The sequence below is a fragment of the Mesorhizobium sp. P160927 genome, from assembly GCF_057766385.1.
In genome coordinates, this window is sequence record NZ_JBYMDW010000001.1 from 5918347 (window position 1) to 5971334 (window position 52988).

The 52988-nt window shown below is 63.5% G+C and carries 63 protein-coding genes (1 of these 63 running past the window's edge); 38 read left to right on the forward strand and 25 right to left on the reverse strand.

Annotation, left to right across the window (positions count from 1 at the left end):
* The 6 genes from AC3CB8_RS28940 to deoA form a co-directional block, all read left to right on the forward strand.
* Positions 1-583, forward strand: the 3' end of a protein-coding gene (locus AC3CB8_RS28940; protein ID WP_352563672.1) for an ABC transporter ATP-binding protein. The gene continues 950 nt to the left of window position 1, outside the view; 583 of the gene's 1533 nt are visible here — the last part of the coding sequence; the start codon falls outside the window, past its left edge; its stop codon occupies positions 581-583.
* Positions 580-1719, forward strand: a complete 1140-nt coding sequence (locus AC3CB8_RS28945; RefSeq protein ID WP_023781208.1) for an ABC transporter permease — start codon at positions 580-582, stop codon at positions 1717-1719. Before AC3CB8_RS28940 ends, AC3CB8_RS28945 begins: the two co-directional genes overlap by 4 nt.
* A 1-nt stretch (position 1720) precedes the next feature.
* Positions 1721-2692: an ABC transporter permease gene (locus AC3CB8_RS28950; RefSeq protein WP_023770582.1), complete on the forward strand. Its 972-nt coding sequence runs from the start codon at positions 1721-1723 to the stop codon at positions 2690-2692.
* Between the two features lie 65 nt (positions 2693-2757).
* On the forward strand, positions 2758-3150 hold the full coding sequence (cdd, locus tag AC3CB8_RS28955; protein WP_023781207.1) for a cytidine deaminase: 393 nt from the start codon (positions 2758-2760) through the stop codon (positions 3148-3150).
* Positions 3151-3163: 13 nt separating this feature from the next.
* Positions 3164-3973: a purine-nucleoside phosphorylase gene (locus tag AC3CB8_RS28960; RefSeq protein WP_023781206.1), complete on the forward strand. Its 810-nt coding sequence runs from the start codon at positions 3164-3166 to the stop codon at positions 3971-3973.
* A complete protein-coding gene (deoA, locus tag AC3CB8_RS28965; protein ID WP_352563671.1) occupies positions 3973-5292 on the forward strand; it encodes a thymidine phosphorylase in 1320 nt (439 codons plus the stop codon). Before AC3CB8_RS28960 ends, deoA begins: the two co-directional genes overlap by 1 nt.
* Before the next feature lie 6 nt (positions 5293-5298).
* On the opposite strand, the gene AC3CB8_RS28970 is transcribed toward deoA, so the two are convergent.
* From AC3CB8_RS28970 to AC3CB8_RS28980, 3 genes are all read right to left on the reverse strand, one after another.
* Positions 5299-5862 (reverse strand): TIGR02281 family clan AA aspartic protease, encoded by a 564-nt coding sequence (locus AC3CB8_RS28970; RefSeq protein ID WP_023770586.1) that lies wholly within the window; start codon positions 5860-5862, stop codon positions 5299-5301.
* Positions 5863-5982: 120 nt separating this feature from the next.
* Positions 5983-6612, reverse strand: coding sequence for a uracil phosphoribosyltransferase (upp, locus tag AC3CB8_RS28975; RefSeq protein WP_015315749.1), 630 nt, complete (start codon positions 6610-6612; stop codon positions 5983-5985).
* Between the two features lie 148 nt (positions 6613-6760).
* Positions 6761-7735 (reverse strand): adenosine deaminase, encoded by a 975-nt coding sequence (locus AC3CB8_RS28980; RefSeq protein ID WP_352546687.1) that lies wholly within the window; start codon positions 7733-7735, stop codon positions 6761-6763.
* A 133-nt stretch (positions 7736-7868) separates the two neighbouring features.
* On the opposite strand from AC3CB8_RS28980, the gene ubiE reads away from it, so the two are divergent.
* From ubiE to coaBC, 3 genes are all read left to right on the forward strand, one after another.
* A complete protein-coding gene (gene ubiE, locus AC3CB8_RS28985) occupies positions 7869-8645 on the forward strand; it encodes a bifunctional demethylmenaquinone methyltransferase/2-methoxy-6-polyprenyl-1,4-benzoquinol methylase UbiE (protein ID WP_352726379.1) in 777 nt (258 codons plus the stop codon).
* A 70-nt stretch (positions 8646-8715) separates the two neighbouring features.
* Positions 8716-10290: a 2-polyprenylphenol 6-hydroxylase gene (gene ubiB, locus AC3CB8_RS28990; protein ID WP_352563670.1), complete on the forward strand. Its 1575-nt coding sequence runs from the start codon at positions 8716-8718 to the stop codon at positions 10288-10290.
* An 88-nt stretch (positions 10291-10378) separates the two neighbouring features.
* Positions 10379-11851, forward strand: a complete 1473-nt coding sequence (coaBC, locus tag AC3CB8_RS28995) for a bifunctional phosphopantothenoylcysteine decarboxylase/phosphopantothenate--cysteine ligase CoaBC (RefSeq protein ID WP_352546684.1) — start codon at positions 10379-10381, stop codon at positions 11849-11851.
* 59 nt (positions 11852-11910) lie between these two features.
* Here coaBC and AC3CB8_RS29000 read toward each other — a convergent pair whose 3' ends face one another.
* Positions 11911-12492 (reverse strand): invasion associated locus B family protein, encoded by a 582-nt coding sequence (locus AC3CB8_RS29000; RefSeq protein WP_352563669.1) that lies wholly within the window; start codon positions 12490-12492, stop codon positions 11911-11913.
* Positions 12493-12873: 381 nt separating this feature from the next.
* On the opposite strand from AC3CB8_RS29000, the gene AC3CB8_RS29005 reads away from it, so the two are divergent.
* Together AC3CB8_RS29005 and AC3CB8_RS29010 are read left to right on the forward strand one after the other, a co-directional pair.
* The gene (locus AC3CB8_RS29005; RefSeq protein WP_023781198.1) at positions 12874-13182 is read left to right on the forward strand and encodes a hypothetical protein; all 309 of its coding nucleotides are present in this window, start codon (positions 12874-12876) and stop codon (positions 13180-13182) included.
* Positions 13183-13309: 127 nt separating this feature from the next.
* Positions 13310-13786 carry an NUDIX hydrolase gene (locus AC3CB8_RS29010; protein ID WP_023781197.1) on the forward strand — a complete coding sequence of 159 codons (477 nt, stop codon included), beginning with the start codon at positions 13310-13312 and terminating at the stop codon, positions 13784-13786.
* A gap of 3 nt (positions 13787-13789) precedes the next feature.
* Here AC3CB8_RS29010 and AC3CB8_RS29015 read toward each other — a convergent pair whose 3' ends face one another.
* The 5 genes from AC3CB8_RS29015 to AC3CB8_RS29035 form a co-directional block, all read right to left on the reverse strand.
* Positions 13790-14641, reverse strand: coding sequence for a citryl-CoA lyase (locus tag AC3CB8_RS29015; RefSeq protein WP_023781196.1), 852 nt, complete (start codon positions 14639-14641; stop codon positions 13790-13792).
* Positions 14638-15822: a CaiB/BaiF CoA transferase family protein gene (locus tag AC3CB8_RS29020; RefSeq protein WP_023781195.1), complete on the reverse strand. Its 1185-nt coding sequence runs from the start codon at positions 15820-15822 to the stop codon at positions 14638-14640. The genes AC3CB8_RS29015 and AC3CB8_RS29020 overlap by 4 nt, the downstream gene beginning before the upstream one ends.
* Before the next feature lie 15 nt (positions 15823-15837).
* Positions 15838-17361: a tripartite tricarboxylate transporter permease gene (locus AC3CB8_RS29025; RefSeq protein ID WP_023793776.1), complete on the reverse strand. Its 1524-nt coding sequence runs from the start codon at positions 17359-17361 to the stop codon at positions 15838-15840.
* Between the two features lie 4 nt (positions 17362-17365).
* On the reverse strand, positions 17366-17902 hold the full coding sequence (locus tag AC3CB8_RS29030; protein ID WP_352546682.1) for a tripartite tricarboxylate transporter TctB family protein: 537 nt from the start codon (positions 17900-17902) through the stop codon (positions 17366-17368).
* Positions 17903-18031: 129 nt separating this feature from the next.
* The gene (locus AC3CB8_RS29035; RefSeq protein ID WP_352563668.1) at positions 18032-19009 is read right to left on the reverse strand and encodes a Bug family tripartite tricarboxylate transporter substrate binding protein; all 978 of its coding nucleotides are present in this window, start codon (positions 19007-19009) and stop codon (positions 18032-18034) included.
* A gap of 184 nt (positions 19010-19193) precedes the next feature.
* Between AC3CB8_RS29035 and AC3CB8_RS29040 the strand changes: the two genes are divergently transcribed.
* Positions 19194-19964, forward strand: a complete 771-nt coding sequence (locus AC3CB8_RS29040) for an IclR family transcriptional regulator (protein ID WP_352595582.1) — start codon at positions 19194-19196, stop codon at positions 19962-19964.
* A 175-nt stretch (positions 19965-20139) separates the two neighbouring features.
* Here AC3CB8_RS29040 and AC3CB8_RS29045 read toward each other — a convergent pair whose 3' ends face one another.
* Both AC3CB8_RS29045 and AC3CB8_RS29050 read right to left on the reverse strand, forming a co-directional pair.
* Positions 20140-20673, reverse strand: coding sequence for a GNAT family N-acetyltransferase (locus tag AC3CB8_RS29045; protein ID WP_352595584.1), 534 nt, complete (start codon positions 20671-20673; stop codon positions 20140-20142).
* 108 nt (positions 20674-20781) lie between these two features.
* Positions 20782-20982, reverse strand: a complete 201-nt coding sequence (locus tag AC3CB8_RS29050; RefSeq protein ID WP_023770600.1) for a YdeI/OmpD-associated family protein — start codon at positions 20980-20982, stop codon at positions 20782-20784.
* A 201-nt stretch (positions 20983-21183) separates the two neighbouring features.
* Between AC3CB8_RS29050 and AC3CB8_RS29055 the strand changes: the two genes are divergently transcribed.
* On the forward strand, positions 21184-21639 hold the full coding sequence (locus tag AC3CB8_RS29055; protein WP_023793768.1) for a DUF2214 family protein: 456 nt from the start codon (positions 21184-21186) through the stop codon (positions 21637-21639).
* Here AC3CB8_RS29055 and nth read toward each other — a convergent pair.
* Positions 21627-22439 carry an endonuclease III gene (gene nth / locus AC3CB8_RS29060; RefSeq protein WP_023793765.1) on the reverse strand — a complete coding sequence of 271 codons (813 nt, stop codon included), beginning with the start codon at positions 22437-22439 and terminating at the stop codon, positions 21627-21629. The genes AC3CB8_RS29055 and nth overlap by 13 nt on opposite strands.
* 22 nt (positions 22440-22461) lie before the next feature.
* On the opposite strand from nth, the gene AC3CB8_RS29065 reads away from it, so the two are divergent.
* Positions 22462-22956: a DUF2244 domain-containing protein gene (locus tag AC3CB8_RS29065; RefSeq protein ID WP_023770603.1), complete on the forward strand. Its 495-nt coding sequence runs from the start codon at positions 22462-22464 to the stop codon at positions 22954-22956.
* 76 nt (positions 22957-23032) lie between these two features.
* Here the strand turns inward: AC3CB8_RS29065 and AC3CB8_RS29070 are convergent, their stop codons facing one another.
* On the reverse strand, positions 23033-23218 hold the full coding sequence (locus AC3CB8_RS29070) for a hypothetical protein (RefSeq protein WP_023770604.1): 186 nt from the start codon (positions 23216-23218) through the stop codon (positions 23033-23035).
* Between the two features lie 327 nt (positions 23219-23545).
* Between AC3CB8_RS29070 and AC3CB8_RS29075 the strand changes: the two genes are divergently transcribed.
* The 9 genes from AC3CB8_RS29075 to AC3CB8_RS29115 all read left to right on the forward strand — a co-directional run bounded on the left by AC3CB8_RS29075 (position 23546) and on the right by AC3CB8_RS29115 (position 29819).
* Positions 23546-24424 carry a methylated-DNA--[protein]-cysteine S-methyltransferase gene (locus AC3CB8_RS29075; protein ID WP_352563665.1) on the forward strand — a complete coding sequence of 293 codons (879 nt, stop codon included), beginning with the start codon at positions 23546-23548 and terminating at the stop codon, positions 24422-24424.
* A gap of 220 nt (positions 24425-24644) precedes the next feature.
* Positions 24645-25115: a hypothetical protein gene (locus AC3CB8_RS29080; protein ID WP_023770606.1), complete on the forward strand. Its 471-nt coding sequence runs from the start codon at positions 24645-24647 to the stop codon at positions 25113-25115.
* Positions 25116-25136: 21 nt separating this feature from the next.
* Positions 25137-25529 (forward strand): hypothetical protein, encoded by a 393-nt coding sequence (locus AC3CB8_RS29085; protein ID WP_023770607.1) that lies wholly within the window; start codon positions 25137-25139, stop codon positions 25527-25529.
* The gene (locus AC3CB8_RS29090; RefSeq protein ID WP_023770608.1) at positions 25496-26014 is read left to right on the forward strand and encodes a hypothetical protein; all 519 of its coding nucleotides are present in this window, start codon (positions 25496-25498) and stop codon (positions 26012-26014) included. Before AC3CB8_RS29085 ends, AC3CB8_RS29090 begins: the two co-directional genes overlap by 34 nt.
* Positions 25989-26471 (forward strand): hypothetical protein, encoded by a 483-nt coding sequence (locus tag AC3CB8_RS29095; protein ID WP_023770609.1) that lies wholly within the window; start codon positions 25989-25991, stop codon positions 26469-26471. Before AC3CB8_RS29090 ends, AC3CB8_RS29095 begins: the two co-directional genes overlap by 26 nt.
* 86 nt (positions 26472-26557) lie before the next feature.
* On the forward strand, positions 26558-27463 hold the full coding sequence (locus AC3CB8_RS29100; protein ID WP_352563664.1) for a ribokinase: 906 nt from the start codon (positions 26558-26560) through the stop codon (positions 27461-27463).
* Position 27464: 1 nt separating this feature from the next.
* Positions 27465-28910, forward strand: coding sequence for an amidase (locus AC3CB8_RS29105; protein WP_023770611.1), 1446 nt, complete (start codon positions 27465-27467; stop codon positions 28908-28910).
* A gap of 94 nt (positions 28911-29004) precedes the next feature.
* Entirely contained in the window at positions 29005-29619 is a 615-nt protein-coding gene (locus AC3CB8_RS29110; protein WP_023770612.1) for a LysE family translocator, read from the forward strand.
* The gene (locus AC3CB8_RS29115; protein ID WP_156939345.1) at positions 29592-29819 is read left to right on the forward strand and encodes a hypothetical protein; all 228 of its coding nucleotides are present in this window, start codon (positions 29592-29594) and stop codon (positions 29817-29819) included. Before AC3CB8_RS29110 ends, AC3CB8_RS29115 begins: the two co-directional genes overlap by 28 nt.
* Before the next feature lie 45 nt (positions 29820-29864).
* Here the strand turns inward: AC3CB8_RS29115 and AC3CB8_RS29120 are convergent, their stop codons facing one another.
* Entirely contained in the window at positions 29865-30809 is a 945-nt protein-coding gene (locus AC3CB8_RS29120; RefSeq protein ID WP_023770614.1) for a nucleoside hydrolase, read from the reverse strand.
* A 335-nt stretch (positions 30810-31144) separates the two neighbouring features.
* Here AC3CB8_RS29120 and AC3CB8_RS29125 point away from each other — a divergent pair, with 335 nt between their 5' ends.
* Positions 31145-31570 carry an Hsp20 family protein gene (locus AC3CB8_RS29125; protein WP_023770615.1) on the forward strand — a complete coding sequence of 142 codons (426 nt, stop codon included), beginning with the start codon at positions 31145-31147 and terminating at the stop codon, positions 31568-31570.
* 64 nt (positions 31571-31634) lie between these two features.
* Complete coding sequence (locus AC3CB8_RS29130) at positions 31635-31892, forward strand: BQ00720 family protein (protein WP_023770616.1); 258 nt, start codon at positions 31635-31637, stop codon at positions 31890-31892.
* 70 nt (positions 31893-31962) lie between these two features.
* Here AC3CB8_RS29130 and ptsN read toward each other — a convergent pair whose 3' ends face one another.
* The 6 genes from ptsN to lptC all read right to left on the reverse strand — a co-directional run bounded on the left by ptsN (position 31963) and on the right by lptC (position 37183).
* Positions 31963-32427 (reverse strand): PTS IIA-like nitrogen regulatory protein PtsN, encoded by a 465-nt coding sequence (gene ptsN / locus AC3CB8_RS29135; RefSeq protein WP_023770617.1) that lies wholly within the window; start codon positions 32425-32427, stop codon positions 31963-31965.
* 57 nt (positions 32428-32484) lie between these two features.
* Positions 32485-33069 carry a ribosome hibernation-promoting factor, HPF/YfiA family gene (gene hpf, locus AC3CB8_RS29140; protein WP_015315719.1) on the reverse strand — a complete coding sequence of 195 codons (585 nt, stop codon included), beginning with the start codon at positions 33067-33069 and terminating at the stop codon, positions 32485-32487.
* Positions 33070-33333: 264 nt separating this feature from the next.
* On the reverse strand, positions 33334-34857 hold the full coding sequence (rpoN, locus tag AC3CB8_RS29145; RefSeq protein WP_023770618.1) for an RNA polymerase factor sigma-54: 1524 nt from the start codon (positions 34855-34857) through the stop codon (positions 33334-33336).
* 199 nt (positions 34858-35056) lie between these two features.
* Positions 35057-35875: an LPS export ABC transporter ATP-binding protein gene (gene lptB / locus AC3CB8_RS29150; protein WP_023770619.1), complete on the reverse strand. Its 819-nt coding sequence runs from the start codon at positions 35873-35875 to the stop codon at positions 35057-35059.
* The gene (locus AC3CB8_RS29155; protein ID WP_023770620.1) at positions 35875-36483 is read right to left on the reverse strand and encodes an LptA/OstA family protein; all 609 of its coding nucleotides are present in this window, start codon (positions 36481-36483) and stop codon (positions 35875-35877) included. The genes lptB and AC3CB8_RS29155 overlap by 1 nt, the downstream gene beginning before the upstream one ends.
* Positions 36470-37183, reverse strand: coding sequence for an LPS export ABC transporter periplasmic protein LptC (lptC, locus tag AC3CB8_RS29160; RefSeq protein WP_023770621.1), 714 nt, complete (start codon positions 37181-37183; stop codon positions 36470-36472). Before lptC ends, AC3CB8_RS29155 begins: the two co-directional genes overlap by 14 nt.
* Positions 37184-37537: 354 nt before the next feature.
* Between lptC and sppA the strand changes: the two genes are divergently transcribed.
* The 4 genes from sppA to lhpI all read left to right on the forward strand — a co-directional run bounded on the left by sppA (position 37538) and on the right by lhpI (position 40315).
* A complete protein-coding gene (sppA, locus tag AC3CB8_RS29165) occupies positions 37538-38494 on the forward strand; it encodes a signal peptide peptidase SppA (RefSeq protein WP_023770622.1) in 957 nt (318 codons plus the stop codon).
* A 79-nt stretch (positions 38495-38573) separates the two neighbouring features.
* On the forward strand, positions 38574-38858 hold the full coding sequence (locus AC3CB8_RS29170) for an integration host factor subunit beta (RefSeq protein ID WP_006200394.1): 285 nt from the start codon (positions 38574-38576) through the stop codon (positions 38856-38858).
* Between the two features lie 50 nt (positions 38859-38908).
* The gene (locus AC3CB8_RS29175) at positions 38909-39313 is read left to right on the forward strand and encodes a DUF1049 domain-containing protein (RefSeq protein WP_352563663.1); all 405 of its coding nucleotides are present in this window, start codon (positions 38909-38911) and stop codon (positions 39311-39313) included.
* A 36-nt stretch (positions 39314-39349) separates the two neighbouring features.
* Entirely contained in the window at positions 39350-40315 is a 966-nt protein-coding gene (lhpI, locus tag AC3CB8_RS29180; RefSeq protein WP_352563662.1) for a bifunctional Delta(1)-pyrroline-2-carboxylate/Delta(1)-piperideine-2-carboxylate reductase, read from the forward strand.
* Here lhpI and AC3CB8_RS29185 read toward each other — a convergent pair.
* A complete protein-coding gene (locus AC3CB8_RS29185; protein WP_023770625.1) occupies positions 40305-40742 on the reverse strand; it encodes an EVE domain-containing protein in 438 nt (145 codons plus the stop codon). The genes lhpI and AC3CB8_RS29185 overlap by 11 nt on opposite strands.
* Before the next feature lie 164 nt (positions 40743-40906).
* On the opposite strand from AC3CB8_RS29185, the gene AC3CB8_RS29190 reads away from it, so the two are divergent.
* The 7 genes from AC3CB8_RS29190 (at position 40907) to olsB (ending at position 48558) form a co-directional block, all read left to right on the forward strand.
* Entirely contained in the window at positions 40907-41395 is a 489-nt protein-coding gene (locus tag AC3CB8_RS29190; RefSeq protein WP_023770626.1) for a hypothetical protein, read from the forward strand.
* Positions 41396-41505: 110 nt separating this feature from the next.
* Entirely contained in the window at positions 41506-42588 is a 1083-nt protein-coding gene (locus AC3CB8_RS29195; RefSeq protein WP_023781182.1) for an RsmD family RNA methyltransferase, read from the forward strand.
* A 1-nt stretch (position 42589) separates the two neighbouring features.
* Positions 42590-43447, forward strand: coding sequence for a TrmH family RNA methyltransferase (locus AC3CB8_RS29200; protein ID WP_023781181.1), 858 nt, complete (start codon positions 42590-42592; stop codon positions 43445-43447).
* 13 nt (positions 43448-43460) lie between these two features.
* Positions 43461-43958, forward strand: a complete 498-nt coding sequence (gene lspA, locus AC3CB8_RS29205; protein ID WP_023770628.1) for a signal peptidase II — start codon at positions 43461-43463, stop codon at positions 43956-43958.
* A gap of 54 nt (positions 43959-44012) precedes the next feature.
* The gene (gene acuI, locus AC3CB8_RS29210) at positions 44013-45002 is read left to right on the forward strand and encodes an acrylyl-CoA reductase (NADPH) (RefSeq protein WP_023781180.1); all 990 of its coding nucleotides are present in this window, start codon (positions 44013-44015) and stop codon (positions 45000-45002) included.
* 144 nt (positions 45003-45146) lie between these two features.
* Positions 45147-47441, forward strand: coding sequence for a hybrid sensor histidine kinase/response regulator (locus AC3CB8_RS29215; RefSeq protein ID WP_488377362.1), 2295 nt, complete (start codon positions 45147-45149; stop codon positions 47439-47441).
* Between the two features lie 241 nt (positions 47442-47682).
* Positions 47683-48558: a l-ornithine N(alpha)-acyltransferase gene (gene olsB / locus AC3CB8_RS29220; protein WP_023770631.1), complete on the forward strand. Its 876-nt coding sequence runs from the start codon at positions 47683-47685 to the stop codon at positions 48556-48558.
* A gap of 16 nt (positions 48559-48574) precedes the next feature.
* Here the strand turns inward: olsB and AC3CB8_RS29225 are convergent, their stop codons facing one another.
* Entirely contained in the window at positions 48575-49207 is a 633-nt protein-coding gene (locus tag AC3CB8_RS29225) for a trimeric intracellular cation channel family protein (RefSeq protein ID WP_023793746.1), read from the reverse strand.
* Between the two features lie 104 nt (positions 49208-49311).
* Positions 49312-49944: a nucleotide exchange factor GrpE gene (gene grpE / locus AC3CB8_RS29230; RefSeq protein ID WP_352553416.1), complete on the reverse strand. Its 633-nt coding sequence runs from the start codon at positions 49942-49944 to the stop codon at positions 49312-49314.
* Positions 49945-50059: 115 nt separating this feature from the next.
* Here grpE and AC3CB8_RS29235 point away from each other — a divergent pair, with 115 nt between their 5' ends.
* Complete coding sequence (locus tag AC3CB8_RS29235) at positions 50060-50383, forward strand: hypothetical protein (RefSeq protein ID WP_435053062.1); 324 nt, start codon at positions 50060-50062, stop codon at positions 50381-50383.
* Positions 50384-50472: 89 nt separating this feature from the next.
* Positions 50473-51495, forward strand: coding sequence for a fatty acid desaturase (locus AC3CB8_RS29240; protein WP_352566042.1), 1023 nt, complete (start codon positions 50473-50475; stop codon positions 51493-51495).
* A gap of 46 nt (positions 51496-51541) precedes the next feature.
* Here AC3CB8_RS29240 and AC3CB8_RS29245 read toward each other — a convergent pair whose 3' ends face one another.
* Positions 51542-52162, reverse strand: coding sequence for a DJ-1/PfpI family protein (locus AC3CB8_RS29245; RefSeq protein ID WP_352566040.1), 621 nt, complete (start codon positions 52160-52162; stop codon positions 51542-51544).
* Between the two features lie 149 nt (positions 52163-52311).
* Positions 52312-52845, reverse strand: coding sequence for a DUF934 domain-containing protein (locus tag AC3CB8_RS29250; RefSeq protein ID WP_488377363.1), 534 nt, complete (start codon positions 52843-52845; stop codon positions 52312-52314).
* Positions 52846-52988: the final 143 nt, after the last annotated feature.

Below are 52988 nucleotides of genomic sequence, written 5' to 3' on the forward strand. Positions count from 1 at the left end.
CGACGGCAAGCCGATCGATCTCACCGGTAAGGCCGATCCCGGCGAATTGCGCGACCGTGGCCTCGCCCACGTACCGGAAGACCGCCACCATGTCGGGCTGGTGCTGGCCTTCGAGGAGAACGAGAATTCCATCCTCGGCTACCACGACGATCCCCGTTACCTCAGAGGACCGTTCCTCAACATCGATGCAATCATGGCCGACGCCAGGGACAAGATCGAGAAATACGACATTCGTCCCGGCAATCCGCGCCTGAAGACGGCCAATTTTTCCGGCGGCAACCAGCAGAAGATCGTGCTCGCGCGTGAAATCGAACAGGATCCCGGCGTGCTGATCGTCGGACAGCCGACGCGGGGCGTCGACGTCGGCGCCATCGAGTTCATCCACAAGCGCCTGATCGCAATGCGCGACCAGGGCAAGGCGGTGCTGGTGGTCTCGGTCGAGCTAGACGAGATCCGCTCGCTTTCCGACCGCATTCTGGTGATGTTTGCCGGAAGGGTCGTCGGCGAGCGTGGCCCCGACGCGACCGAAGGCGAGCTTGGCCTGCTGATGGCCGGTGTCGAGCATCAGGAGGCGGCGCAATGAGCACGCCTTACGCCAAATTGCCTGCCTGGGCCGACTACGGGCTGATCCCGCTGATCAACCTGTCGGTCGCCTTCATCGTCGCTGGCTTCGTCGTCATGCTGGTCGGCGAAAACCCATTCCGCGCCGCCGTCATCCTGGTCGAAGGCGCCTTCGGCAAGGGCACAGGCATCGCCTTTACCCTCTTCTATGCCACGACGTTCATATTCACCGGGCTTTCGGTGGCTGTGGCGGCGCATTGCGGACTGTTCAACATCGGCACCGAGGGACAGGCCTACATCGCCGGCCTCGGCATCGCCATCGTCTGCCTTTCCCTCGACAGCACACTGCCCTGGTGGCTGACTTTTCCGCTGGCGATCGTGGCCTCCGCACTCGTGGGCGCATTGTGGGCGTTGATCCCCGCCTACCTGCAGGCCAAGCGCGGCTCGCACATCGTCATCACGACGATCATGTTCAACTTCATCGCCGCCTCGATCATGGTCTACCTGCTGGTCGGTCCGCTGAAGCCGGCAGGGTCGCAGGCGCCGCAGACGCGCAACTTCCTCGCCGGCGCGGAGTTGCCGAAACTCAACTGGATCATCGAATTGTTCGGCGCCAAGATCCGATCGGCCCCGCTCAACATCTGCTTCCTGCTGGCGCTGGTGATGGCTTTCCTGGTGTGGCTGCTGATCTGGCGCACCAAGCTCGGCTACGAGATGCGCACCTATGGCCACAGCCCGAAAGCGGCCCGCTATGCCGGCATTTCGGAAACCCGCATCATCATCACTGCGATGATGATTTCGGGCGCTCTGGCCGGCATGATGGCGCTCAACCCGGTGATGGGCGACCAGCACAATGTCGCGATCGACTTCGTTTCGGGCGCCGGGTTCGTCGGTATCGCCGTGGCGCTGATGGGCCGCCTGCATCCGGTCGGCATCGTGCTGGCGGCGATCCTGTTCGGCATGCTTTACCAGGGCGGCGCCGAACTCGCCTTCGAGATGCCGGCAATCAGCCGCGACATGATCGTCATCATTCAAGGATTGGTCATCCTCTTCGCCGGCGCGCTGGAGCATATGTTCCGGCCGTATATCCAGGCTCTGTTCGCCTCGTTCAGCCCGAAGTCGGTGGGCATGCAGGCCGTCAACGGGAAGGGCGCCTGAGATGGATATCTTCAACGCGGTCATCCAGGTGCTGGACTCTACCATCCGCCTGTCGGTGCCGCTGCTGCTTGCCTGCCTCGCCGGCCTCTATTCGGAGCGGGCCGGCATTTTCGACATCGGCCTCGAAGGCAAGATGCTGGTCGGCGCCTTCGCGGGTGCTGCCGCGGCTTCGGTGTTCCATTCCGCGCTTATCGGCCTCGGCATGGCGATCCTGATCTCCGTCGCCTTCGCTTTGGTGCACGGCTTTGCCTCGATCACCCATCGCGGCAACCAGATCGTTTCGGGCGTTGCGATCAACTTCGTCGCCGCCGGATCGACCATCATTCTCGGCCAGGCTTGGTTCCAGCAGGGTGGCCGCACGCCGGCGCTACAACCGGGCGAACGATTCGAGGCGATCATCTGGCCCGGCGCCGATGCAATCAGGGGCGTGCCGATCATCGGTCCGATCTATGCCGAACTGATCTCCGGCCATTCGATCCTCGTCTATTTCGCCTTTGCGATGGTGCCGTTCACCTGGTGGGTGCTGTTTCGCACGCGCTTTGGGCTCAGGCTGCGCGCGGTCGGCGAGAATCCGGCCGCGGTCGACACCGCCGGCATCTCGGTCGCCTGGCTGCGCTATCGCGCGCTGATCTGCACGGGCATCCTGACCGGATTCGCAGGGGCCTATCTTTCGATGGTGCAGAATGGCGGCTTCGTGAAAGACATGACGGCGGGCAAGGGCTACATCGCGCTGGCCGCGCTGATCTTCGCCAAATGGAAGCCGGTCAACGCCATGTTCGCCTGCCTGCTGTTCGGCTTCCTCGACGCGGCGTCGATCCGCCTGCAGGGAACACCGCTGCCCATTGTCGGCAAGGTGTCGGTGCAGTTCATGCAGGCCCTGCCCTATATCCTCACCGTGATCCTGCTTGCCGGCTTCATCGGCAAGGCCATCCCGCCGCGCGCCGGCGGCGTGCCCTATGTCAAGGAACGCTAACGCTCGACAGTTCGGCGCGGACGAAGCGCCGGGTTTTGGACATGATCGTCGGAGAGAACACCTGAATGTCGCATGATCTGTTCGAAGCGGCCAAGGCAGCCATGGCCAAGGCCTATGCGCCCTATTCCAAGTTCCCGGTGGGCGCCGCCCTACGCACCGAGGACGGACGCGTCTTCACCGGCGCCAATATCGAGGTCGCCTCTTATCCGGAAGGCTGGTGCGCCGAGACCACCGCGCTTGGCCATTACATCATGGGCGGCGGCGGCAAGATCGTTGAAATCGCCGTCCTTGCCGAACGCATGGCCAAATGCTCGCCTTGCGGCGGCTGCCGCCAGCGGCTGGCCGAATTCTGCCGCCCGGAAACGAAGCTCTATCTCTGCGACGCTGCGGGCGTCGCAGAAACGGTCACGATGGGCGACATGCTGCCCTATGGCTTCCGCGGCGACATCTTGAAATGAAGAGTTGGCTGATATGACGCAAAAAACGGTCGACCACCTTATCGAAAGGCTGGACGGCCTGGCGCCGTCGACCGCTCTGGTGTTGGGTTCCGGCTTGGGCGGCTTGGTCGACCGGATCGAGAATCCGATCCGCGTCTCCTATGCCGACCTGCCCGGCTTTCCCAGGAGCGGTGTCAGCGGCCACGCCGGCCAAGTGGTCGCCGGCCTGTTTGCCGGCGTTCCGGTGCTCATGCTGTCCGGCCGTGCCCACTATTACGAGCATGGGGACGCCGCGGCGATGCGGCCGGTGCTGGAGGTGCTCGCCGGCATCGGCGTCACGAAACTGATCCTCACCAACGCAGCCGGCTCGGTCGATCCGGATATGCCGCCGGGTTCGGTGATGCTGCTCACCGATCATATCAACTTCTCCGGCACCAATCCGCTGATCGGCGAGCCCAGCGACCGCCGTTTCGTCGGCCTGACCGAAGCTTATGATGCCGGCATCCGCGAGGCGATCGAAGGCGCGGCGAAGGCGACCGGCACAGCGCTGCACAAGGGCGTCTACATGTGGTTCTCGGGCCCCTGTTTCGAGACACCGGCCGAAATCCGCATGGCGCGCATCATGGGCGCCAACGCCGTCGGCATGTCGACCGTGCCGGAAGTCATTCTCGCGCGTTTCCTCGGCCTGCGCGTCGCCGCCTGCTCGGTCATCACCAATTTGGCCGCCGGCATGACCGGAGCCGAGCTTTCGCACCAGGAAACCAAGGACATGGCGCCGGTTGGCGGATCGCGGCTGGCAACGGTGCTGCAGCGCGTGTTCCGTGACGGGCTGCTGGAGAGCTGATGCTTCCACAGGAAATCATCCGTCACAAGCGCGACGGCCACAGGCTGGCGCCTCACGAGATCGCCGCCTTCATCGACGGCGTGACGTCTGGTACCGTAACCGACGGCCAGGTCGCGGCCTTCGCCATGGCGGTGTTCTTCAACGGCATGAACCGCGACGAGGCGGTGGCGATGACGCTGGCCATGCGCGATTCCGGCGACGTGCTCGACTGGTCGGATTTGCCAGGCCCTGTCACCGACAAACATTCCACGGGCGGTGTCGGCGACAATGTCTCGCTGATGCTGGCGCCGATCGTTGCCGCCTGCGGTGCCTATGTGCCGATGATCTCGGGCCGCGGCCTCGGCCATACCGGCGGCACGCTGGACAAGATGGATGCCATTCCCGGCTACATCAGCCAACCCGACATCGCGCTGTTCCGCAAAGCCGTGCTGGAAACCGGCTGCGCCATCATCGGCCAGACCGCCGACCTGGCACCTGCCGATCGCCGGCTCTACGCCATCCGCGACGTGACCGGAACCGTGGAGTCCGTGCCGCTGATCACCGCATCGATCCTGTCGAAGAAGCTCGCGGCGGGTCTGCAATCTCTGGTGCTCGACGTCAAGGTCGGCAATGGCGCGTTCATGGAGAAGTCCCGGGATGCGACCGCGCTTGCCAATAGCCTCGTCGAGGTCGCCAGCGGCGCCGGACTGAAAGTCTCGGCGCTGATCACCGGCATGAACGAACCGCTTGCCTCCGCCGCCGGCAATGCCGTCGAGGTGCGCAATGCCGTCGATTTCCTGACCGGCCGCCTGCGCGACCGGCGGCTGGAGGAGGTGACGCTGGCGCTGGCCGCCGAAATGCTGCAGTCGGCGGGACTGGTATCATCGAACCAGGACGGCATGCGCCGCGCCACCGAGACGCTCGCCAGCGGTCGCGCCGCCGCGACCTTCGCGCGCATGGTGACCGTGCTCGGCGGCCCGGCGGACTTCATCGAGAAGCCGGAGAAATATCTGTCGGAAGCAGAAACGGAAATCGCGGTGAAAGCGACGTCAGAGGGTTTCGTCACTGGCATCGCCACCCGCGACATCGGTCTTGCGGTCGTCGGCCTAGGCGGTGGCCGCACCCGGCCCGACGACAAGATCGACTCCTCGGTCGGCATCACCAGGCTGCTGCCCATAGGCGCGGAAGTACACGTCGGAGATGCCCTGGCGCTGATCCACGCCCGCTCACCGTGCGATGCCGAGACGGCAGCCGCGACCGTGCTCTCAGCCTATGCGATCGGTGCTTCGAAGCCGGCCGCCGACAAGTCGGTCATCCGGCGGATTCTGCCGCGTGGCTGAGTGGACCTACTGAACCAGCAGCAATGTGCCGTTCTCAGCCTGGTATTTGCCGAGCCTGTTGAGGAAGCTCATGCCGATCAGGTTGGTGCGCAGTGCCCTGTCGTCGAGCACGATCGCCTGCACACCCTCGACGCTGATGCTGCCGATCTGCAGGCGATCGATCGTCACCACGGCTGCCTTGATGGTGCCGTTGGCGGTGTTGACCTCGTGGCTGAAATCGGAGGGATTGAGCGACAGTCCGATCCGACGTGCCGTCGACGTATTGACCGCGACCAGCGTCGCACCGGTGTCGATCATGCCGTCGACTTGACGGCCGTTGAGCTTGAAGGTCGACGAGAAGTGTCCGCGCCCGTCCGCCGCGACCACGACCTTCCGGCCGGTCGGCAGCGGCGCTACCGGCTTGTCGGGAACGGAAGCCAGGCTGACATCCGGTTGCGTCTCGCCCGCTGGCTTGGCCGTCACCGCCGATTTCAGCAGGTTTTCGAATATTCGCGGATTCGACTGGTAAACGACCGGGATCGATGCCGACGCACCGGCAAAGACGCTGAGAATGAGAAGCTTGCGCAGCATGGATCGGCCTTTGTGAAGAGCTGATCATTAGCGCCGGATGGTGTTTGCCGCTTTAACGCGCGCCGGAACCCCGTCTTTGCGTAAACGCCTGGTAAAAAACACCAAGCACATTGTTCGGTATTACTTCGTCCCGTACATGCGGTCGCCGGCATCGCCAAGGCCGGGCATGATGTAGCCCTTCTCGTTGAGCTGGCGGTCGATGGACGCGGTAAAGACCGGAACATCCGGATGCGCCTTGGTAAAGCGCTCGATGCCTTCTGGCGCCGCCAGCAGGCACAGGAAGCGGATGTTGGTGGCGCCGCGCTCTTTCAACTTGTCGATCGCCGCGATCGCCGAATTGGCTGTCGCCAGCATCGGGTCGACGACGATGACCAGCCGATCGGCGAGGTCGCTCGGCGCCTTGAAGAAATACTCGACGGCCTCCAGCGTTTCGTGATCGCGGTAGAGGCCGACATGGGCGACGCGGGCCGCCGGCACCAAGTCGAGCAAACCTTCGAGCAAGCCGTTGCCGGCGCGCAGCACCGAGGCGAAGACCAGCTTCTTGCCCTCCAGCGTCGGAGCCTCCATCGTCTCCATAGGCGTTTCGATGGTTGTCGTTGTCAGTTCGAGATTGCGGGTGACCTCATAGCCGAGCAGCAGCGATATCTCACGCAGCAACCGCCGGAAGCCGGCCGTCGAGGTCTCCTTCTTGCGCATGATGGTCAGCTTGTGCTGGACAAGCGGATGATCGACGACGGTGACGCCCTTCATGATGTTCTCCTGATGCGTGTCGCCCGAGACCGCGCGCATGGATCCTTTCGGATATGCCGCGCTTCAAGCTGCTTGGGCGAACCCTAGCGACAATGGACCGGCCAAGGAACCGCTTGGCCCGCACCGACCACAGCTTTGTCGGAAGAAATCAGCGTGTCGCGCCGTTCAGCCGGGCGAGAAGCGCTGTCTTGGTCTTCCTGTCGACGAAGGCGGCTTCGATGGCTGTTCTGGTGACAGCGGCAAGCGCCTTTTCGCTCATCGAGAAATGTTCGGCGGCGATATCGTATTCGCGCTTCAGCGAGGTCCAGAAATAGGGCGGGTCGTCGGAGTTGAGTGTCACCTTGCAGCCGGCCGCCTGCAGGGCGGGAAAGGGATGATCGGCGAAACTGTCGAACACCTTGAGCGCGATATTGGAGCCGGGGCAGCATTCCAGCACGACACCCTCGTCGGCGATACGCCGGACAAGGTCGGTGTTTTCGATGGCGCGCACGCCATGGCCGATGCGCGACGGGCGGATATGGTCGAGTGCCGCTTGGACGGTTTCCCAGCCCGTCAGTTCGCCGGCATGGACGGTGATGCCGAGCCCGGCCTCGCGCGCGATCTCGAAAGCCCTGACATAGTCCTCCATCTCGCCCACGCGCTCATCGCCGGCGACGCCGAACCCGGTGACCAGCGGGTGGCCGCAACGCGCCGCGAAGCGTGCCGCACGCTCGATCGACTCGACACCGACATGGCGCACGCCGGTGACGATCATGCGCCCCTCGATGCCGGTTTTTGCCTTGGCGCGCAGCATGCCTTCGCCGAGCGCATCGGTGTAGGCCTTGGGTGACAGCCCGGCTTTCGCCGCGTGGTCCGGCGAGGTGAACACCTCGGAGTAGATGGCGCCATCGCGGGCCAGGCTGGTCAGATAGTGGTCGGCCAGCCGCGCATAATCCTCCTCGGTCCGGAACAGGTCGGCGGAGAAATCATAGGCTGCGAGAAAGGAGGTGAAATCGTGCCAGACGAAGGAACCGTTCTGGATATAAGGCGAGGTGTCCTTGTCGTATTTCTGCGCCTGGCGGATGACGAGATCGGGCGCCGCTGCCCCTTCGATGTGGCAGTGCAGTTCCGCTTTCAGAGGCATTCAATCATCCCGTCGGTCAGTCCAGGTCTTGAAACCCACCACCTGGAAGCGCGGCTGAACACCGCGCCTTAAACAATAGCGCCCGCATCATCGATCGGCTATGGTCCCGCCGGTTTTATGACGGATCAAAAAAATGTCAATTGAGAGAACCACGGCCGCCGGCGGCATGGAAACCTCCTATGGTTTCAAGCGTGTAGGGGAAGGCGAGAAGCAATCCCTGGTCAACGATGTTTTCCACAAGGTCGCCAACCGCTACGACCTGATGAACGACCTGATGTCTGCCGGCCTGCACCGGCTGTGGAAGGATGCCATGGTCGCCTGGCTCAATCCGCCCAAGCTCGCGGGCTGGCGCGTGCTCGATGTTGCCGGCGGTACCGGCGACATCGCTTTCCGCATCGTCGATGCCAGCCATGGGCATGCCCATGCCACCGTGCTCGACATCAACGGCTCGATGCTCGCCGTCGGCCGCGACAGGGCCGAGAAGAAGGGTTTGTCCGCCAACACCGATTTCGTCGAGGCCAACGCCGAGGAACTGCCCTTCCCTGACGCCAACTTCGACGCCTACACCATCGCCTTCGGCATTCGCAATGTCCCGCATATCGACGTGGCCCTGGGCGAGGCGTTCCGCGTGCTGAAGCCCGGGGGCCGTCTCCTGTGCCTGGAGTTCTCCGAGGTCGAGATGCCGCTGCTCGACAAGGTCTACGAAGCCTGGTCGTTCAATGCCATCCCCAGGATCGGCAAGTTGGTCACCGGGGACGGCGAGCCCTATTCCTATCTGGTCGAATCGATCGCGAAATTCCCCAATCAGCAAAACTTCGCGGCGATGATTTCTCGGGCCGGCTTCGGCCGCGTCTCCTTCCGCAACTATTCCGGCGGCATAGCGGCCCTGCATTCGGGCTGGAAGCTTTGAAGCCGTCGCCGACCTTTCTCACGCGACGAGCCTTGCGCCAGTTCGATGAACCGGTAGGGCGGACGCGGCCATGAGCACCGTCAGCGCGGGGTTCCGGCTCGTACGGGCCGGTTGGGTGCTGGTGCGCGAGGGCGTCGTTGCCGCCTTGCCCGGCGAGGAACTGTCCGGCCTGCCGAAATTCGGCTGGCGGCTCGCTCGGCTGTTCACCCGCCGCCGCGCGCTCGCCTATCAGCGCAGCGATCGGCTGGCCAAGGCGGTGGTCCGGCTCGGCCCATCCTACGTCAAGCTTGGTCAGTTCCTGGCCACGCGGCCCGATGTCGTCGGCAACGACATGGCGCTCGATCTCGCCATGCTGCAGGACAAGATGCACACCTTCCCGACGGCCGAAGCGGTCGCCGCCATCGAAGCCTCGCTCGGGCGCAAACTCGGCGATCTTTACAAGCAATTCGGCGACCCGGTCGCCGCGGCTTCCATCGCTCAGGTCCATGCCGCTGAAACCGTCGATGGTGGTGTCGTCAGGAAGGTAGCGGTCAAGGTCATCCGGCCGGGCGTGCGACGCCGCTTCTTTCAGGACCTCGAAAGCTATTTCCTCGCCGCCCGCCTGCAGGAGAAATACATACCGTCGTCGCGTCGGCTGAGGCCGGTCGAGGTGACCGAGACGCTGGCGCAGACCACCAGGATCGAGATGGACCTGCGCCTCGAGGCGGCCGCGCTCTCGGAACTTGGCCAAAGCACCAGGGAAGACCCTGGCTTCCGCGTCCCTTCGGTGGACTGGGAACGCACCGGCCGCGACGTGCTGACCATGGAATGGGTGGACGGCGTCAAGATGAACGACATCGCCGGCCTGCAAAGCGCCGGCCATGACCTTAAGGCAATCGCCGCCAACCTCATCCAGTCTTTCCTGCGCCATACGCTGCGCGACGGCTTCTTCCACGCCGACATGCATCCGGGCAATCTGTTCGTCGAGGCGAACGGCACCATCGTCGCCGTCGATCTCGGCATTGCCGGGCGCCTCGGCAAGAAGGAGCGCCGCTTCCTCGCCGAGATCCTCTACGGCTTCATTACACGCGACTATCTGCGCGTCGCCGAGGTGCATTTCGAGGCCGGCTATGTCCCGCGCCAGCACAATGTCTCTGCCTTCGCCCAGGCGATCCGTGCCATCGGCGAGCCGATCCACGGCCAGCCCGCCGAAACCATTTCGATGGCCAAGCTTCTGACGCTGCTGTTCGAGGTGACCGAACTCTTCGACATGGCGACACGGCCGGAATTGATCCTGTTGCAGAAGACCATGGTGGTTGTCGAGGGCGTGGCGCGCACGCTGGATCCGGCTTTCAACATGTGGAAGACCGCCGAACCGGTGGTCGGCGGCTGGATAGCCGGGAACCTCGGGCCGCGCGGCTTGCTGGCCGACGCGCGCGACGGCGGCAAGGCGATGCTGGCGCTGATCCGCCAGGCGCCGGAACTCGCGGCCCGTACGGAACGGCTGTCGCGAGAGATCGACCTGATGGCCGAGCACGGCCTGCGCTTCGACGAGGCGACCGCCCGAGCCATAGGTAAGGCCGAAGCGCGCTACAACCGTTCCGGCCGTGTCGCCTTATGGGTGATCGCGCTGACGCTGGTCTACATTGCCTGGACGCTTCACTAGGCCCGTATTGGCGGCAAGCCAGCTGGTTGCGGCAATTTGATTGCATTGCTATCATCGCTATCAGGCAAGATGAGTAGAGTGCAATCACATGGCCAGCATCACGATCCGTAACCTAGACGATGAGGTCAAGGAGTTGCTGCGCGGCCTGGCCGCGGCAAACAATCGCTCCATGGAAGAACAGGCGCGGGTGATGATCCGGGCCGCTGTCGACGGCCAAGTGGGCCCGGTTGGTCGTCTCGACCAGATCGAGAAAGCCCTGCAAGAACTCACCAATTCGCAAGGCACGCCGATCCGGGCGTCAGCCTTGACAGGCAAGAGCTTGCCGCGAGGCACGCTTTCCAACAAGCGCATCCTGCTTATCATCGGCGGCGGCATCGCCGCTTACAAGGCGCTCGACCTCATTCGCCGGCTGCGCGAGCGCGGCGCGGCGGTACGCGTCGTCATGACATCGGCGGCGCAGGAGTTCGTCACCACGCTGTCGGTCGGTGCGCTCTCCGCCGACCATGCCTTCACCGACCTGTTCGACCGCAAGGATGAGCACGATGTCGGCCACATCAGGCTGTCGCGCGAGGCGGACCTCCTGGTGGTGGCGCCCGCCACCGCCGACCTGATGGCCAAGCTCGCCAATGGCCATGCCAGCGATCTGGCCTCGACCGTGCTCATCGCCACCGACAAGCCGGTCCTGATGGCCCCGGCGATGAACCCCAGGATGTGGTCGCATCCCGCCACCCGCCGTAACCGCGCGAGCTTGGGCAAGGACGGCATCACCTTCGTCGGCCCCGCCAAGGGTGAGATGGCCGAGAGCAACGAGGCCGGCGAAGGCCGCATGGCCGAACCGCTGGAGATCGTCGCCGCGGTCGAGGCGCTGCTCGATGCCGGCCCCAAGCCACTGGCGGGACGCAAGATCATCGTCACGTCGGGCCCGACGCACGAGCCGATCGACCCGGTGCGCTATATCGCGAACCGCTCGTCCGGCAAGCAGGGCCACGCCATCGCCGCGGCATTGGCAAGGCTCGGCGCCGATGTGCGCCTCGTCTCCGGTCCCGTCACCATCGCCGATCCGACCGGAGTGAAGACCCTCCATGTCGAACGGGCGCAGGAGATGCGCGACGCGGTGGAACAGCTTCTGCCCGCCGACGCCGCGGTGTTCGTCGCCGCCGTTGCCGACTGGCGCACCGAGAATTCAGCCGGTGAGAAGATCAAGAAGGTCGCGGGCGAAGGCCCGCCGGTGCTGCGCATGGTCGAAAACCCCGACATATTGGCGAGTGTCGGCCACCACGAGCAGCGACCAGCTCTGGTCGTCGGCTTTGCCGCCGAGACGCAGGATCTCTTGCGCAACGCCGAGGCCAAGCTCAGGAAGAAAGGGGCCGATCTTATCGTCGCCAACGATGTGTCGCACCAAAGCGGCATCGGTTCTTCAGGCGTGATGGGCAGCGATCGCAACCGGGTGCGGATCGTGTCGAAGGCCGGCGTCGAGGAATGGCCTGAAATGACCAAGGACGAGGTAGCGGCACGGCTTGCCGCGCTCATCGCCGAGCGGTTGAAGACGATCGTCGTCTGACAAGTGTCGGCGGAAGCGTTGGCCGCCAACACCCCTGTCGCTTGCGGTGAGCCAAGCCTTCAGTTGGCCAAAAGCTCCGCCGTGCGGGCAAGCGCACCGCTGAAGCCATTGAGCGGAATGGAAAAGCTTACGACTTGCCCCGTATCGGCCGCGAACGCATCGATCTTGAGTGTGGTGCCGTTCTTGAGCAGCGGCGTGACATTGGCATCGAACGCCACTGGCCCTAGGCAGCCGATCACCTGGCAGGTGCTGAACGGCGGGCTGCCGTCGAGCTTCTGATCGTCGACGGTCAGCGCGACACCCTTTGCAAGCGCCAGACCGAAAGGCAGGGCGAGCGTTCCGGTCGCATCCTCGCCGGTCTTGTTCGACAGCTCGATCGCCAAAAGCCGCTGGTTGCTTCGCTTGTTGAACTGCTGATGCGACAGGCTGCAGACCTTGTTCGTGCTCGATATCTGGCAATTGACCGTCCAGTCACCATGGGTTTCGGACAAGGCCGAAGCACCACCCTGCAGTTGCGGCGCGTCAGTTGCGGCGGGCGGCGTTGCCGTCACCTTGTCGCCCTTGGTTTGCGCCGCCATGGCCGGCAGGCCTGCGATGCAGGCAGCACCCAGCACTGATGCGAAATACGCGTATTTCCTCATCAAGATCTCACCCGCCCGGCTCCGCCTCCGTTTCCCGAAGGCGCCATTATACCTGACGGACATGCCGACGCCATTGCCGCAATTCAGCTCGAGGCAGGCGCCGACCCGATAGAGCGGCGAATCGATCGCCTCCGTCAGTGCAATGCGGGGTTGCCAGCAGATTCTCCGCCGCGGCGAAGCGGCCTTCGATCTCCCCCTCCTTGGTGGAAAAAGTTGAAACCGGCAACCGACCCTTCTTCCTTACCGGAACACGCAGCCAGCGCGCGGGTACCAGCCCTTGCGCGGCTCGGTTGGCGTGAGGCTGATCGGCATTCGCCATGGCATCGCCGGGCAAACGTCCTATATATCTGGTGTGATGAGATTTCTTGCAGGAATGGATGGATGTATACGCGTCGTTCATCGATGATTTTCCCATTGGTGGTGCTGGCTGGAGCGGTTTCCGCCGGCTTTGCGACGCCCGCTTCCGCGCAGGTGCTCAATCCCGCGGTCAGAAACAACACACTCATCCAGCAGAACGATCTGCAAGCCTTGCAAAACCGGGTTCAGCGGCAGCAGTTTCAGCAGCAGCAACAGCAGTATCGTGCCCAGGATCGCATCATCGTCCAGCAACCGCCGCCGGTCGTGCCGCAGGTCAGGCCGAGCTGCCAGACGCAAATAATCGGCAACACCGCCGTGAGCACCTGCCGCTGACGGACGGGCAGCTTCTTTTATTTAGCCGACTTACATGATAGGGCACTTCGGATGTCCCTGCGGTAGTTTGGATTTTCCAAAGGCGTCGCGGCACGCTAAGGGGCATTGCAGCGACTGGATTATTGAGATGGCAGCCACCAAGAAAAAGGCCGTACGCCAAGCCAAGCGGGGCGAAGGGATCCGCCAGGTGGCGGCGATACCCTTCCGGGTAAACGCGCATGGCGGCATCGAGGTGATGCTGGTTACATCGAGAACCACGAGACGCTTCATCGTGCCCAAGGGATGGCCGATGAAAGGCAAGAGCGGGCGCAAGGCAGCCACCATCGAGGCGCTGGAGGAAGCCGGCGTGCTCGGCAAGACGCTGAAGCAGCCGGCGGGCACCTATTCCTATTGGAAACGCTTGGCCAACCGCTTTGTCCGCGTCGACGTCGTCGTGTTTCTGCTGGAAGTGACGGAAGAGCTTGCCGATTGGCAGGAAGCCAAGCGGCGGCAGCGGGCCTGGCTGGCGCCGGCCGACGCCGCGATGCTCATCGACGAGCCCGATCTCTCGACGCTGGTGAACACCTTGAAGCTTCCCGGGCCCACGCCGCTCGAGCAGGCATAAGCCTCAATTGTCCGCGCCCTCATCTCCGGGAAGCGGCCGTGCCGGCGGACCGCTATAGGCCCACAGCCATTCGCGCGGCAGCGGCCCCTTGTTGCGCTCGGACTGCTGAGATTGCTCCCAGGCATGCGCCAGGATGCCGACGGAACGCGACAGCACGAAGAGCCCGCGCGTCAGCGGCGGCGGAAAGCCGAGCTCGCCATAGATGACGGCGGTGGCGCCATCGATGTTGAGCGGGATTTTTTTGCCCTTGCGCCGCGCTACGTCGGCCTCGACGGCCTCGGCGATGTCGGCAAAGCGGCCGTTGACCACGCCACGCGCGGCAAAATCTCTGACCAGTTCCAGCAGGCGCGGCGCGCGCGGATCGACAGGATGGAAGCGATGGCCAAGCCCCGGCACATAGCCCTTCTCCTGCCCGAAGAACCGGTCGAGACGTGTCGAAACCGCTTCGTTTAGGGCCATGCCGCCATCGAGCGCCACGGCAATATCGCCATAGAAGGAAAGCGCCTGCTCGCCGGCGCCGCCATGCACGTCGCCCAGCACGTTGATGGCCGAGGCCATGGCGCTGTTGATGCCGACGCCACAGGTGGCCGCCATGCGGGCGATGGCGATCGACGGCGCCTGTGGCCCGTGGTCGACGGCCGCCCCCAAGGCAATGCCGAGCAGTGCCGCCTCGTCCTCGCTGGGCAATTCGCCACGCAGCATCAGCCAGATGACAGCCGGGAAGCTGACGCGGCCGATCAGGTCCTGGATCTCGTAGCCGCGCAGCCGGATCACACCGGGGCTCATCTCGATGATGCCGGTCTGCCACCATTCCTCGCCGCGCGCGCGGCCTGTTTTCTTCTCCACGCCGCTCATGTCAGGGCCTTTGCCTTGGCGTGCGGCGGCAGACCGGCGAACACCTCGTCCATGTGCTCGCCCAGCACTGGCGGCGGCCGCGTCGGCAACGGTGCCGTGCCGTCTATCATGAAACCGCCGCGCAGGACGGTCAGCGGCCCTTCCATTCCAGCCACATTCTCGAAACGAGCCGTCACCTGGCGTTCGAGCACCTGTGGTTCGGTCAGCACTTGTGGGATCGTCAGTACCCGGCCCGCCGGCACGCCGGCTCGGTTGAGCGTCTCTTCCCAAATTGCCGCCGGATCGCTTGCCAGAGCATCCTCGATCTCGGCCTTGAGCGCGGCGCGGTTCTGCTTGCGGGTTTCGCGCTCGGCAAAGCGCGGGTCCGACGCCAGTTCCGGCCGTCCGATCAGACGGCACAGCGCCACGAACTGCTCCTGCTTATTGGCGGCGATGTTGATGAGCCCGTCGCCGGTGCGGAAGGCGCCGGAGGGAGCCGCCGTCATGTTCTCATTGCCCATCGGCTTGGGATCGACCCCTGCCGTCAGATAGTTGGAAACAGGCCAGCCAAGTGCGGAAAGCGTGCATTCGAGCATCGACACGTCGAGGAACGCCCCCTCGCCCGATGTCTTCAGCCTGACCAGTGCCGCGGCGATGGAGAACGCGCCGACCAAGCCTCCCAGCGTGTCGGCGACGGGATAGCCGACGCGCAGCGGCGCGGTTTCCGGCGTGCCGGTTATGCTCATGATCCCGGAAAGACCCTGGATGATCTGGTCATAGGCCGGGTTGTCGCGCATTGGCCCGCTCTGCCCGAAACCCGATATCGCGCAATAGACGAGGCCCGGGCGGACCGCCCTCAGCATCTCGTAGCCAAGCCCGAGGCGTTTCATCACGCCGGGACGAAAATTCTCGACCAGCGCATCGGCGCTGGCGACCAGGTCGAGGAAGCGCTCGCGATCCGTCTCGTTCTTGAGGTCGAGCATGACCGATCGTTTGCCGGCGTTCTGGGCCAGGAACGATGCGCCCATACCCGCGCTGTTGAGCTTTGGCGAGCCGCCGAGCTGGCGCGCCAGGTCGCCGCCTTGCGGCCCTTCGACCTTGATCACGTCAGCTCCCAGCAAGGCCAGCTGATAGGCACAGTAAGGCCCGGCGAGAACATTGGTCAGGTCGAGGACGCGGATACCGGAAAGCAGGTCTGTCATATCTTTTCAGATCGCTCAGGCATCGCCCGGCACATGTTCGGGACCACGCCGCCGCCGGTGCTCGATGAAGGCCCAGACATGCGGCCCGACGAGGCCGATGAAGGCGAGCGTCAGCAGGGTCAGCGACAGCGGATGCTTGTAGAACACCGACCAGTCGCCGTTGGAGATAGTCATCGCCCGTCGGAACTGGGTTTCGGCAAGCGGTCCCAGGATCATGCCGATGATGACGGGCGCGGTCGGGAAATCGAATCGCCGCATCAGGAAGCCCGCGGCGCCCAGGAGATAGAGGATGACGAGATCGATCGGCGACTGCGAGATGCCGTAGGTGCCGACAGTGGCGAACACCAGGATCCCGGCATAAAGTTGCGGCGCCGGGATCTTCAGCAGCCGCACCCACAGGCCGATCAGCGGCAGGTTGAGGATGACCAGGATGACATTGGCGATGAACAGGCTGGCGATCAGCCCCCAGACGAGATCGGCCTGTGTCGTCAACAGCAGCGGTCCAGGGTTGATACCGTAGCTCTGGAAGGCCGACAGCATGATCGCCGCCGTCGCCGAAGTCGGCAGCCCAAGCGTCAGCATCGGCACCAGCACGCCGGCCGCGGACGCGTTGTTGGCGGCTTCGGGGCCTGCAACGCCCTCGATGGCGCCGACCGTGCCGAACTCCTGCTTGTGCTTCGACAGTTTCTTTTCGATGGCATAGGACAGGAAGGTCGGGATCTCGGCGCCGCCGGCCGGCATGGCGCCGATCGGAAAGCCGATCGCCGCTCCCCGCAGCCAAGCCTTCCATGAGCGGCCCCATTCGGCCGCCGTCATGTAGAGCGAGCCTTTCAGCGGCACGATCTCGTCCTTGCCGGCATAGCGGCGCGAGGCCATGTAGAGCGTCTCGCCAACCGCGAACAGACCGACGGCGGCGATGATGACGTCGACGCCGTCGAGCAATTCCGTCATGCCGAAGGTGAAGCGCGGCTGGCCCGTCTGCAGATCCACGCCGATCATCCCGATTACAAAGCCGGCAAACAGGCTGGTCAGGCCTCGCACCGCCGACGACCCAAGCACCGCCGAAACCGTGATGAAGGCGAGCACCATCAGCGAAAAATACTCCGCCGGGCCAAAAGCCAGCGCGAACTTGACCACGACCGGGGCCAGGAAGGCGACGCCGAGCGTGCCAAGGGTGCCGGCGACGAACGAGCCGATCGCGGAGGTGGCGAGCGCGGCGCCGCCGCGGCCGGAGCGGGCCATCTTGTTGCCTTCCAGCGCCGTCACGATGGTTGCGCTCTCGCCTGGCGTGTTGAGCAGGATCGACGTCGTCGAGCCGCCATACATGGCGCCGTAATAGATACCGGCGAACAGGATGAAGGACGCCTCCGGCGCCACCTGATAGGTGATCGGCAACAGCAGCGCGATGGTCAGTGCCGGCCCAAGTCCAGGCAGCACGCCGATGGCGGTGCCAAGCGTCGTGCCGAGCAGGCACCACAAAAGATTGGTCGGGCTGAAAGCGACCGCGAAACCATGTGCGAGATGGCTGAGCGTATCCATGGTCTCAGCCTCCCAGCGTGCTTGTGAACGCGTCGATCACCATGTTGAGCTGGTTCTCGACAAAACCGGCGCCGATGTTGACGCCGAGCGCCTTGGCAAAGCCGAAATAAGCAGCCAGCGCCAGCACAAGGCCGGTGAGCACATCCCGCAGCGTATGCCTGCTGCCGAAGCCGTAACAGACCAGAACGAACATGATGACCGATGCGGCCGTGAAGCCGAGCGGCTGGATGAGCACAAGATTGGCCAGCAGACCGATGACGACGAAGCCCATCGCCTTCCAGTCGGTCGGCGTTTCCTTTTCCTCCTCCGGCTGCCAGCCGCCGCGAAGCGCGGCGAGGATGAGTGCCAGGGAAAGCACAACCAGTCCGACCATGGTGAGATAGGGAAAGACGGTCGGACCAACCTTGGAATAGAGCGGCGAGATCGGGATCGCCAGCGTCTGCCAGGCCACGGCCCCGGCGCAGGCCAGGAGGCCGACGCCGATCAGCAATTCCGGCACGGCCAGCCGCGAGGGCGCCGCCTGCTGGTTGATGGTGCTCATGAATGTCCTCCCGCTATGGATGGCCGAGACCGCGGCCAACCTTCGCCGTGCCCTCTAGTACCGATCGCCTCCCTGCGGCCGGCTGCAATTGAAGAATGTGGGACGGCTCGCGCCGTCCCTTGGGGAAAATCAGGCGAGACCGAGATCTTTGAGGATGGCCTCGATGCGAGCCGAATCCTCGGTGACGAATTTCGCGTAATCGTCGCCGGTGAGCAGGATGGACGTCCAGTTGCGGTTCTTGCATTCGGTCGCCCATGCATCGCTCTTGGCCATGGTTTCGACCAGCGTGATCATCGCCGCCTTGTCGGCGTCGGAAATGCCGGGCGGCGCGAAGACGCCGCGCCAGTTGAACAGTTCTACATCGATGCCGGCTTCCTTCAGCGTCGGCGCGTCGATGCCGTCCTGGCGCTTGTCGGCCGAAATGGCGAGCAGCCTGAGCGCGCCCGCCTTGACTTGCTCGGAGAACTCGCCGAAGCCGGAAATGCCGGCCGCCACCTGGTTGCCGAGCAATGCCGACAGAGCTTCGCCGCCCCCCGCGAACGGTACATAGGAGAGGCTGGGAGCCGGAACGCCAACCGTCTTGGCGATCAGGCCGAACAGGATGTGGTCGGAGCCACCGGCCGAGCCGCCCGCGACAGGAACCTTCGTCGGGTCGGCCTTGAGCGCCGCGACGAAATCGGCGGCCGTCTTGAACGGCGAGTCCGCCGGCACCACCAAGGCCTCGAACTCACCGGTGAGACGAGCGATGGGCGTGACTTGGGTCAGGTTGTTGGCTGCCTTGTTGGCGATGATAGCCCCCACCATGACCATGCCCGCGACCATGAGCGAATTGCCTTTGCCGCTCCACTGATTGATGAACTGCGGCAGCCCTACCGTGCCGCCGGCGCCACCGACATTGGTGATCTGGGAGCCGGAGATGAGCTTCTCGCCGCGCAGCACCTGATCCATCGTGCGCGCCGTCTGGTCCCAGCCGCCGCCGGGCGCTGCCGGCACGAAGATTTGGACTTGAGGTGCAACTTCGGCGAAGGCGGGTGAGAAATGCGATGCCACCAGCCCGGCCGCGCCAGCCGCCACCGTGCTCATCAAAAATCTGCGTCTGTTCAGCATGGGATTCCTCCAGATCACGACACCTCCTCCGGTGCCTGCCAAAACGCGCCTGTTCACAGACCCGTGATCAAGTTCAAGCAGATTTTACCTTGTTCCGTCAACAGGAACGACATTCTTCTGGACAGAACGGTGCGGTGGCGCGACAGAGTGGTTCCGCTCGGGCTTCTCCGGATTGGGAACCGCAATGGACTTACCAGGCAACTCGGCTGATGCCGAAATTCGGCGCACCTCCGTCGAAGGTGTTGCGGCACTCGACCGGGCGATCGCCATCCTCGATGCCTTCAGCACGGCCGACCGCTCGCTAAGTCTTGCTGAAATCGCGATGCGCACTGGGCTTTACAAAAGTACGATACTGCGGCTCGCCAATTCGCTGTTGCGCGGGCAACTGCTCGAGCGCCTGGACGATGGGCGCTATCGCGTCGGACCCGCCGCCTTTCGGCTTGGCGCGCTTTACCAGCGTTCGGTGGTGGCGGCGGACATCCTGTTGCCGATCATGCGCGATCTCTCCGAACGAAGTTGGGAGAGTGTTGCCTTCTACGTCCGCTCGGGAGACGTGCGCACCTGTCTTTATCGGGTCGAATCCAAGCATCCGATCCGCTACACGATACGCGAAGGCGACGTATTGCCTCTGCTCGCCGGCTCGGGCGGGCGCGTGCTGGCGGCGTTTTCGGGACAGCAGGGCGAACCCTACGAAACCATCCGTAAAACGTTCAATTGTCTCGCTGTGGGTGACCGCGACCACGAAACGGCAGGCGTCTCGGCACCGGTTTTTGGGCCGGGCCACGTGCTGCTTGGCGCCTTGACGCTGGCTGGTCCAAGCACGCGCGTCGACGCTGCCTTTCTTGGGCGCATGAAGCGCCCGCTGCTTGAGGCGGCGGCCCGCGCCACTCGCGCCTTCGGCGGGGATGCCTCCATGCTGGATCAGGTGAGCCTCGCGACGGAGGCTTGGCCCTAGCTCCCGCCATTATGGCGTCGGAAGACCTCCAACTTCCGTTCGCCGCCCTTGTAGGGAAGCTGCGCCTCAAGGCCGGCCGCAGCAGGTCAGGTGTGCAGCGGTTTTCCGTCCGGATTGCGCGTTTGTAGCGCCTGGCCGGTTGGTTGTCGGCGCCCTCCGCCTCGCCTGACACCGCTCAGGGCAGCCGCTCCAACAGGATGGTCGGCGCATCGTGATAGAGGGTCTGCGTCAGCTCGGTATAGCCGAACTTCCTGGCGACGTTCAGCGAAGCCGTATTTTCGGGATCGATGATGCAGACGGTTCTGGCACGTCCGAACGTCTCGTCGCCCCAGCCATGCACGCGGCTGACGATCTCCGTGGCAAGGCCGGCGCCGTGCGCGGCCGGGGCGAGCGCCCACCCCGCCTCTGGGATGCCTTCGATCGACGGCTCCATGTCGCGCTTCAGATCGTGGAAACCGGCCTCACCGACGAAGCGGCCGGTCGCTTTCTCCTCGATGGCCCAGAAGCCGTAGCCAAGCAGCGACCACAGGCCGGCATGGCGCAGGAAGCGCATCCAGCTTTCCTCACGCGTGCGCGGCTTGCCGCCGATGAAGCGGGTGACGACGGGGTCGGCCCACATGGCGGTATAGGCATCGAAATCCTCCAGTTGGTGCGCCCTTAGAATGGTTCGCTCGGTTTCGATGACCGGAACGCCGTGCGGATTTTTCATGACGATATGCCTCGCTGATCGTCAGCGCTTAGCAAATCGCTGGTGCGGTGCAAGGGCCAGGGCGATACGCGCCATCATCCAGGGAGGCCTAGTTGATCGAAGAGAACTTCAGCCGTGCCAAACCATATTCATGTAGACACCACCACGCTGCAATTCATCCAGCATCTGGTCGAGCCGCTTTCGCCTGGTGTCCGGTCGCTTGGCGCGGCGGATCCAGCCCAGATAGTCGTTCCTCTGATAGTCCGGCCGAGCCTCATAGGCGGTCGTCAGCCCGCGCTCCACCAGGGCAGCGCGGACCGTGTCGGTCATCGGGTTCACGGCTCGTTTCAATCCGGTCACGTCTGCGAACGTAACCTGCCAGGATTCGGCGTCAACGCTGCCTATGGCTAGGTGCGGACTCCGCTATGGGAAATCCATGCGGCGGTGTTATTTTCCCCGCAGGATGATTCAGCACCTGCCAACGCGACCTTTTTACAGGCGAGTTTGGGCCATCGACCTGGGGCGACGAGCATGGATACAACCGACCTTGCGCTTGCCATTGTTCATCACCTGCTGGTGTTCTCGCTGGCGGGGATCATCGGCGCCGAATTCGTGCTGATCCGTGGCGACCTGCCCGCCGCGACACTGAAGCGGCTCGCCGCCATCGACCGCCATTACGGCATCATCGCCGCCCTCATCATCGTCGTCGGCATCGGCCGTCTCGTCTGGGGGCTCAAAGGCTGGGAGTTCTACGTCCACAACTGGGTGTTCTGGGCCAAGATGACGGCGTTTGCGATCGTCGGTCTGCTGTCGATCATCCCGACCGTCCGTTTCATTTCCTGGAACAGGCAGGCCAGCGCCGATCCATCCTTCGCCGTGCCCTTGGGCGAACTGGCTTCGGTGAAGACCTACATCCGCGCCGAGGCTGTCGTCTTCCTGCTGATCCCGGTGTTCGCGGCGGCGATGGCGCGCGGCTACGGCATCTGATCTTCGGCGGCGACAGTTTCAAGCGGAGCGATCGGCACCAGGGGCGCCGGAATGCTGTTCGTCTTCACCTCTGCCTTGCAAATATCGGCAATGACGCAGGCCGGGCAATCCGGCTTGCGCGCCTTGCAGACATAGCGGCCGTGCAGGATCAGCCAGTGATGCGCATGGCGCATATACTCGTCCGGTATGATCTTCAACAACCCCTGCTCGACCTGTTCCGGCGTCTTGCCCGGCGCCAGGCCAAGCCGGTTGCCGATGCGCAAGATATGCGTGTCGACCGCCATCGTATGCTGGCCGAAGGCCATGTTGAGCACGACATTGGCGGTCTTGCGCCCGACACCGGGCAACTTGACCAGTTCATCGCGGTCATCCGGCACCTCGCCGCCATGGTCGCTGATCAGCGCCTGCGATAGGGCGATGACGTTCTTGGCCTTGTTGCGCCAGAGACCGATGGTCCTGATATAGTCGCCGACCTTGGTTTCACCGAGCGCCAGCATCTTTTGCGGCGTGTCGGCAACCTTGAACAGAGCCCGCGTCGCTTTGTTGACACCCGCATCGGTCGCTTGCGCCGAAAGCACCACCGCCACCAGCAGCGTGAAGGCATTGACGTGTTCGAGTTCGCCCCTCGGCTCCGGCCGCTGTACCGAAAAACGCCGGAAAATCTCATGCACTTCGGCCGGGCTGTAGCGGGACGAGCGCCGCAGCGGCCGAGGGCGCGGCTTGGCATTGGACCCATCACGCCGTCCGGCCGGCAGCTCTTTTTCGGGCATGGAAGACTCATTGGACTTGGGACGCGCCATTTCCCTCCTATAATAGTCTGTCATGAGTGACACAAACGCCTCGTTTCAGGCTGACGAGCCCTTCTTTCATGCATTGCTGACCCCGCACCGGTCGCTGGGCAGGACGGGCTTCCTGATCCTGATGGGCGCACTGATGTTCGGCTGGCTGGTGACGGGTGCGTTTTTCCTGTCGCGCGGTGCCTGGCCGGTGTTCGGCTTCTTCGGCCTCGACGTGGTGGCCGTCTACATCGCCTTCCGCGTCAATTACCGGGCTGCACGCGCCCGCGAGGAAGTGTCGGTCTCGCGCACCAGCCTCGACATTCGCAAGACGGCCCCCTCGGGAAAGTCGGAAGCGCATCGCTTCAATCCGTTCTGGGTACGGTTTTCGATCGCCCGGCACGCCGAGATCGGCATCACCAAAATGACCGTGGAAGCACAAGGACAGAACGTGCCGATCGGCGGCTTCCTCGACCCCGATTCGCGCGAGAGCTTCGCCACTGCCTTCTCGCGCGCGCTGGCGACCGCCAAGGCGCGCTAAAGGCAATTCCAGGAAATTTCCGTTGGGAATTGCGTGGAAACAAACAGATAGGGCGGTTCGCGACTAACACTGTGCTTCAGAAGCGATACCGCAGCAGCCTGCCGATCTTGCGCAGCGCCGGAACGTATTTCCAAACGCGAACGAACAGCTTGGCGGACCAGCCCATTCGGGCAGCGTGCTCAGGCTTGTAGGCCGAGATGCCCTCGCTGAACCGCAGCTTCGGAACCGCCCGTTCCAGTTCGTGCGGGTCGTCGATCCCCAATGGACCTTGGCGCGCCCGTCGCCTTGATCGTCGGATTGAGACGAAGCAGCGTCAGGCCGAAACGGCTATAGGCGTCGAAGACCAGTTCGCCTGCGGGTCCGCGAAATGAACCCAAGCAGCGGATCCGGCATCCGGCTCTCCAGCGCGTTGCGGTGGAGCGTCATGAGCAATGTCTCTTTTGCCCCCGCCGGATGGACTTTTTCGCCAGCCATCAGCGGCTCGCTGGCTCGAAGCCCGGGTCTATCTGGGCAAGGGCTGCAAGAAGGCAAGTTTCGGGTGGCGATCCGCGCCCCAAGGGGCGATATTCCAGCCCAAGGAGACAGGTCCATGAGCACACACACGGCAGTCCTCAAGAAGGACATCACGCCTGAGGGCAGCGACTACGAAATCGTGCGCCGCGCCATCGAAAAGATCAGCCTCGACTATCGCGACCAGCCATCGCTGGAAGAACTGGCCGAGGAGGTCGGCGAGACGCCGACCGGCTTGCAAAAACTCTTCACCCGCTGGGCCGGCCTTTCGCCCAAGGCCTTCCTGCAGGCGGTGACGCTGGACCATGCGCGCAGGCTGCTCGATTCAGGAATGCCTCTGCTCGAAACCTCCTTCGAACTGGGCATGTCCGGCCCCGGCAGGCTGCACGACCTGTTCGTCACCCATGAGGCGATGTCACCGGGCGACTACAAGACGCGCGGCGCTGGCCTCACCATCCGCTACGGCTATCACAGCTCCCCGTTCGGCACTGCCCTGATCATGGCCACCGACCGCGGGCTTGCCGGCCTCGCCTTCTGCGACGCCGGCGAGGAACGCACCGCTTTTGCCGACATGTCCGGCCGCTGGCCGAACGCGCTCTATGTCGACGACAGGGAAGCGACAGGGCCCTATGCCGCGCGCATCTTCGAGCCGACGCTCTGGCGCGCCGATCAGCCGCTTCATGTCGTCATGATCGGGACCAACTTCCAGGTCCGCGTCTGGGAGGCGCTGCTCCAGATTCCGATGGGCAAGGCCCGTACCTATTCCTCGATCGCGGCCAGCATTGGTGCGCCGAGCGCCAGCCGCGCGGTCGGCGCCGCCAACGGCGCCAACCCGCTCTCCTTCGTGGTGCCTTGCCACCGCGCCATCGGCAAATCAGGCGATCTCACCGGCTATCACTGGGGCCTGACCCGCAAGCGCGCCATCCTCGGCTGGGAGGCGGGGCAGATTTCGTCGTGAAATGTCGATTTTTGCTTTCCGTCGCATAGAATATACCAATATTTGGAATACGCAGTATTATTGCGCATGAATTTGGAACTTCTGGATACAACCTTGGACAACCGCCGGTTTCTTCACCGCGTTCTTTCAAATCCTTATTTGAGTTTACGCTAAATTAACCACGATAAAGCGATGATGATCCATATTAATTCGGGCGATCCGACTTAATAGGAGGATCTCGATGAAGTTGTTCCGCACCGTGTTTGGTGCAGCCTTGCTGGTCATGTGCCTGGACCACGCGGCGATGGCCACAACGCAGAATGTCATTTTCAATGGCACCATCACCGCGACCTGTACGCTCGTTGTCGGCACCAACGGCACGATGACGGTGAGCGCGGACCTTCAGTCGCTGAGCTCCCACAACAGCGGCGGTTCGGCTGGAACAGTCACGCTCACCACCACGGGGGGTGTTTCACTTAGCGTCGATCCGGTGACCCTCACCACTGTGCCCGCCGCGGACAGCACGGCCACCACCTGGACACCCACCTATTCGGCCAGCGGCGCTCACACGACCGCTGAAACGGGGGCCACCACCGCCCTCACTGTCCCCGGCGCCGACCTTGTCTCGGTCCATCTCGCCGGCACCAAGGGCGGCAGCAACCGCTTCGCCACCGGAAACTATCAGGCAACGGTAACACTGCGCTGCGAATAGGCCGTCGCGAAGGAGGGGTCCTTGAAACATGCACGAGTCCTGGCAACGGCGCTGGCCGTCGGCCTGCCGGCCATTGCCGCCAGCGCCCAGTCGATGTCGCCGATGCGGGGTGAGGTCAACAGTTTCACCGACGCCTTCGCGGTCCGCGTGTTTCCCGCCAATCCCTACGGCCAGAAGATCAAGGTCGAAATCCACGTCTACGATCAGAATTTTCAGCCAGTGGACGCCAAGATCTCTCCGAGCGTTTTCCAACTGGGCTCGCAGGCGTCCCGTCCTGTCCTCGTGGTCGTGCCCTTCGGCGGCGCTGCCGAGCGTAAAGTGCGTATCTGTACCGAGAGCATCCCCTTTCCCAATCAACAGACGCAGATAAGGGCACAGATATGCGGAAAGTTTTTTGGGCACCGCAAGTCCTGACAGTCGCGTTTGCGGCAATCTGGGCAGGGATCTCGCCGGTTTTGGCCGAGGATGTCTACAACCTCAATCAGAATGAGAGCGGCTTCAACCTGCCCGGCGTGACCTTGCCTCAAGGGCAGGATGAGGTCCACGCTTCCGACGGAACCACCTGTCGCTCGGCCGTATCGGGCACCGGTGCCTATCTCGACCTTGGCGTCATCAGAGGCAACAATCAGGCGAACAACGACATCGCCACCTACGGCCGTGTGGTGATTCCGATCGGGCGTACGCCGAAGCGCGTCGATTGCAGCCGCCTCTACGAGCTTGAGGTCGAGCGCCTGCAGCTGGAGCTGAAGCTCCTCAAGATGGGCCTCGGCGGTGACGGGCCGACTGCGAGCGTGGCAGCTAGCGCTCCCACGCCCGTGGCCGCATCACCCGGATGGGCCAACGAAGGCTGGAGCATCAGGACCGGAAGCGGCGATGGCAAGAAAAAGAAGAGGAAATAACCGCGCGCTGCTCGCGATGGCCGCGCTCGCCGGCTGCTGCCTTCCGGCGCAGGCTGCGATCATCGGCACCTGCACCATCATCGTCGGGGCATCGGGCACCATGACCGCAAATCCGGCCATCGGCATACTGGGTTCCAAGCAGGCAGGCGGATCAAGCGCCAGCGCCACCGTGGTGGCAAGTTCCTTTCTGTGCTCGCTGCTCAACTTGCTGGACTGCTATTCGGTTTCAGCACCGGCGCCTGCGGCATTCTCGTCCGCGCCGAGCGGCGGCGGCACCAACGTGACCTTCGCCTCGGTCTTCCGCCTCGATGGCTCGGGGGTCGACAACAACGGAAGCGTGCCGCAAAGGGTCGCCAACGGCACCCACGCCATGCAGATCGACCTCACCGCCACCAAGTCGAGCGGTATCTTTCCCGCCGGCAACTATCAGGGCATCGTCACCGTGCGATGCGAGTGAGGCGGCAAATCACGCTGGACCATTCGCGTGGTCTGGCATCGCAGGGCTCGGCAGGATAGCTTCCGCGCATCAGTAGGAGGCATTTCTTGATTATCGTAGTCGGTTCGATCAACCTCGACCTTATCGCCAATGTCGATCGCTTGCCGAGCCCCGGTGAGACGGTGAGCGGTTCCAGCTTCAAGACGGCCCCCGGCGGAAAGGGCGCCAACCAGGCACTCGCCGCCGCGCGTGCCGGGGCTCAGGTGCGGATGGTCGGCGCCGTCGGCAAGGACAATTTCGCACCGGAGGCACTGGCTTTGCTGCGCGAGGCCAAGGTCGACCTGTCGGGCGTGGGAGAAACCTTCGCCTCGACCGGCACGGCGCTGATCATGGTCGACGATGACGGCGAAAACATCATCGCCGTCGTGCCCGGCGCCAACGCTTCCGTGGTGCCCGGCGACCTCTCCAAGGCTTTTCTGACAAAGGGCGACGTCGTGCTGCTGCAGCATGAAATTCCGCTCGCGACGGTGGATGCGGCCCTAGACCAAGCAAGGGCGGCCGGCGCGATCACTGTCCTCAACACCGCCCCTTTCCATGCCGGGGCAGCCGCCTTCCTCGGCAAGGCCGACTATGCGGTCGCGAACGAAACCGAATTCGACCTCTATGGCGAAGCCCTTGCCCTGAAAGGCCGCGATCGTGCGGCGCGCATGCGCGACTATGCCAGCAAGACTGGACGCATCATCGTCGTCACGCTCGGCGGCGACGGCGTGATGGCGGCGACGCCGAGCGAATTCCTGACCGTCGCTGCTTTGCAGATCACGCCGGTCGACACGGTCGGGGCCGGCGACACCTTTTGCGGCTATTTCGCCGCCGGCCTGTCGTCGGGCCTCACGCTCGAACAGGCATTGGCGCGTGCCGGCGCCGCCGGCTCGTTGGCTTGCCTCAAGCCCGGCGCCCAGCCGGCGATCCCACTGGCCAAGGATGTCGACCAGGCCTTGCAGCAAGCCCGTTGAGATGATGCGTCCCCGCACCAGACACGCTGTGCCCGCGGCCAGCGACATCTGCCGCCTGTCGGCTGTCGAGCTTGCCGATGCTATCCGCCGGAAGAAACTCTCCGTGCGCGAGGTGGTGACGGCGTTCCTGGACCGCATCGACGCGGTCAATCCAATGGTTAACGCCATCGTCTCGTTGCGCGACCGTGCCGACATCCTGCGTGAGGCCGATGCCGCCGATATCAGGCGGACGGACGGAACCAGCCCCCTCTTTGGCCTCCCCATCGCCATCAAGGACCTTGCCTCGACCACCGGCCTCAGGACCTCGTTCGGCTCGCCGATCTTCGCCGATTTCGTGCCGCAGGAAGACGATTTCTTCGTCGAACGCATCCGCGACGCCGGCGCCATCATCATCGGTAAGACCAACGTTCCCGAATTCGGGCTCGGCTCCAACACCTACAACAATGTTTTCGGACCGACGCTGAACGCTTTCGATCCGGCGCTGACCGCCGGCGGCTCGAGTGGCGGAGCGGCGGTGGCGCTGGCACTCGACATGGTGCCCGTCGCCGATGGCAGCGATTTCGGCGGCTCGCTGCGCAACCCGGCGGCCTGGAACAATGTCTACGGTTTTCGGCCATCGCAGGGGCTCGTGCCCAGCGGTCCCGACTTCGAGGTTTTCCACGCGCAGATGGGCGTCGAGGGGCCGATGGGCCGCAACGTCGCCGACATGGCGCTCTTGCTCGACGTGCAGGCCGGCTACCATCCGCAGGCGCCTCTCTCCTATGAGAAGCAAGGCTCCTTCCTCGAAGGGCTCGCGACGGCGGCGACCGGTGGCCGCATCGCCTGGCTCGGCGATCTCAGCGGTCATCTGCCGATCGAACCCGGCATCCTCGACTTATGCGAGGCAGCACTCGCACGGTTCACGGATGTATCTTTCCTGACCGAGCCCTTGCGACCGGATTTCGATTTCGAGGCACTCTGGCAGGCCTTCGTGGTGCTGCGGCAGGCCAGCAGCGGCTGCGCCTTGAAAGTACACTATGACGATCCCGCCAGGCGTGGCCTGCTGAAGCCGGAAGCCGTATGGGAAGTGGAAAACGCGATGCGGTTGACGGCGCCGGAGATACGAGCGGCCTCGGTCGTCCGAACCTCCTGGTACCGCACGCTGCTGTCGATGTTCGACCGCTTCGACCTTATCGCGCTGCCTACCGCACAGGTCTTTCCGTTCGATGTCGGCACCCATTGGCCCCGCGAAGTCGCGGGACGGATGATGGACAGTTATCATCGCTGGATGCAGGTTTCGGCCTTCGCCACCCTGGGCGGTTGCCCGGCGGTCAATGTTCCCGCCGGCTTCGACGACAGGGGCCGGCCGATGGGCATGCAGCTGATCGGCAGGCCACGCGACGATCTCGCCGTGCTGAAGGCCGCGGCTGCCTATGAGACGACGTTGCCCTGGTCCGCAGGGGCCTGAGCCAGAGGCGGCGCGTGCCGGCTTGCGCCCGTCCTCGCCGCATGCATTGATTGTCGCCTGACAGGCCGTGATAACGGTGTTGCGAGGAAAAATCATGTCGCTGGAACTCTACGCTGCCTATGTCCTTGCCTGCATCGTCATCATCCTGGTGCCGGGACCGACGGTCACACTGATCATCGCCAACAGCATCCGCCACGGTACTCGCGCCGGTCTCGCCAATGTCGCCGGCACGCAAGCCGGCCTTGCAGTCATGATCGCCATCGTCGGCATCGGCCTCAACACGCTGATTTCGGGCATGGGCCACTGGTTCGAGTGGGTCAGGCTGATCGGTGCTGCCTACCTGATCTGGATGGGCGTGCAGATGTTCCGCTCGAAGGGCACGCTGAACGCCGACGGAACCGCCCGCAAACCACGCGGCGGCTTCTTCCTGCAGGGCTTGGCCGTGGCGCTGAGCAATCCAAAGACACTGATCTTCTTTGGCGCCTTCTTTCCGCAGTTCATATCTCCCGCCGGCAACTACCCACTGCAGATCGTCATCATGGGCTTGACCGCCATGATCTTCGCCGCCATGTCGGATTCGACCTATGCGCTCGCCGCCGGCCGGGCCGGGCGCATGCTGTCGGCCAGCCGCATCAAGCTCCTGTCGCGGATCAGCGGCAGCTTCATGGTCGGCGGCGGCCTGTGGCTGGCGTTTTCGAAGGCGAAGTAACGGCGAAAGCGCGTTCTTCGCAGGGACATGTTGAAGAATTGTACGCTGCTGCACAACTTTACGACGTGCGCCTTGATGACAACACGCGAATTTCGATCGACGATGACGTCGCGCGACCGCATCTTGTCGGCTCGCTCGTTCCTATTGAACGGCAACACCACAAGCACGACGTCGACACCTATCGATTGCTCAATGGGTGACAACGCGTGCCGGTGACAACGCGCGCTCGTCGGCGGTTCCAAACGTCAGTTATGCCGCCCCAACCTCTCCACCAGCAGCGCGAAGAAACCATCATGGTCGATGTCGCGCATCACCATGGCGTTCTTTTCCCTGGAGGTAACCCCCCACCAGTCGACCACGGTCATGCCCATGGTCAGTTCGGAGGTGGTTTCCACGGTGACATTGCAATAGCGGCCTTTGAACAGACCTGGCTTCAACAAGTAGGCGATGACGCAGGGGTCGTGCAGCGGTCCGCCATCCGTGCCGTATTTGCCTTCGTCGTAACGCTCGAAAAATTCAAGCATCTCGGCGGCGGCGATGCCGACCTTGGTGCCGAGCTTGCGGAAGGCCTCGATGCGCTTGGACGTGGTCAGCGCCTTGTGGGTGACATCAAGGGGCATCATCACGATCGGGATGCCGGACCGGAAAACGACGTCGGCGGCATGCGGATCGACATAGATGTTGAATTCGGCCGTGGGCGTGACGTTGCCGCCCTCGAAGAAGCCACCGCCCATCAGCACGATTTCCTTGATGCGCGGCGCAATCCGGGGCTCTCGGATTAGCGCCAGCGCAACATTGGTGAGCGGCCCGAGCGGGCAGAGCGTGATGGTGCCGCTCTCTTCCTTCATCAGCGTCTCGACAATGAAATCGACGGCATACTGGTCCTGCAGCTTCATTGTCGGTTCGGGTAAATCCGGTCCGTTCAAGCCCGTCTTGCCATGGACCTCCTCGGCGGTGACCAGTTCGCGAGCCAACGGACGGATGGCGCCGGAGTAGACCTTGATATCGGGCCGGCCGGCCAGTTCGCAGATCTTGCGGGCGTTCTTTTCGGTGAGCTTCAGCGGCACGTTGCCGGCTACGGCCGATATGCCGACGATCTGCAGTTCAGGACTGCCAAGCGCCAGCAGAATCGCGATGGCGTCGTCCTGGCCGGGATCGGTGTCGATGATGATCTTGCGTGGTTGGGGCATTTCAATTCCTTGTTTGGCTGGCCATCAGCTCACCGGACCGGTCCCGCGCCCGAAAGACGCCAACCGGCTGCAAAGCTGCTGAACCGCTTGACGGGGGACGGTTCCGGCCTGCGCGCTTCTCCTTGCATCCGCGCGTCGTTTCAAGCGCCATGTCGATTATTCCTGTGAGTCCACGACGTGATCCTGGGCTATTTCCGTGGGTCCGCGACATGGCCTCCTTGGACGGGTCTTTCGGTGGCTTGAACTTGCTCGCGGGGCGGACCATATCAAGACCACCGGGAAAAATGCCATTTGGGTTTTTCCAGTTTATGTCGCTCTTGAGAGGACAGTGTAACATGAGCCGAATGACGCCTTTCTCCAGCCCGCTTCTCCTGGGTTTCGACGCCATGGAAAAGACCCTGGAGCGTCTGGCGAAGTCCGGCGACAGCTACCCTCCCTACAACATCGAGCGCCTGAGCGGTGCCGACGGCAACGCCGAAAGGCTGCGCATTACACTCGCCGTCGCCGGTTTCGCCGAAAGCGATCTCGATGTGACAACGGAGGAAAACCAGTTGGTCGTGCGCGGTCGCCAGACCGACGATACCGAGCGCGAATTCCTTCATCGCGGCATTGCCGCACGCCAGTTCCAGCGCTGCTTCGTGCTGGCCGATGGCATGCGTGTGATCGCGGCGGAGCTTAAGAACGGCCTTTTGTCGATCGACCTTGATCGGCCGGAGTCGGAACGGCTGGTACGGAAAATAAACATATCGGTGAAAGACTGATCTTTACCGATGGCTCTCATGCGGGATGGCCTTGAGCGGCGTCCTCGCGCCAAGGAGGCTTGAAATGACCAGAACTGACGAAACCATCACCATGACCAACGGCGAATTCGCCCATCTCGGCGAAGGCTCTGTCGCCTATCTGCGCAAGGTTTCGAGCGACGAACTGCTCGGCCGCTTCCCCAACATCGGTGAAATCGCGCCCGGCATGGAGCTTTGGGCTCTGTTTGGAGCCAATGGCCAGCCGATCCTGCTTTCCGACGCGCGTGACCGCGCGCTGGCCGGCGCCATGGAAAACGACCTGACCACCGTCGCCATTCATTAAAGACAATTGGTTGGCTGAACTGAAAGGGCCGCCCATGGCGGCCCTTGGAGCAATATTTAAAAAGATGGCTTCAGGCCGCGTGCGAGGCCTGCGTATCCGACAAAAGCGCATGGATCGCCGCGGCGTCGCGCGTGCCCCTGACCTTGGCCACGGTGTCGGCGTCGCGCAGCACGCGCGCAATGCGCGACAGTGCCTTGAGATGATCGGCACCCGCCCCTTCGGGCGCCAGCAGCAGGAACACCAGATCGACCGGCTGGTCATCCAGCGATTCGAAATCGACCGGCGTCTCCAGCCGGGCGAAAACGCCGGCGATGCGCTTCACGCCGGCGAGCTTGCCATGCGGGATGGCGATGCCGTTGCCGACGCCGGTCGAGCCCAGCCGCTCGCGCTGCAGGATGGTGTCGAACACCTCCCGTTCCGGAATGCCTGAAACGGTCGCCGCCCGTTCGGACAGCAATTGCAGAAGCTGCTTCTTGGAGTTCGCCTTCAACGCCGGCAAAATCGCCGGAACGCTGATAAGATCGCTCAGATCCATGCTTGAAAATCCTTGTTCGCCTGCCGCGCCAGTCCCCACCCCTCGTGCGGCTGGCTTTTATCCCTGTGCGACTTTGGTCGTGGACGGATCGATCCAGCCGATGTTTCCGTCGGGCCGGCGATAGACGATGTTGAGATGGTCGGTTCCGGCATTGCGGAAAACAAGCACGGGACTGTCCTTGGTATCGAGTTCGATGACGGCCGAGGCCACCGACATGGTCTTCAGCGTCATGGTCGATTCGGCGACGATGGCCGGTGCGAAATCCTCCGGGATTTCCTCATCGTCATCGGCAAGCGGTGCCATCACCGTGTAAGCGATGTCGGTCAACTCGCCGTTTCCATTGCCTGAATTGTGCGATTTCAGACGGCGCTTGTAACGCCGAAGCCGGGTTTCCAGCCGATCGGCCGCGGCCTCGAAGGCGAGTGTCGGATCCTGGGCATCGCCGGTGGCCTGCAGCGAGGCGCCGGAATCCAGCCGGATCATGCAATCCGCGGAATAGCGCGAGCCCGATTTTATGACCGTGACATGCCCCGCGAAGCCGCGATCGAAATATTTGCCGATCGCTTCACCGACACGATCGTTGATGCGTGTACGGAACGCATCGCCGATATCCATGTGCTTTCCCGAAATGCGCAGATTCATCTGAAAACTGACCTTCCTTGCTCAGGCTTCAAACTGGCCCGAGTTTATACTCGTGATCCGTGCGCACAAGCTTTGCGGCGTCACTCGCGCCGATTTAAATCCGAACTTTCCGGTTGATCACAAGCCGCCTTCTTGACCATCCCGGGTCATTGTCGTGACGGACCATCCGCTAGCGGGCATCAAGCCCGTCTCATGCGGGCGGGCTTCTAGCCACTTCACCGTGGCTTGTCAATGAAACTTGAAAGCTGTGGAAATCGTGAACGCCTAGCGGCCGGCGCTGGCGAGCGCCCGTTTCTCGCGCCGGCGCTGTACCGAGGAGGGAATATTCATGCCTTCCCGGTACTTGGCGACCGTGCGCCGGGCGATATCGACACCGCTTTCCCTGAGCATGTCGACAATAGCATCGTCCGACAGCACATCGACGGGCTTCTCCTCGTCAATCATTTGCTTGATGCGATCACGCACCGCTTCCGAGGAATGCGCATCGCCACCACCCGATGCCGCGATCGAGGCCGTGAAGAAGTAGCGCAGCTCGAACACGCCGCGCGGGGTGAGCATGTATTTGTTGGCGGTCACCCGGCTGACCGTCGATTCGTGCATGCCGATGGCGTCCGCCACCGTGCGCAGGTTGAGTGGCTTCAGCTGGCGCACGCCATGGACGAGGAAGGCATCCTGCTGGCGCACAATTTCCGAGGCCACTTTGAGGATCGTCTTGGCCCGCTGGTCGAGGCTGCGTGTCAGCCAGTTGGCGTTCTGCAGGCACTCGGCCAGGAAATCCTTCTCCGCCTGGTTCTTCGCGTGCGGCGACACCTGGGCGAAATAGATGTGGTCGACCAGCACACGCGGCAGCGTTTCGGCATTGAGTTCGACGGTCCAGCTGCCGTCATTGGCCGCCCGCACCTCGACATCGGCGACGATCGCATCGCTGGCACCGCCCGAAAACGCCATGCCCGGCCGCGGGTCGAGCGCCCGGATTTCGGCCAGCATGTCCAGCAAATCCTCTTCGTCGACGCCGCAGAGCCGCTTCAGCGTCTGAAAATCGCGGCGCGCCAGCAATTCGAGATTGGCGACCAGGGCCTTCATGGCCGGATCGAGACGGTCACGCACGGCAAGCTGCAGCGAAAGGCATTCCGCGAGATCCCGGGCAAACAGGCCGGCCGGCTCGAAGGTCTGGCACACGGCCAGCACCTTGCCCACCGCGACCTCGTTGGTGCCAAGCCGCGCGGCGATCTCCGCCAGATCGGCCCTGACATAGCCCGTCTCGTCGAGCCCATCGGCAAGTTCTCCGGCGATCAGCCGCGCGACGGGATCGATGAAGGCGAGCGCGACCTGCTCGCCGACATGGTCGCGCAGCGTGATCCCGCTCGCCGCCATGTCGCCGGCGTCGAGCCCCTCGGACGAGGAGCCTCCACTGCCCGAAGCCGATTTCCATTGCGCCGTCAGGTCGGGCCCCAGCCGCTCGCTGGTGCCGGGGTCATCGGGAAACAGGTTTTCCAGGGATGTGTCGAGCTTTTCCGAAATCGCTTCGGCGCTCCATCCCGCCTCGTTCTCGAACCAGTCGCCATCGGCGGCCGCTTGCGGCTCTACGTCGGGCTTCTGCGCCTGGTCGCTCGCGGCATCATCCTGCGGCTCGGCGCGCTCCAGCAGGGGGTTGCGCTCGATCTCCTCGTCGATGAAGTGCTCGAGTTCGACATGGGTGAACTGCAGCAGCCGAATCGACTGCATCAGCTGCGGCGTCATCACCAGCGACTGCGACTGTCGGAGCTGTAGTTTGGCCGCCAATGCCATGGTTCGGTTTCAAACGCCTCCTCTACGCGTTCCAACTTCCGGAAATGAATTTCACGGCCGGCCATAGAAACTGGCCCGGCTTTTGCTTGTCAAGGCAAAGCCTAGCAAAACCCGCTTACCGGAGCGTTATCCCGGAGCAAAATCGCGGAAAATAGGTCGCTGGCGGGCAAAAAATCGTATCAGGAAACAAATTTCACGCTCAGAGCGTAAAACCCTCGCCGAGATAAAGCCGCCGCACATCGGGATTTGCCACAACTTCGTCGGCGCGGCCGTGAGTGAGCACCTGGCCGGCGTGGATGATATAGGCACGATCGATCAGGCCGAGCGTCTCACGCACATTGTGGTCGGTGATGAGGACCCCGATGCCGCGCGCTGTCAGGTGACGCACCAGTTGCTGGATATCGGCGACGGCGATCGGATCGATGCCGGCGAAGGGCTCGTCGAGCAGCATGTAGGCCGGGCGTGTCGCCAGCGCCCGCGCGATTTCCAGGCGACGCCTTTCGCCGCCCGAGAGCGACATGGATGGCGCCTTGCGTAGATGGCTGATGTGAAATTCCTCGAGCAGTTCGTCGAGGTTGCGCTCGCGGACCTTGCGATCCTTTTCGACCACTTCGAGCACGGCGCGGATGTTCTGCTCGACATTGAGGCCGCGAAAGATCGAGGCCTCCTGAGGCAGATAGCCGATGCCGAGGCGCGCGCGACGATACATCGGCATCGAGGTGACGTCGAAGCCGTCGATTTCGATCGTGCCTTCATCCACCGGCACCAGGCCCGTGACCATGTAGAAACAGGTCGTCTTGCCGGCGCCGTTGGGGCCGAGCAGCCCGACGGCCTCGCCGGCGCGCACGCCCAGCGTAACGCCGCTGACGACCTTGCGGCCCTTGTAGCTCTTGGTCAGACCCTTGGCGATCAAGGTTCCCTTGAACTTCGCCTTGTCGACAGTGACCGTGGCCGGAGCCGAAAGCTTGCCTGCGGCCCGTCCCGGAAGACGCGCCGTCAGCGACGACAGGCTGACCATCAGGGGTTCGTCGCTCCCGATTTCGGCGCATCCGATTTCGGCGGGGGTGTGATCGACATCTGCACACGCTGCCCAGCGCATGGATCGACTTGAGCGAGCCCGGTTTTCATCTGTACGGTGAGCTTGCAGCCGACCAGAACATTGTCGTTTTGCGAAAGGACGACCTTTTTGCCCGAAAGCACCAGCACCTGGCTCTTCATGTCGAAACTGCCCTGATCGCCGGTCGCGACCTGCTGATCCGACTTGATGTAGACCTTGTCGGAGATCTCCAGGTGATCGATGTTGGCCGAGCCGGTCATGGCCGCCGCGCCAGCGGCTTCAGCGCCCTTGGCGCCCGCGTTGGGGTCCTTGACGTAGTAGACCATCATCTTGCCGGCCTTCATCAGCGTCGGCCCCTGGACGACGGTGACATTGCCGGTGAAGATCGCGACGCTGTCGGCCTGATGGACTTCCAGCTTGTCGCTTTCGATCTGGATCGGCTTGTCGCCGGCCAATTTGAGACCCGACACCTGGCTGGCCGCTCCCGACTGCGCCAGCGCCGGCGCCAGGCTGAGCAGGAACAGCGCCGAAGTTGCGGCCGCAAGCCGTGTCGAACTATTGAGCCACATTCGCTTCTTCGCCCTTTGCCTCAGCCGCCTTTAGAACGGCGGGATCGATGTTGACACGAACCTTGTTCTCGAACACCAGGATCTTGCCATTGTCCTGGACCGACATCGAATCCGCCCTGATCTGCGACCCGCCACGGCTGACATCGACGGGATCATCCGTCTTCATAGTGCCTTTGCCCATGTCGAGGAAGACCGATTTGAACTTGGCTTGCAGGCCGTCGGTCGTGGTGATGGTGACGTCGCTGTTCAGCTTCATCGTATTGCCGTCGCGATCGTAGGTACCGCGCGAGGCTTTGATCGCCGCGACATTGTCGGGGGCGATCGGCACCTTGGCGTCGATGCCTTCGAGTTCGATGATGCCTTGCGTGCTCACATCCTGGATGGCACGCAGCGCCGTCATCGAATAGGGCTGCTTCTGCTTGGTGAAACCGTTGAGTTTGGGATTGGCCATCACCAGCTTGCCGTTGGAGAAGGCTGTGCCTTCGGCCTGCACCGCGACGGAGACGGGCGCGGCGAGGTAGGAATAGACCGGGAAGGCGATGGCAATCAATGCCGCGGCCAAGGGCACGGCGAATTTGAGCACGCGCACGCGGCGCGAATGACGTTGGGCGCGGTCGAAAGCTTCGCCCCGCGTCCAGCCATCCGCCGGGGGAGCCAACTCCGTCTCCGGGCTGGTCGGTTCATTCGGTCGCGCTAACATGACTGCTTTCTTCTAAAACCCCTGCCCGGGGAGCACCGCCTATAGGTGGGAGGCCAGCGCCCTCGCGCAAGCACAAGCCGACGAAAACCGCAAAAATGTGACAGCTGCCGTGCACAAACGAAACCCGGGTCAGCGCAACAGCCAATGCTTCATAACAGAAATAGACGCCCTTGCGTCTTTTTTCACCACCGAAGTTCTTCCCACTTACCTTGCGCCGCCCCCACAGGCCAGTCACGAAACAGACAACACGGACCCCTGCGCGCGGATTGCCGCGCCATGTGCGGGACGGAACTGCTTCCCGATCAAGACATCATGGTCTAAAAGCGTCTCTTCCCGATGACTGTGAGGCTGACGATGGCATTGAGAGCCGACGACCTGATCGACCGCCGCCGCTTGCGGCGCAAGCTGACTTTCTGGCGTGTTGCGGCCTTTGGCATCGTGGCGCTCGGGGTGATTGCGCTGTCGGCCTGGTTCTATGGCGACGATTTCGGCGGCTCCGCCGTCGATCACATCGCCAAGGTGAGGGTCGAAGGCACAATCACCGAGGACGACGAACTGATCAAGCGGTTGGAAGCCATCCGCCAGTCGCCGAAAGTAAAAGGCGTGATCCTTGTGGTCGATTCTCCTGGCGGCACCACCGTCGGCGGGGAATCGATCTACGAGGAGGTTCGCAAGCTGGCCGCCGACAAGCCTGTCGTGGCCGAGGTCGGTACGCTCGCCGCGTCGGCGGGCTACATGATCGCCAGTGCCGCCGACCATATTGTCGCCCGCAAGACCTCGATCGTCGGCTCGATCGGCGTGCTGATCCAGTATCCTGACGTCAGCGGCCTGATGGACAAGCTCGGCGTCAAGCTGGAGGAGGTCAAATCCTCGCCGCTGAAAGCCTCACCCTCGCCCTTCAAGCCGACCAATGACGACGAGCGCGCCATGGTCCGCAAGCTCATCCTGGACAGCTACGACTGGTTCGTCGGCATCGTCGCCGAACGCCGCAAGATGACCCACGAACAGGCGCTGGCGCTGGCCGACGGTTCGATCTTCACTGGCCGCCAGGGTGTTGCCAACGGGCTGATCGACGCTGTCGGCGGGGAGTCCGTGGCGATCGACTGGCTGGCGACCAAGGGTGTCGATGCCAAGCTCAAGGTGGTCGAGTGGAAGGACACGGAACGGCGCGGCGGTTTCCTGTTCTCGAAGGCGATGGCACGCACGATCGCCGGCGCGCTCGGCCTGCCGGACTCCGGCGGCGACGTGATCCATGAACTTGGCGCCGACCGCTTGTTTCTTGACGGTCTCGTTTCCGTCTGGCACCCTTGAGACGCGTTGGGACAGCTGAAAAAGCAAATAAAATCATCCTGATAATTTTGGCCGAACTGCTTTCACGGGGACCCGTCTGATGATCAAGTCCGAGCTTGTGCAGATTATTGCCACGCGCAATCCGCATCTTTTCCTGCGCGACGTCGAAAACATCGTCGGCGCGATCTTCGATGAAATCACCGACGCGCTTGCCGAGGGCAACCGGGTCGAATTGCGCGGTTTCGGCGCTTTTTCGGTGAAGAACCGACCTGCCCGCACCGGCCGCAACCCGCGTACTGGCGAATCCGTCGAGGTCGAGGAGAAATGGGTGCCGTTCTTCAAGACCGGCAAGGAATTGCGTGAAAGGCTGAACGGCGGCAAGTAGGCGCGTCAGCGCCGGACGGCCCTATCGGCCCGCTTGCGACGGAAAACATCATGCTCAATCGCCTCATGCTCATCGTGGTCTTCGTGCCCCTAGCGATCATCCTGATCGCATTGGCCGTGGCCAACCGCGAACTCGTCGCCTTCACGCTGGACCCGTTCAATCCCGGCAATCCGAAGCTGACGCTCACCTTGCCGCTGTTCATCTTCCTGTTCCTGGCGCTCGCCATCGGCATGGTCGTCGGCAGCCTGGCGACATGGGTCAAGCAGGGCCACTACCGCAAACTGGCACGCCAGCGCGGTGTCGAGGCCGAAAACCTGCGCCAGGCAGTCAGCCGCACGCCCGCGGTGTCGCAGGCATCAGCCCAAGGATCCGCTCAAGGGTCGGCTCAAGGGTCGGCCCAAGGGTCGGCTCAGGGGCCGGCCCAGGGGTCGGCATTGCCGAAGCCGACCAATTGAGCCGCAGGTCGGCGCGTTTCTTTTACGGAGCTTTTCATGCTGACCATTTCGGCCGCGGAGGTCGATCGTGCGCTGACCTTTCCTGGACTGGTCGATACATTGCGCACGGCATTTCGCGAGGGCGCGGTGCAGCCGGTCAGGCATCATCACGCGGTCGAAAGGCCTGACGGCGCGGCGTCGACCTTGTTGCTGATGCCCGCCTGGACCGATTTTCACGCCGCGGGTGGTTGCGCCGGCGGCCATATCGGCGTCAAGATCGTCACCGTCTCGCCCGACAACAACGCCGTCGGCAAGCCCGCCGTGATGGGGCTCTATCTCCTGCTCGATGGCAGCACCGGCGAGCCGGAAGCCCTGATCGACGGCCAGCGGCTGACGCAGTGGCGCACGGCGTGCGCCTCGGCGCTCGCCGCGTCCTATCTCGCCCGCGACGATGCCTCGCGGCTGCTCGTGGTCGGCGCCGGCGCGCTGTCGCCCTTCCTGGCCAAGGCGCACAGCGCCGTGCGACCGATCAAGACCATTCGCATCTGGAACCGCACCCCGGCCAACGCCGAGAAAGTCGCGGCCGATCTGCGCGCCGAGGGCTTCGCGGCCGGCGCCGCGACCGATCTCGATGCCGAGCTTGGCCAGGCCGACATCGTCTCCTCGGCGACAATCACCACCACGCCGCTGATCAAGGGCACGTTGCTGCGGCCGGGAACCCATGTCGACCTGGTCGGCGGCTTCACGCCTGCGATGCGCGAAAGCGATGACGACGCGATCATGCGCGCCCGCGTCTATGTCGACACCCGTGCCGGCGCCACCAAGGAAGCCGGCGACATCGTCCAGCCACTGGCCTCAGGCGTGCTGAAGCCGGACGCCATCGTGGCCGACCTGCACGAACTGGCGCGCGGCCAAAAGGAAGGTCGCGGCAGCCCGGACGAGATTACGCTGTTCAAGTCGGTCGGCGCCGCGCTGGAGGACTTGGCCGCCGGCATTGCCGTCTACAAGGCACTCAGGGGCTAGTCGAAGCGAGTTTGGCGCCCATCGTCTCCGCGATCAAAGCGAAATCGGCCATGCTGATGGCGAACAAGCCAAAGCGCAACGGGTAGCCCCAGTTCGATTTGCCTGAGGTGAACTCCAGCCTCTCAAGCAATGGCTTGATCGGCGTTTCCTGTGCCTGTGCCCAGTCGACATCGCGGCGGAACGGCGTGAAGCCGCCGCCCATGTCGCCTTGGTAGGGGTCTCCTTCCCGCACCGTGCCGATCGCCGTGAACGCCTGCAGACCGTCCTTCTCCCCCAAAACCGTGGTCGGCGAGTAATAGACGATGCCGTCACCGGGCCTGACGCGGCGCAGCGGTGCCGCCTTGCCATGGTTGACCTGCATGAAGCCGTCCTGGCGGCCGCGCCGGACATGCTGCGCCGACGCCACCGCGATCCAACAAGCGTTCATGTCTGTTCCTAATTGGCCTGTTGTCCGTCGGCCAACGCTGCCCGGCAATCGGCCCGAAGTGCCGAAGTGCCGAAGTGCCGAAGTGCCGAACGATAGGGCCAGAGCCGCGGCAATGGCAAGTGCGGCCGTTCGGAACGGCTTCGGCGCGGAATCGTTGTTGCGTCATGCGACTATACGGCTTCCTGCTGTTCTGGTCTGTCTTGACCGCAATGATCGCTGCGCTCAGCCTCGGACCGTCCTTCGCCCATGTCCTGGAATCGGCGCCCCGACTCACCCGATGGTCTCCGGCGCTTTGGCGCGAGGCCACCGTTTTCAACGGCCAGTTCCTGCTCTTCGCAATCGTTGGCGCGCCGCTGGATGTCGCGGCAATCATTGGCCCGGGACTGCTGGCATGGCTGCTGCGCCAGGATCGGCCGGCGTTCTGGTTCGCACTCGCCGCCACCTTGCTCTATGTACTATCACTCGTGCTTTGGTTCATTCTCGTCAGACCGGCCAATAAAATTCTCGCCACCTGGGTGCCGGGGCGAATTCCAGACAATTTCGAAGTCATACGGCTGCGCTGGGAAACCGGCCACATGGCCGTCACGGCGGCCAAGGCTGCCGGCTTCGTTTCGCTGGTTGTCGCACTGCTTTCGATCGGACGTGGCGGCTAAGCCATCGTCCCAATCGCCCTAACCCTCGCAATCGCAATGTGGCTCGGGTTTGTTGCGCCGATGGGCATAGCTGTGGCAGAAGCGGGCCGAACCGCCGGAGAAGCTGTCTCTTGAAGTCTTTTCGCGACAAACGCCGCGACGGCCGCCCGCATCAACCGGGTAAAGGCGAAGCCGCGCAATCGCGTCCACCGGAAGGTCGCGGCGTGGCCAGGCCGGAGGTCAGGCCGCGGCAAGACCTGAAGCCGGACCAGCCCGCACCAAAATCCACGCCCCGCAACCTAGCCCGTCGCGACGGCGTCCTGCCCGCTGAGCAACTTCCGGTAATCCTCGAAGTGGCACCCAACGCGGATTACGCGCTGCTCGACAGCGGCGCGGGACAAAAGCTTGAACAATATGGCCCCTACCGGATCGTGCGGCCCGAGGGCCAGGCGATCTGGCAGAAGGCTCTGCCGGCCAAGGACTGGGAGCGTGCCGACGCGATCTTCACCGGCGACACCGACGAGGAGGGCATCGGCCGCTGGCGTTTTCCCAAGACGCCGCTCGGCGAAACCTGGCCGATGAAGCATGACGGCATCGACTATCTCGGCCGCTTCACCTCGTTTCGCCATGTCGGCGTCTTTCCCGAGCAGGCCTCGCACTGGGACCATATGGCCGGGCTGATCGCCGCCGCCAGGCGGCCGGTCAAGGTACTCAACCTGTTCGGCTATACCGGCCTTGCCTCGCTGGTGGCCGCGCGCGCCGGCGCCGAGGTCACCCATGTCGACGCCTCGAAGAAGGCGATCGGCTGGGCCCGCGAAAACCAGGAGATATCAGGCCTTGGCGCCAAGCCGATCCGCTGGATCGTCGACGACGCGGTCAAGTTCGCCGAACGCGAGGAGCGTCGCGGCAGCCGTTACGACATCATCCTGTTCGATCCGCCGGCCTATGGCCGCGGCCCCAAGGGCGAGGTCTGGCAATTGTTCGAGGACCTGCCTGATTTGACGGATCTCTGTCGCTCGATCCTGACTCCGAAACCGCTTGCCGTGGTGCTGACCGCCTATTCGATTCGTGCCTCCTTCTTCGCCATCCACGCTCTGATGCGCGACACCTTCGCCGGCATGGGCGGCAAGGTTGAATCGGGTGAGCTGATCATCCGTGAAAAGTCCGCCGGCCGGGGGCTTTCGACGTCGCTGTTTTCGCGCTGGGTGGCCTGACATGAACGAACGGCATGCCGGCGCGCCCGGTCAGGTGAAGGAAGTCACCAGCCTTGCCAATCCGCTGATCAAGGACATCAAGGCACTTGCCTTGAAGAAATTCCGCGACCAGCAGAACGCCTTCATGGCCGAGGGGCTGAAGCTGGTCATCGATGCGCTCGACTTGGGCTGGCAGATCAGGACGTTGGTTTTCGCCAAGGCCGGACGCGGCAACGCGGCCGTGGAAAAGGTCGCGGCACGCACCGTCGCCGCCGGCGGCACCGTGCTCGAAGTATCGGAAAAGGTGCTTGTCGCCATCACCCGCCGCGACAATCCACAAATGGTGGTCGGCGTCTTCTCGCAGAAATTCCTGGCCTTGAAGGACATCCGTGCCGACAATGGCGATGTCTGGGTAGCGCTCGACCGGGTGCGCGATCCCGGCAATCTCGGCACCGTCATCCGCACCGTCGATGCCGTCGGCGCCAAGGGCGTCATCCTGGTCGGCGACACCACCGATCCGTTTTCGGTGGAAACGGTGCGCGCCACCATGGGGTCGATCTTCGCCATACCGGTGGCCAAGGCAACGACAGAGGCATTCCTTGCCTGGCGAGGCGGTTTTTCAGGGCTCGTTGCCGGCACGCATCTGAAAGGCGCGGTCGACTACCGCTCGGTCGATTTTTCCCGCGGGCCGGTGCTGCTGATGATGGGCAATGAGCAGCAGGGCCTGCCCGAAAGCCTGGCGGCAAGCTGCGACAGGCTGCTCAGGATTCCGCAGGCGGGCCGCGCCGATTCGCTCAATCTCGCGGTCGCCACCGGCATCATGCTGTTCGAGATCCGGCGCGGCGCGCTGAAGCTCGAACCAATTTCGGACCAGCAATGAGGGTTGCCCAATCGTGAAATCATGGTCTCCCTACGCGCTGCTCGTCATCGTCGCCATCGCGCTCGACCAGTGGATAAAGACACTGGTCGAAGCCGGACTGCCCTTCCAGGAAAAGCTCGACCTCCTGCCCTTTCTGGCGCTGTTCCGCACCTACAACACCGGAATCGCCTTCTCGATGTTCTCCTCCTTCGGCGACACCGGCCTGGTTGTCATCGCGGTGCTGGTCGTCGCTTTCGTGCTTTACCTCGCCACGCGCACGCCATCGGGCCATGTCATCGCCCGCACCGGCTTTGCCCTGATCATCGGCGGCGCGCTGGGCAATCTGATCGACCGCGCCGTCTACGGCCATGTCATCGATTACATCCTGTTCCACACGCCGGTCTGGTCCTTCGCCGTCTTCAACCTTGCCGATGCCTTCATATCGGTGGGCGCGGCGATGGTCGTCTTCGACGAACTCATCGGCTGGCGGCGTGAATCCACGCCTCCGAACGCCAAGCCTTCCGAAGATTGACCTCGCGCGGCCATCGCCGCACAGTCACGCCGAGCAAAGTTCGCGGAGAAAAAGATGACCGAAACCTTCAAAGCCATCCTCGTTTCGCGCGATGCGGAGAAAAAGCAGTCCGTCGCCGTGACCGATCTCACCGACGCCGATCTGATGGAGGGCGACGTCACCATCGCGGTCGAGGCAACGACGGTGAACTACAAGGACGGACTGGCGATATCGGGCAAGGCGCCGGTGATCCGTCGATGGCCATTGGTGCCGGGCATCGACCTTGCCGGCACCGTCATCTCATCTTCCAATCCCCACTGGCGCAAGGGCGACAAGGTCATCCTGAATGGCTGGGGCGTTGGTGAAACCCATTTCGGCGCCTATGCCGGGCGCGCCCGCGTCAAGGGCGACTGGCTGGTGCCTCTGCCGGAAGGCATGAGCGCGCATGATGCCATGGCGGTCGGCACAGCCGGCTATACGGCCATGCTCTGCGTCATGGCGCTGGAGCGGCACGGCATCCTGCCTGAGCGCGGACCTGTCGTGGTGACGGGTGCTGCCGGCGGCGTCGGTTCGGTCGCCGTCTCGATCCTGTCCAGCCTCGGCTACCATGTCATCGCGTCGACCGGCCGCAACGCCGAAAGCCCCTATCTGATCAACCTCGGCGCCGCCGAGGTGATATCGCGCGACGAACTCAACCAACCCGCCAAGCCGTTGGCCAAGGAGCGCTGGGCCGGCGGCATCGATTCGGTCGGCAGCCACACGCTGGCCAATGTGCTGTCGATGACCTCCTATGGCGGCGCGGTCGCGGCCTGCGGCCTAGCCGGCGGCATGGATCTTCCGTCGAGTGTCGCCCCTTTCATCCTGCGCGGCGTCTCCCTGCTCGGCATCGATTCGGTGATGGCGCCGAAGGCCGTACGCCTCGAGGCCTGGCGGCGCATCGGCTCCGATCTCGATGTGGACAAGCTCGCCAGCCTGTCCACGACCATCGGCTTCGACGGCATCATCGGTGCGGCACACGACATCGTCGACGGCAAGATCCGCGGCCGCGTCGTCGTCGACATGTGACCCGGCTCAGGGGTGGCAGGCGCGGGGCGAAATTCCCCCATTGGCTGGCAAATCCGTCGCCGCCGGGCCAAAAACGCCCGATCAACTAAAATTCGAACGATCCCCCGCAATTTTCCATAATCTCTATCTGGCAAAGGATTTCGCATGATCGCGGAATCCGACAGCCAACAGGCCGACGCCGGCGACGACATCGATGCGGCATCGGCGCAACTGCCGGTATCGGCGCGGCGGTTTATCGCCGCGCCGCCGCTGGTCCCTGATCAGCAACCGGCCAAGCGCGAAGGCCTGCCGGTCCTGACCTTCGTTGCCGTCATGCTGCTGGCCGGCCTCTCATCCCTGACCGGGGCGCCAGTCTTCATCAGCCTTGCCTTGCTGGCAACCGGCCTTGCTGGCCTGGCCATGCATCTGCGCGCCAGACGCAGCGTACGCCGCACTGCGGTCCTGCTCGACGAAACCACCGCCCGCAACCGCGCCGAGATCGAGACGCTGGCCGACCGCATGTGGGAGATGCAGGAAAGCGAGGAGCGCTTTCGCGGTCTCATCGACGCGCTCGGCGATCTCGTCATCCATCGCGACCGCGACGGTTACATCGTCTACGCCAACAAGGTGTTCGCCGACATCGTCGAAACCGATCCGCGCGATCTTGCCGGCAAGACCTTGGCCGAATTCGGGATCGAGGTCGGCATCGTTCCCGATGCGGCTTTCTCAGATCATGAATGCCTGAGTTCCACCGACGTTGCCATCCGCACGCCGACGGGCCCGCGCTGGTTCTCCTGGATCGAGCTGTCGGTGCGCGAAAAGGACAGCGGTGCCGTCTCGCATCGCGCCATCGCCCGCGACATCACAGCACGCAAGCGCGCTGAGTCGTCCATGATCACCGCGCGCGAGCGGGCCGAGTTCGCCAGCCAGGCCAAGTCGCGCTTCCTCGCCACCGTCAGCCATGAGATCCGCACGCCGATGAACGGCATCATGGGCATGGCCAGGCTGCTTGCCGACACCAGCCTTTCGCCGGAGCAGCAGACCTATGTCGGCGCCATCTCGACCTCGGCCAGCGCCTTGCTTGCCCTGATCGAGGACCTGCTCGATTATTCCAAGATCGAGGCCGGACGCTTCGATCCCGAACCGCAGCCCATGTCGGTGCGCGAGATCGCCGACAACATCATCGAATTGATGGCCGCGCGGGCCTTCGCCAAGAATATCGGCCTCGGCTGCCATGTCGAACCGGATGTGCCGCAATTGATCACCGCCGATCCGGGCCGGGTCCGGCAGGTGCTGCTCAACCTCATCGGCAACGCCATCAAGTTCACCGACAGTGGCGGCGTGCTGGTCAGCGTCGCGCGCGCCCGAACCGAGACCAGCGACCGCATCTGCTTCACCATCGCCGATACGGGTCCCGGCCTGCGCGACGAGGACATGGAGCGCATCTTCGAGGAGTTCGAACAGGCCGACGGCACCTCGACGCGCACGCATGGCGGTGCTGGACTGGGACTTGCCATCTCCAAGCGCTTGGTGGCCGCAATGGGCGGCACGATTTCGGTTTCCAGCCGGCTTGGCCAGGGATCGGAATTCGTCTTCGAGATTCCCGCCACGTCAGCCACCGAGCCGCCGCAGGGCCGGTTGAACGCGCTTGCCGGGCGACGCGCCGTGATCGTGTCCAAGAACACCGTCGAGGCCGACGCCATCGCCCGCACCATCCGCTCCAATGGCGGCGCGGCCGGTATCGCCACCACCGTGGCTCAGGCCGCATCCTTCGCCGACGGCTGCGACGTGCTTCTGGTCGACGCGGCCATGGAAGAGAGTGACGGAAGGCTGCTCAAGCGGCTTCGCCAGCATGGGTTTTCTGATTGCGAAGCCGTCACGCTGATCGCACCCACCGACCGCGGCATGCTGGGCGAGTTTCGTGCCAGCGGCTACGCGACTTTCCTTGCCCGGCCGGTGCGCGGAGGAACACTTTTGCGTGTCCTTTTGAGCAGCCACGCACCGGTCCTGGCCCAGCCGCAGCCGGAAAAACGCCGCGCGCCGGCGCTTCGTGCCTCAGGCGAACGCCAGCACGGCCTGTCCGTGCTGATCGCCGAGGACAACGACATCAATGCCATGTTGGCCCGCGCGACGCTGTTGAAGGCCGGGCATCGCGTCAAGGTGGTCGGCAACGGCAAGGCCGCCGTCGAGGCGGTCACCGGTGCCGGCAACAAGCACCGCTTCGACGTGGTGCTGATGGATCTCCACATGCCGGTCATGGACGGACTGGACGCCATTGCCGCGATCCGCCGCCATGAAGAGGAGGCCTCCGTGCCGCCGGTGCCGATTATGGTGCTGTCGGCCGACAGCCAGGAAAAAACCCGCCATGCGGTGCTCGCCCACGGTGCCAGCGGCTTCGTCACCAAGCCGCTCGACCCCGATGCACTGGTCAGCGCCGTCGAGGGCCAGGTCGCCGCCTGAGCCCGCTTTTCCGGGTGCGTGGCTGGTCAATGCCGCCGAAAAGCAGCCCATTCTCGGCGCCCCGCGAACGCGACGCGCCGTGGGGTCCTGTGACGCAACGTAGCCGGTTGACCGTTTTCGCCAGCCGACGAAGTATTGCCCGCAACGCCGTATCACGGTACTGTCACAATCCTGTTGCACCTACACCGTATCCCCGTGCCAAGAGGGATGGCTCGAAGGAGAATCACTCGTGCATACAGTTATGCCGGAATGTGACACTCGGCCGAACGCCAGCAGCGCCTTGCTCGCCGGACGTAATGTCGATTCCGTCATAAAGGGTGCGGCGCTCGGCCGTATCGGCAATCTCGAAGTGCGGCTCGCCCGCAACGAGGCCGAGATCGCGGCCGCGCAGGAAGTGCGTTACCGTGTATTCTATGACGAGCTTGGCGCCAGGAAGGATCTGTTCCAGGCGCAGGACCGCCGCGACGCCGACCGTTTCGACCCGCTCTGCGACCATCTGCTCGTCCTCGACACCACGCTGTCCGGCCCTGAGCACCGCCGCATCGTCGGTACCTATCGCTTGCTGCGGCAAGAAATCGCGGCAACCGCCGGGGGCTTCTATTCCGAAGGCGAATTCGAGCTGACCAAGCTCATCGCCCGCCATCCCAGCCAGCGGTTCCTTGAACTCGGCCGTTCCTGCGTCTTGCCGGAATACCGTTCGAAGCGCACCATCGAAGCGCTATGGCAAGGCATCTGGGCCTACATCAATCACTACCAGATCGGGGTGATGACCGGCTGCGCCTCGTTCCATGGCACCGTGCCGGCCGCGCATGCGGAGGCGCTCACCTATCTTGCCCATCACTGCCGCACCAACTCGGCCTGGGACGTGCGCGCTGTGTCCGGGCGCTATTGCTCCATGGATCTGATGCCGATCGAGGCGGTCAACACCAAGGCCGCGATCGCGGCGATGCCGCCTCTGGTCAAGGGCTATCTGCGGGTCGGCGCTCGCATCGGCGATGGTTGCGTCATCGACCGCGAATTCTCCACGGTCGACATTTTCGTCGTGATGCCGGTCAAGGAGATCGGTGCCCGCTACGTCAACTACTATGGCGGGGAAGCGCAGCGCTTCGCCGCGTGACGCGAATAGCTTCTTTTCATGGAATGTCTTCCGGCCGCCGGCCGGGCCGGCTCTTGTAGGCTGGAAAGGTCCAGCCGAAACGGAGCGCGCCGCCGCGAACGGCGAACGCCGCGGCGAAGCCGGCCAGCTCTGAAAAAATCGGCGGCAATCCTGTGACGTCGCCAGCCGTGAAGATGGCAGCGCCTGCCAGAGCGGCCGTAACATAGATTTCCGGCCTCAGCAGTACCGAGGGCTCGCCGGCCAGCAGATCGCGCAGGATGCCGCCTGACGTGGCGGTGAGCACGCCGGTGATGACGGAGACGACCGGCGAACCCGTAATGGCCAGACCCTTGGCCGCACCCATCACCGAAAAAGCGGCCAATCCGATGGCGTCGAGCCAGAGCAGCCATTTCCAGCGGGATTCGACACGGTGCGCGGCAAAGAACACCAGCACCGCGACCGCCGCGCAGATCAGAACGTAGCTCGAGTTGGCGACCCAGAAAACCGGCAGATTGAGGATGACGTCACGAAGCGTGCCGCCGCCGATGCCGGTGACGCTGGCCAGGAACAGGAAGCCGATAATGTCGAGCTGTTTGCGCGACGCCGCCAACGCCCCCGTCGCCGCGAAGACGGCAACGCCGGCATAGTCGAGGAGGGCGATCGGGTTCATGGAGTGAGTAGTGAAGTAGTCGGTAGTGAATGGCAATTGGCGAAGCAGGCGCCTACTCGTCCCGGTCCTTGCTACTCACTACTCTCTATTCGCAACCCCACTAATCACGCATCTTTCTCGGCCTGCTCATTGACCGGCCCTGGTTCGACCGGCGCGTCGGCGGCAATTTTCGGACCGCCCTTGGCGACGCCGACCATGGCCGGGCGAAGCACCCGCTCGCCGATCGAATAGCCCGGCTGCACGACCTGGACCACGGTGTTGGCCGGGACATCGGGATTGGGCACTTCAAACATTGCCTGGTGGAAATTGGGATCGAACTTCTCGCCCTCGGGAGCAAGTTTCTTGACCCCATGCCGTTCCAGCGCCGACAGCATGGCGCGCTCGGTCAGGTCGACGCCTTCGATCAGCGCCTTGAAGCCGGCATCCCCCGATGCCTTGGCCTCGGCGGGAATGGCATCCAGGGCGCGGCGCAGATTGTCCGACACCGACAGCATGTCGCGGGCGAAATTCGCCACCGCATAAGTGCGCGCGTCATGCACGTCGCGCGCGGTGCGGCGGCGCAGGTTTTCCATCTCGGCCGCGACCCGCAGCGCGCGGTCCTTCAGCTCTTCATTTTCCTTCAGCAGCCGCACAAGCGCTTCGTAGTCGCCATCGATGCTGCCTTCCGTGCGCTCGGCATTGGCCTCGGCCGCCTCGGCTTCATTGGGCGTGCGTTCGTCTTTTGCCTGGTCGCTCATCGCCGTTTCCCGTCATCTCGAATGGCATGGATTTTGTGCCCGATATCGAGGTTCGCAGGCCAAAAATCAAGGGGAAAGCGACGGCAAGAGCCTGCGACCGGATCAGGAAAGCACGGTGGGACGTTTCGATTTTAATTCAAATTTTACCCTACTTGCCGGCTTTGCTTGCCACGAGGCGGTGATGCGGGAACCATTCCGCTGCTGGGGGAGTTTCGGAGCCGACGCAGGGATTTTTGAAATGATGACCCGCAACAAGCTTGAAAAAGGAGAAAGGCTCGCTGCGGAGGTTCGGCGGCAGTTTGGCGCCGAGGCAGTGACGCGCTTTCTGCGCACCTTGCCGGCCTTCCGCATCGAACCTGACATCCCGGACCGATTTGAGCAATTGCTCGAGCATCTCGACCGGGTCGAGGATGGCGACGCCGGATGGCGACGGCAGTAGGATCGCCAGGGCCTTACGCGACAATTACGCACAGTAACTTTGCGTGATCCCTGACTTGCGGTGGCGGCACACCCCGCCTATGCTTCCTGATGAACATGATTTCCCCCGAGGCAGCTGCCAACAGCAAGCGCGCCTGGCTAAAGATCCTGGCGCGCTACAAGAAGCCTGACAGGCGGCGTAGCACACTCGAACTGGCCATCACCCTGATTCCTTTCGCCACGCTGTGGGCTCTGTCTTCCGCTGCCTATGCCTATGGTCATTGGTGGGGACTGGTCCTGATCCTGCCCGCGGCCGGTTTCCTGGTGCGGATTTTCATGATCCAGCACGATTGCGGCCATGGCTCCTTCTTTGCCAATCGCATTGCCGATGACTGGATCGGCCGCGCGCTGGGCATCCTGACGCTGACGCCCTACGACTGCTGGCGGCGTGCCCATGCCACCCATCATGCCAGCGCCGGCAACCTCGACGAACGCGGCATGGGCGATATCAGGACGCTGACCGTCGCCGAATACCGGCGGATGTCCTGGCGGGGTCGCCTGGCTTATCGCCTCTACCGCCATCCCCTGGTGATGTTCGGCCTGGGGCCGATCTGGCTGTTCATCTTCTCGCAAAGGTTGCCCGTCGGCATGATGCGCGGCGGCCTGACGCCCTGGGTGTCGTCGATGACCACCAATCTTGGCATCGCGGTTGCCGCGGCCATCCTCATCTGGGTCATCGGCCCTGGTGCGTTCCTGATCGTCCATCTGCCGATCGTCATTCTTGCCGGTTCGGCCGGCATCTGGCTGTTCTATGTCCAGCACCAGTTCGAGGAGACCGAATGGGCGAAGGATGAGGAATGGGAGTTCCAACGCGCCGCCCTGCACGGCTCGTCCTATTACGACCTTCCGCCGGTGCTGAACTGGTTCACCGGCAATATCGGCGTTCACCACGTCCACCACCTCTCCGCCAAGGTGCCCGGCTACCGGCTGCAGGAAGTGCTGCGGGATTATCCCGAGCTGCGCGGCATCGGCCGCGTCACGCTGCTCGAGAGCCTGCGCTGCGTCAAACTGGCCTTGTGGGACGAAAGCCGCCACAAACTGGTGTCGTTCCGCGAAGCGCGGATGGCGGCGTAGAGCATACCGCCGCGCCAGCGCGCGGCGGTAGTTCCCCAAACCTTTCTCAGGCCGCTTGCCGCTCGTCGCGCATCAGGATCTGGCCATGGCGGATCTCCGTGCCCAGCACCTGCAGGCATTCGCGGATGAAATTGGACAGGCCCGGCCAGCCCTTGGCCGAAACAAGATTGCCGTCGACATGGGCCCCGTTGGGCGCGACGTCGACATAGATGCCGCCGGCCAGCGTGACTTCCGGCTCGCAATAATGAAGCGCCGCCACTTCCCTGCCCCGCACCACGCCGTCGACCGCGATCAGGCTCTGCACGCCATGGCAGATGGTGAAGATCGGCTTTCCTGTCTCATGGAAGTGCCGCACCAGCGCCTGCACGCGCTTGTCGATACGAATGTATTCGGGACCGCGCCCGCCCGCCGCGTAGACGGCATCGTACTGGGCCGGATCCACCTCGGAAAACGTCTTGTTGAGGATGTAATCGTGTCCGGGCTTCTCGGTGTAGGTCTGGTGGCCCTCGAAATCGTGCAGCGATGTCTTCAGCACATCGCCTGCCTTCTTGTCCGGGCAAACGACATGCACGGTATGGCCGACGGCATGCATGGCCTGTTCAAAGACGAAAATCTCATATTCCTCGCTGAACTCGCCAACGAGCATCAATATCTTCTTGCCAGCCATTCCCGGTTCCTCCCTTTGTGGCCATTTATTTCGGGTCGCGAAATAACAGCGATATCCTAAGGGCAAGATGCCGAGAGGAAAAGCGCAAATCGCACAGTTGGTACGACCAGCTTCGAGTGAGAGGGCCTTCGGCCTTCCTGGAAAAAGCGTCAGCTGTTGCGAAGACGCCGCCAGGAATATTTCGGACCCTTGGTCTCCACTATGGCGGCCGGCTGGTAGTAAAGCCCCAACCCGCCGGTGCGGCCTTCTTCAAGGCGCTTCAAGAGCACTGGATTCGAGATCTCGAATTCATCGAAGCCAAGCCGCAGCATGTGCGGCAACGGGTCGACCAGGACCTGCCCGGTGGCACGCAGCGCGCCCGTGAAGTGATAGCGGCTGCGCAGCAGTTCGCCCTTGGAGAAGGAGCGGCCGTCGCCGAAAGCCGGGAAGGCCAGCGCCACCAGCGACAACTGGTCGAGCAGGTCGGCGATCTTGTCGAGCTGGTCGCCGGGCTGCAGCACGACGCCGAGCCGCTCCTTCGCCGAGCGGCGCACCTCCGGGTCGAGATCGAGGAACGCCTGCAGCGGCAGGATGAATTGGCCATTGCCGGAAAGCGCGTCGGCACTTTCGGCATGGCTCCACTCGTCCTCGCGAAAACCCTCCGGGGTCCAGAGCCGGGTCTCCGGTGTCGTCAGTCCAGTCATCAAAATTCCTAAAATTCGAAGAGCTCGAGCGTGTGTTGAAATTCAGGTCAGGCTGTGTCGAAAACGGCTGCTTGCGAGAACCGGAGCGGAACGTACTTGAAGTCCGTGGGCACCGGAAGCGCAGGAAGCCGCCGTTTGCAGGC

What these genes read in the sequence shown, in the direction of transcription:
- AC3CB8_RS28945 (WP_023781208.1), top strand. Translation starts at nt 580, where the DNA reads ATGAGCACGCCTTACGCCAAATTGCCTGCCTGGGCCGACTACGGGCTG.
- AC3CB8_RS28950 (WP_023770582.1), top strand. Translation starts at nt 1,721, where the DNA reads ATGGATATCTTCAACGCGGTCATCCAGGTGCTGGACTCTACCATCCGC.
- cdd (WP_023781207.1), top strand. Translation starts at nt 2,758, where the DNA reads ATGTCGCATGATCTGTTCGAAGCGGCCAAGGCAGCCATGGCCAAGGCC.
- AC3CB8_RS28960 (WP_023781206.1), top strand. Translation starts at nt 3,164, where the DNA reads ATGACGCAAAAAACGGTCGACCACCTTATCGAAAGGCTGGACGGCCTG.
- deoA (WP_352563671.1), top strand. Translation starts at nt 3,973, where the DNA reads ATGCTTCCACAGGAAATCATCCGTCACAAGCGCGACGGCCACAGGCTG.
- AC3CB8_RS28970 (WP_023770586.1), bottom strand. Translation starts at nt 5,862, where the DNA reads ATGCTGCGCAAGCTTCTCATTCTCAGCGTCTTTGCCGGTGCGTCGGCA.
- upp (WP_015315749.1), bottom strand. Translation starts at nt 6,612, where the DNA reads ATGAAGGGCGTCACCGTCGTCGATCATCCGCTTGTCCAGCACAAGCTG.
- AC3CB8_RS28980 (WP_352546687.1), bottom strand. Translation starts at nt 7,735, where the DNA reads ATGCCTCTGAAAGCGGAACTGCACTGCCACATCGAAGGGGCAGCGGCG.
- ubiE (WP_352726379.1), top strand. Translation starts at nt 7,869, where the DNA reads ATGTCAATTGAGAGAACCACGGCCGCCGGCGGCATGGAAACCTCCTAT.
- ubiB (WP_352563670.1), top strand. Translation starts at nt 8,716, where the DNA reads ATGAGCACCGTCAGCGCGGGGTTCCGGCTCGTACGGGCCGGTTGGGTG.
- coaBC (WP_352546684.1), top strand. Translation starts at nt 10,379, where the DNA reads ATGGCCAGCATCACGATCCGTAACCTAGACGATGAGGTCAAGGAGTTG.
- AC3CB8_RS29000 (WP_352563669.1), bottom strand. Translation starts at nt 12,492, where the DNA reads ATGAGGAAATACGCGTATTTCGCATCAGTGCTGGGTGCTGCCTGCATC.
- AC3CB8_RS29005 (WP_023781198.1), top strand. Translation starts at nt 12,874, where the DNA reads ATGTATACGCGTCGTTCATCGATGATTTTCCCATTGGTGGTGCTGGCT.
- AC3CB8_RS29010 (WP_023781197.1), top strand. Translation starts at nt 13,310, where the DNA reads ATGGCAGCCACCAAGAAAAAGGCCGTACGCCAAGCCAAGCGGGGCGAA.
- AC3CB8_RS29015 (WP_023781196.1), bottom strand. Translation starts at nt 14,641, where the DNA reads ATGAGCGGCGTGGAGAAGAAAACAGGCCGCGCGCGCGGCGAGGAATGG.
- AC3CB8_RS29020 (WP_023781195.1), bottom strand. Translation starts at nt 15,822, where the DNA reads ATGACAGACCTGCTTTCCGGTATCCGCGTCCTCGACCTGACCAATGTT.
- AC3CB8_RS29025 (WP_023793776.1), bottom strand. Translation starts at nt 17,361, where the DNA reads ATGGATACGCTCAGCCATCTCGCACATGGTTTCGCGGTCGCTTTCAGC.
- AC3CB8_RS29030 (WP_352546682.1), bottom strand. Translation starts at nt 17,902, where the DNA reads ATGAGCACCATCAACCAGCAGGCGGCGCCCTCGCGGCTGGCCGTGCCG.
- AC3CB8_RS29035 (WP_352563668.1), bottom strand. Translation starts at nt 19,009, where the DNA reads ATGCTGAACAGACGCAGATTTTTGATGAGCACGGTGGCGGCTGGCGCG.
- AC3CB8_RS29040 (WP_352595582.1), top strand. Translation starts at nt 19,194, where the DNA reads ATGGACTTACCAGGCAACTCGGCTGATGCCGAAATTCGGCGCACCTCC.
- AC3CB8_RS29045 (WP_352595584.1), bottom strand. Translation starts at nt 20,673, where the DNA reads ATGAAAAATCCGCACGGCGTTCCGGTCATCGAAACCGAGCGAACCATT.
- AC3CB8_RS29050 (WP_023770600.1), bottom strand. Translation starts at nt 20,982, where the DNA reads ATGACCGACACGGTCCGCGCTGCCCTGGTGGAGCGCGGGCTGACGACC.
- AC3CB8_RS29055 (WP_023793768.1), top strand. Translation starts at nt 21,184, where the DNA reads ATGGATACAACCGACCTTGCGCTTGCCATTGTTCATCACCTGCTGGTG.
- nth (WP_023793765.1), bottom strand. Translation starts at nt 22,439, where the DNA reads ATGGCGCGTCCCAAGTCCAATGAGTCTTCCATGCCCGAAAAAGAGCTG.
- AC3CB8_RS29065 (WP_023770603.1), top strand. Translation starts at nt 22,462, where the DNA reads ATGAGTGACACAAACGCCTCGTTTCAGGCTGACGAGCCCTTCTTTCAT.
- AC3CB8_RS29075 (WP_352563665.1), top strand. Translation starts at nt 23,546, where the DNA reads ATGAGCACACACACGGCAGTCCTCAAGAAGGACATCACGCCTGAGGGC.
- AC3CB8_RS29080 (WP_023770606.1), top strand. Translation starts at nt 24,645, where the DNA reads ATGAAGTTGTTCCGCACCGTGTTTGGTGCAGCCTTGCTGGTCATGTGC.
- AC3CB8_RS29090 (WP_023770608.1), top strand. Translation starts at nt 25,496, where the DNA reads ATGCGGAAAGTTTTTTGGGCACCGCAAGTCCTGACAGTCGCGTTTGCG.
- AC3CB8_RS29095 (WP_023770609.1), top strand. Translation starts at nt 25,989, where the DNA reads ATGGCAAGAAAAAGAAGAGGAAATAACCGCGCGCTGCTCGCGATGGCC.
- AC3CB8_RS29105 (WP_023770611.1), top strand. Translation starts at nt 27,465, where the DNA reads ATGATGCGTCCCCGCACCAGACACGCTGTGCCCGCGGCCAGCGACATC.
- AC3CB8_RS29110 (WP_023770612.1), top strand. Translation starts at nt 29,005, where the DNA reads ATGTCGCTGGAACTCTACGCTGCCTATGTCCTTGCCTGCATCGTCATC.
- AC3CB8_RS29120 (WP_023770614.1), bottom strand. Translation starts at nt 30,809, where the DNA reads ATGCCCCAACCACGCAAGATCATCATCGACACCGATCCCGGCCAGGAC.
- AC3CB8_RS29125 (WP_023770615.1), top strand. Translation starts at nt 31,145, where the DNA reads ATGAGCCGAATGACGCCTTTCTCCAGCCCGCTTCTCCTGGGTTTCGAC.
- AC3CB8_RS29130 (WP_023770616.1), top strand. Translation starts at nt 31,635, where the DNA reads ATGACCAGAACTGACGAAACCATCACCATGACCAACGGCGAATTCGCC.
- ptsN (WP_023770617.1), bottom strand. Translation starts at nt 32,427, where the DNA reads ATGGATCTGAGCGATCTTATCAGCGTTCCGGCGATTTTGCCGGCGTTG.
- hpf (WP_015315719.1), bottom strand. Translation starts at nt 33,069, where the DNA reads ATGAATCTGCGCATTTCGGGAAAGCACATGGATATCGGCGATGCGTTC.
- rpoN (WP_023770618.1), bottom strand. Translation starts at nt 34,857, where the DNA reads ATGGCATTGGCGGCCAAACTACAGCTCCGACAGTCGCAGTCGCTGGTG.
- lptB (WP_023770619.1), bottom strand. Translation starts at nt 35,875, where the DNA reads ATGGTCAGCCTGTCGTCGCTGACGGCGCGTCTTCCGGGACGGGCCGCA.
- AC3CB8_RS29155 (WP_023770620.1), bottom strand. Translation starts at nt 36,483, where the DNA reads ATGTGGCTCAATAGTTCGACACGGCTTGCGGCCGCAACTTCGGCGCTG.
- lptC (WP_023770621.1), bottom strand. Translation starts at nt 37,183, where the DNA reads ATGTTAGCGCGACCGAATGAACCGACCAGCCCGGAGACGGAGTTGGCT.
- sppA (WP_023770622.1), top strand. Translation starts at nt 37,538, where the DNA reads ATGGCATTGAGAGCCGACGACCTGATCGACCGCCGCCGCTTGCGGCGC.
- AC3CB8_RS29170 (WP_006200394.1), top strand. Translation starts at nt 38,574, where the DNA reads ATGATCAAGTCCGAGCTTGTGCAGATTATTGCCACGCGCAATCCGCAT.
- AC3CB8_RS29175 (WP_352563663.1), top strand. Translation starts at nt 38,909, where the DNA reads ATGCTCAATCGCCTCATGCTCATCGTGGTCTTCGTGCCCCTAGCGATC.
- lhpI (WP_352563662.1), top strand. Translation starts at nt 39,350, where the DNA reads ATGCTGACCATTTCGGCCGCGGAGGTCGATCGTGCGCTGACCTTTCCT.
- AC3CB8_RS29185 (WP_023770625.1), bottom strand. Translation starts at nt 40,742, where the DNA reads ATGAACGCTTGTTGGATCGCGGTGGCGTCGGCGCAGCATGTCCGGCGC.
- AC3CB8_RS29190 (WP_023770626.1), top strand. Translation starts at nt 40,907, where the DNA reads ATGCGACTATACGGCTTCCTGCTGTTCTGGTCTGTCTTGACCGCAATG.
- AC3CB8_RS29200 (WP_023781181.1), top strand. Translation starts at nt 42,590, where the DNA reads ATGAACGAACGGCATGCCGGCGCGCCCGGTCAGGTGAAGGAAGTCACC.
- acuI (WP_023781180.1), top strand. Translation starts at nt 44,013, where the DNA reads ATGACCGAAACCTTCAAAGCCATCCTCGTTTCGCGCGATGCGGAGAAA.
- AC3CB8_RS29215 (WP_488377362.1), top strand. Translation starts at nt 45,147, where the DNA reads ATGATCGCGGAATCCGACAGCCAACAGGCCGACGCCGGCGACGACATC.
- olsB (WP_023770631.1), top strand. Translation starts at nt 47,683, where the DNA reads ATGCCGGAATGTGACACTCGGCCGAACGCCAGCAGCGCCTTGCTCGCC.
- AC3CB8_RS29225 (WP_023793746.1), bottom strand. Translation starts at nt 49,207, where the DNA reads ATGAACCCGATCGCCCTCCTCGACTATGCCGGCGTTGCCGTCTTCGCG.
- grpE (WP_352553416.1), bottom strand. Translation starts at nt 49,944, where the DNA reads ATGAGCGACCAGGCAAAAGACGAACGCACGCCCAATGAAGCCGAGGCG.
- AC3CB8_RS29240 (WP_352566042.1), top strand. Translation starts at nt 50,473, where the DNA reads ATGAACATGATTTCCCCCGAGGCAGCTGCCAACAGCAAGCGCGCCTGG.
- AC3CB8_RS29245 (WP_352566040.1), bottom strand. Translation starts at nt 52,162, where the DNA reads ATGGCTGGCAAGAAGATATTGATGCTCGTTGGCGAGTTCAGCGAGGAA.
- AC3CB8_RS29250 (WP_488377363.1), bottom strand. Translation starts at nt 52,845, where the DNA reads ATGACTGGACTGACGACACCGGAGACCCGGCTCTGGACCCCGGAGGGT.